The following is a 57671-nucleotide window of genomic DNA, read 5'->3' as shown; positions in this document are numbered from 1 at the left end:
TTTTTATCATGAAAGGTTACCCAATAAGAGTAAAAAACCCCTTCTTTGTTATTTGATCCAAAAACAATATTCTTAGGCATTCTTGGTTGGACATATGATAAAAATATATTCCGAGATTCTATTTTTTCAGAATATTCTGCACCACTATCATTGATTCCATAATCATGGTCATCCCATGTGAATAAAAGTAAAGTGTCTTTAAGGATGGATTTCCATTCTTTCCGTTTGAATTGTTTTTCATAGGCAGGGATTTTATCTTTCGCAGTCAAAGAATCCGCATACACAATGTCTCCCAGTAAAATTAAATAATCAAACTTTTGTGATTGGATGGTTGCTAAGATAGGGCTTTCTTTTTCTTGGTGCAAACAAGATCCAAAACCGATTGATAAGGAATTTTTATCTTTTGCAAGGATTGGTTCAGAATTAAAACTAAGTAAAAAAACAAAAAGAAAAAGTAGTACTAGTTGGATCGGTTTCATATAAGCTTCAGGATTTGGATTCCTTACATTTAGTATGATTTTATTTCTTTTGTCGTCAATCGGAAATCATCATCTACCCTTTGGTGAAAAATTATGGCGTGGATAATAATAGGAAGGCCTCGATAAATACGGCGGACTAAAATAACCTCGGTACCTTCGATAATCGTGATAATCTGTTTTGCGAAAAAAAGAACCTTTGAATAGAATTTGGCTTTGGTAATACGCCTCGTTGACAAAGGGCGAATACACCATTCCTGTCATTTGCCATTCAAATTGGGCAGTTTCACCCGTGACTGTCACTTCTGTTTCTTTGTACATCATTGTTCCAGAACGTACATCTCCCACAACACATGGCTCTAGGCGACTGGGAACTGGGCCTTGCATCAACACCAAACATTCAGAATTGGTTCCATATTTTTTTGAGAATCCAAGAGTTGACATTTTATAAGGTTCGGCTGGTTCTTCTAAAGTGTAATACTCTTTGTTTGATCGGTGACTCACACAAGAGTACAAGACATTTGATAAGAAAATACTGAACCAAAACCATTTCCAATCGTTCATTTTCATTTGGAATATTGGATGGTAGGGATCTTTCGATTCAAATTCCTCGATTCTTGCATGGATTGCCTCAAGGTATTTTCTTTTAGAGATCGATTGTGAAAAGGTCCTCTTCCAAGTGTAACGTCTTGGTACATTTCTAAATTCGAATGCCCTTCATATACATAACTTGGAACATACCAAACGTGGATTCTTCCTTCTACTTTGACAAAACTTTCGTATTGGATACCACGTACGTCGCCATAATAACAAGGTTCTACTCGGGGGAAAGGATACGAATCATTTGGTACCACCAAACATTCAAAACTATAACCAAGGGATACCTGCCTCTGGAGGTAAGCATTCCTTCTAAGTTTGATTGATTCGTCGACAAAACCTAAAAACACCATCCGGTCAAAACTTGTACAAGAAATTTGAATGAGACACATACAAATAAACCACCGCATACAGGAAGTATAACCTCCTAACGGTGGGAAAGCGATGGTAGGTTTCCGCAATTGCGGAAATTACCTATCTTCAGAGTTTTCGAAAATTGATCCGATAGGGAGTGACACTTGAAGAGACGGGTCGGCCTTGGCACTCGTACAAACTGGGATCAACAATCCCTGAAGGTTGTAATGTGTAAGTTTTTCCTACTTCGAGAGTCACTTGACTGGTTGCAAGTGAGACAGATGAATATAATTCTGTATTCCCATCTTTCAATGCAATATGAAAGTCAAAGTAAGTAGAATTACAACGTGAAGAAGATAAAGTTTGTTTTCCTTGTGTGGAAGTGACCTGATATGTCCCGGTAGATGGAACGTGAAGGGAGCCATTGAGAAGTTCCGTACTACAAATAGAAGTATACCCTTCACCAAGTGATACATTTGTATTTGCATTTTGAGATGATAAGAATTGGCAAGGTGGAACTGATAAAACACTGAGTAACAATGCATCTGTTAACGGATCACCTGTGATACGAACTCCAGGGATGATCCCCTTTTCTTTTTCATTTGAACAATGGACAAGGAATACAAACAAAATGGGGAACAAAAAATGAATCTTACGCATACTTTACCTACTTCTGATATAGTAAGTAGGTAAAAAATGATAACTTTGGTGCCTCTATTGGTAGAGGATTTTGAAATTTTTTCGAAATAAATCCATCATTTGGATTTTTTCTTGGCTTTGTTTGTCTTCTGATTCTGGAGCATCTTGGAAAATCAAAATTCTTGATCCCTCTCTGGTAGGAATGGCATATATTTCGTAGACAAGATCCACTCCTGCAAGTTTCACAAATATCTTTTTACCAGTGTATTTTTCATTTCCGAATTGATCTTTTATATCAATGCTTTTTGTATTTTCTTTTCCCATTCGATCTGCAAAGGAATCAGCATAATCTTCCAGCGTCACAGCATCCGATAATACGAAATACATGATTTTAAAATCATTTCCGGACAAAACCCAATTTTTATCCGAATCAGATTGGATGTCCGCTTCCCAAGTAAAAGAAGCAAAGTATAAAAAATAGATACCACCGTATGAAAATTCCTTCCATTTTCCAGCTTTCAATAATAGGTTCAAATTTTGAAAATTGCCGGTAATTTTTTTGGGAACATCTGCTATCAGATCATATTCCTTTCCATTTATATTAATCGTATATTGCACATTAGGTTCTTTACTTTCATCAACGGCGATGACTGGTAATACAAATAATATAATACAAACAATTAAAACTCCAAAATACTTCACTCTGATACCACCTGACTTACACAAGGTTTCAGATGAGATCAGATTTGTAAATATAGGTTTTGTGTATTTTTTTTAGATCCCACATTTTGAATCGGTAAGACAAGCAAATTGGCTCAGAAAACATTTACTAACATTGGAACAAACATGGGGAGAGGGACCATTGCATGTTGAGGTAGCTGATATGGGATGGCAAGTTCTGTTGATTCTCTCATCAGGAGTGAGTACAATCATTTTAAGTTGCGAATCAATTTTGATATGTGGTTTTTCTTTTAAACTAGCAGTCACAGTTAATACCTGAAATTCATTGTTGGTTGTGCCAATGGGGATACCCGACACATTACCATTCACTGAATTGAATTGAAGTCCCTCAGGCAATGACGGCTCAATGTGAAATTGAATCTCTCCTAATTGGCGTAAGGATAACAAAGATGGATTTGAGTCCAAGGGCATCATATTTGTGACTGCTATGTTAGTATCCAATGTATAGGAACGACGTGAGTATGAAAATGTTCCCAAACAGGTCACTTTTTGGTTCACGCGTCCAATCTTTGGATCCTGTATTGGAATCTCAAAACTCGTTGTTGGACATAACGAAACGTGAGCTGTAATTTTGGTATTCGATGATTCGAGAAAGGTTATCATTTTTTTTGCATTTTCACCAAAGAGATCTACTTCTGAAAGTGAAAGTAGGTTTTTCCCAGTGATTTCAAAATTTGAATTTTCAAATAAAATCTCTGGTGAAAACGAGTAAACTTGGGTTGCATTGGTTTCTGTTGGACCTCGGTTACCTTCTGAGTCTTGATTTGGTTCATGTGGTTTCTCACTTCCAAGAACTAACAAACTAGTGAACCAATTGGAAAACGCAGGTTTTTCCTTTTCTAAACAAACCACCAAACAAAAGACAAACGAAAAAATGAGGAATAAGTTTACATAACGAATGTTATGAATTTTTTTTTGCATTGGAATACCACCCTTTGTAGGAAGAGGTATCATTGATTTGTTTTGGTCTAAAAAAAAAATGAAGAATGGAATGTTCACATCGATCTAATCATCGTAAATTTTCATTGACTCAAACGATAATATCTATATTCAATTTCAATCTATGCCAAGTGAAATTCAAATCAGTGTGTCTATCGCATCCGACCTTAGGAAAGTATGGGACTATTATACCAATCCAACACACATTACCGCTTGGAATTTTGCAGATCCATCGTGGCATTGTCCATCCGCAAAGGTAAATTTAACAAAGGGTGGAACATATTTGGCTCGAATGGAAGCAAAAGATGGGAGTTTTGGATTTGATTTCGAAGCCACATTTGATGAAATCAATATGTATGATTCCTTTACCTATACGATTGCAGACCAAAGAAAAGTAAAAGTCCAATTTTTCGACAAAAAACCAAATACAGAAATCATTATTGTCTTTGAAGCTGAATCCGAAAATCCAATTGAAATACAAAAACAAGGATGGCAATCGATCTTAAATCATTTCAAATCATACGTAGAAACACATTAAAAAATTCTCGTTCAAATTCTAAAAGGATTCATTTTCTAATTTGATTATGAAATTCGTTAGAAACACAAACATCGAATCGTTGTTCGTTTGATTGTGTTTCTATTTCTATTCTTCGATATATTTTTTCCACCAACGTTCGATTAAATTGGGACTTTTTAATTTCACCAATTGGCCAAATTTTGGTGTTAATAAATCGATATTATGTTTTTTCGATTCTCTTTCTATATTTTCTGCAGGTTCATACCAACTATGTAAGGATAAATTAAACATCCCCCAATGCACCGGTACGAGAGATTTCCCACGTAAATCCAAATGGGCTTTAGCAGTTTGTTCCGGTAAAACATGCACAGCTTCCCACATAGGATTGTATTGTCCATTTTCGATAAAAGTTAAATCAAATGGACCATATGTGTCTCCAATTTGTTTGAAGTGGATGTCATAACCTGAATCCCCACTAAAATAAAATCGTTCTTTTTGTCCGATTACGGTCCAAGATGACCAAAGTGTTTTATTACCATTCATTCCCCTTCGACCTGAAAAATGTTGAGCAGGTGTACATACAATTTGAATTTTTCCTAAATCCAAACGTTCCCACCAGTCAAGTTCGGTTAGACGATTTTCAGAAATACCCCAAGACCTAATATGCGAAGTGACACCAAGTGGAGTGATGAAACGGGTTTGTTTTGATTTAAAAAATTCAATCGTTTCCATATCCAAGTGGTCATAATGATCATGTGAGATAATGATATAATCTATTTTTGGCAATTCTTCTAATTTCACAACAGCATCTTGGAATCGTTTGACCATAAATCCAAATGGAGCCGCTGACTCAGAAAATACTGGATCAAAAAACAAAATGGTACCTTCAATGTTCACAAGGAAAGTAGAATGACCAAACCATATAAATTTTATACTCTCATCAGGTTTTAAAAATTCTTCAAAATCAGGTTTTTCTTCAGGCAATTTAACAGAAGGTTTTTGGTATTTATCTCCACCAAACATAAACTTAACGAATAATGAAAAAAAGTTTTGACCCTCTCTCATTTTTTCTAAAATATCGGGCCTACGGTTCACAAATTGTTCACGATTAGGATCGAAATGGGATGATTTTTGAATGGTTTCTTTGTGTAAACCTTCAGGATCTTTCCCGAATGCTTTACACTGGACGAATGTGAGCGAAAAAAGGATCACAAAACAAATTGAGATGAGCAATGATGGCAAATTTTTTCTCCAAATAAACTGTCTTTTCTTAGACAAATTCTATAAATAAAATATTTTCAAAGAGTGAGAATCTATAAAAGTTTTTAATTTTTCTTTCCCCTTTTCCGACTAAAATTCAATTTTTTACGATGCCTTTTGGATTTGTCTGCAAGACTTTACTTTTTCTCTTCCTTAACTTGGATGCCATAGAATCCTTCTTTCCTTCCCAACCAATACAAACGATCCATTCTGTCTTCAGTCATCATACGTTTATTAAAAGTTTCAGAATAAAAGTCCCATTCGGTATTACCTTGGTAATCACGTGGCCAGTCGTTTTTTCTCATATAGGGATGTTCTTTTTTGGGGAAATTTGATTTATGATAAGCCCATTCCAAAACATGAAACAATTCATGGTAGATAAAAATGGGATGATTGGCATGATTTCCACTTGCTAGTGTTTTATTAGAATCCGAAATGATTGTCAGACGTATCTCAGGATCTGAGTTTGTTCCATAATTCCATTCTGTTCCTCCACCATTTGTAATGAGAACACCTTCAGGTTGTTTTGTGCCAGGCCAAACAACGATTACTCCATCGCTTGTTTTGATTTGGTCCAATATTTCTTGTGAAAGTGTTGGTTTGATCGATTCGATGGAAGGTTGCATCACAAAACGAAAAGACTCATCAGTGAAATTTGTTGTTTGAATTTCGGAATTGGTTCGTATGATATCATAATCCCAATGGATTCCATTTGTAATCTCTTCAAAAGAATCTCGAAAGTAAATAAAACTTAAAAGCAAATCCGATAAAGCTTTTTCAGACAATTCGGTATCAATATTTTGGTATTGTTTGATTTTGTTAGGAAGTGGTTCAGACAATCTTGTTTTTGGTATTACCAAAAACATCATTTTTAATTTTCGCCGTGGCTCTTCTTTTGTTTTTTTAGTTTTAAACTTAAGAGCTATGTATTTGATGAGCATTTGGTCACGCAAAAAATTCCAAAATCCTGATACATGTGGATCCATCTCCGGATACATCATAGAGATGGTATCATAGGCAAAATTATATTTCCCCCTATTGACATACTCATCAGTGAGTAAGGATGTATTCCATGCAATAGATGGGATAAGTGGATTGGATATATTTTCTTTGAATAAATTATTTTGAAACAATGAATGCCATTTTTCTCGCTCACTCATAGAGATATCAGAATCATAAAACAATTCACCAACATTATAACCAGTCATCATCGCTCCCTCAGTTCCAGATAACTGAGTTAGGCCAGTATAAAGGATCTCCCTTGCTTTTATTCTTTCATTTAACTTCATATAGGTGATCGTTAACACATTTATCAACAAACCATAATTGCCGTTTCCAATTTTTTTCTGGGAATATGGGATCACTTTTGGAATCAAAGAAACCATATCGGTGTAACGCCCATCTTGATTCAAACACCAAATAGCAGTCGTAAAACTCGAAGGTTCTTCCTCTGGCACTAACTCAGCATGCCCTTTGGCACTATTTAAACATTCTTCGGGCCATTTCCCCTTTTTATTAGCAAGTTGAGACGACGAAGAAAGTCTCAACCACCAACCAAAACTATCTTTTGGATCCGACTGAATGATATTCTCGGAAAGTTTGAATGCTGATAAAAAATCTTGTTTTTTTAATAGTTGGTCAGCTTTTGCCCATGTTGTTTGGTCAACAGCGTCCAAAGAAAATGTAACCAAAATTAAAGAAAATAAAAATAGTTTCACCGGATTCATCGTATATCCTTTCTCACTTAGTTAAAGCTGATAGAATATAACTGATTTAAATAAAGAATCAATAATTTATTTATTTAATATCGGAAACAATTCGCTCCTGATGTCCTGGGTATATGTATTTAGGTTTATAGGATGATACTAAAGACTTTAATCCATCTAAACTTTTTCGATTTAAATTTGGGTTTGATGTAAAAGAACCTGGGATTACATTTTGTAACCATCCAAAACGTGTGTGGCAAGTATCACCAAGGATCAAATGTCCACCATCTTTGGAAGGGATGAGAAATGCTAAACTTCCAGCTGTATGTCCTGGTACAGATATGATAAACAAACTTTGATCACCAAAAAAATCGATAATAGAAAGACCCTGACCTTTGTTTCCAAAATTTAATTCGATTAAATTTGCATTTTCACCTAATAGTCGATTTGTGGAACTTTGCACAAACAAATTAATAAATTGTTTATCTGATACCTCATTTTGACCCACATAAAATGGAACGTTTCGATTTACCTCATAGGCTCCCATTACGTGATCCAAGTGTAAGTGAGTAAAAAATATTCCTTTTAAATCTATTTTATTTTTTTCTAAAAAATTCTTTGTTGTTTCAAAAATTTTTAGTTTATCAAAATTCATTTGTGACGCAACGATCGAGCTAACAAGAAGTTCCTCTTTTCCTTTTGTAAAACTTTCACCGATCCCAGAATCAATTAAATAGCTGCCTAATTTCGGGTGTTTGATGAGATAAAAATAAATTGAGATTGGTTCAGGTTTGTCTTTTAGATTCGCAAGTTTCGATTGGGGGTCTTCCAAATCTAGTAAACCTGCCAAGGGAACTTCCCAATCGGCAGCCTTGATCACTTGGAAATCGACCATCGGCTGTTGTTTGGAAGGTTGAGGAATTTGTACCGAACTAGATTCCACGGGTAAAGTATTAAATTGATGTGAAGTCACTTGGCACTGGTAAAAAAAGTAACCTATAAACAATATTAAATACAACTTACAATCATGTTTCTTCATACAAAAACTAACCTTCCCTTCATCTATTCGATTTCATACAATCCTCAATAAAAGTCTTCTAAAAAATAGGTCACAAACATTGATCCGGAAAAAAAAACTTCCTGTCGAAATTAATTTTCTCATACGAATCTAAATGAAATCACTTCTAATCTTTTCTAGAATAAATATTCGCAATGACTTGCAATTTTTGATTGCCTAGCAACTGTTTGTCTATGTTTAATCGGTATTTCCTTATATTCTTTATCATTTTCCCTTTTTGTATTCTAAATTCTCAAGAAAATCATGATGGTGTTAGCTTAGAGTCTGATAAAAAAGAAACGATTCAAGTTGGGAAAAGTGGAGACAGGTATGGACTTTTTAATCTAAGAAAAAAAAATGGACCCGAATATTTATCCTTATATCCAGGATTAACTTATGGATTTTCAGAAATGACCATCAAATCAAGGTTAGGTAAAGCAGATATGGCTGCTGACCTAAGTTTTGAAAAGAATGTGGATTATTTATTTGACTTAAAATCAATTGATTTCCAAATTTCTGATAATTTTGGATTCACCATCCTCGGAAGGACCAAACCGTTTTCCATCACAAGGCAACGTTATGAAGGAGATTTGTCATTTTTTGAATCTAGCTCGTCTTCCAGTTCTAGTTCTTCTTCCAGTTCCAGTAGTAGCTCCGGTTCTTCTGGCTCAAGTTCTGCCGAAACACAAATTTCAAACGAGGACATAGGGACAAAAATTTCAGGAAATTATTCATTCATTGCGCCAGCATTCTATTTTGGAAAAGAAGGGATCGATCACGCTCGGTTCGGATTTGGAGTTGGTGGAGGCCAAATTCGTTTTTCAGGAAACACGTATTTTCAAAATACATTTTTAGATGTTTTGCCACTTTCTTTTGGAGGCCAACCAGGTGGTTTTGATAATTATGCAAATATTGTCGGTAGGATTTCATTACTTAACCAACAAGATATTTCTAGTGATCCCATCAGTTCCATTCTCATGGCAAACTTAGGACAAGGAGATAATTTACAAAACCTTGGTATATATCTAGCAGCTAAGGGTGATATTGATTTAAAAAATGTAAACCCAACACAATTATTTTTCTCTGCTTTAATGTTTCGAGATGCCACTCCATTAGAATTGTTAACAATTGCTTCTATCAATCGAGGATCTGTTTCTGCAAAACAAGTTTATTTTGTGCCAGTAGTATTGTATGCAGAAATTCCAACTAACTTTGTTAACTTTCGCCTAACCTTTATGAATTCTTCATTCAAAGCAGGTATCATTCATTATTCATTTAGTAGCCTTGAAATTGCTGCGTATATCCCTATCGACATCTGATATATAAAATTTGATTCGCGAAAAAGTATGATTGATAAATCGATGGTTATATGAAATTATCCTTTCGATTTTCGCTTTTGATTTTCATGATTTTCGGGACTACAATTTGTAAAAGTCCTGAATTGAATAATGGTTGTGATCCAAAATCAAATTCCTTTCTAACTCTTTTACTGATTAAGAACTTAACTAACGATCGTTCACCTGGATGTCTTCCCTAATTTGAACGAAGTGAGCCTAAGTTTGTCAGTTATGGAGTTTTTAGTGCCACTTCTCCTACAGAGATCATCACTTCTGCCATTCATAATGGAAAAATATATATTGGAGGAATGTTCGACCAAATTGCTGCGACCACCGGAGGTGGAGCCTTTGTTTGGAATGACACAAGCTTACCTGTTGCTTCGACCTTTTGTTCACAACTTGATGTATTTGATGAAGATACCTCAAATTATGGTACGATCAACCATGCAGTATCCGATCCAGAAGGGAATCTTTACCTTTTAGGAAAATTCACACACATCCAAGGAGTGCCAAGGAGAAACTTAGCAAAAATCAATTCGAATTGCCAATTAGAGTTAGAATTCGATGCCAAATTAAATCCATCTAGTACAACATTTTACGATCTACTGTATTTAGATGGCCGAATCTTTTTTTCAGGTAGTTTCCAAACATCCAATGGAGCTATCACTAATTATCCAATTGTCACCAACAGAGAACACGTGGCTTCAGTGAATGCAAAAACAGGTTTAATCGATCCATGGGCACCTAATGTATCAGGAACTGATGTTAAAAGTATGACGACAGATGGAACTTTTATTTACATAGGTGGAGAATTTACAGCTGTTAACTCAAATGGTGCAGGGAATTTAGGAAAACTTCACAAGGATAATGGTTCTACTTTTTATTCTATGGTAGATACAAATGGATCTGTTAATGCAATGGAATTAAAAGACGGAATTTTATATATTGGTGGACTTTTCTCTTCTTTGAATGGAGGCGCCGTCACTCGTTCTAAACTTGCTGCAATTGATTTAAAAACAAACACTGTCACATCAGCTTTTAGTTTACTCGCAATCTCTGGAAATGCAGTTTTTGATCTTGCAATCCATAATAATTACCTTTTTGTTGCAGGAGAAATTTCAACTCCTAGGGTTGGCATCTTTAAAACAGATTTACAGGGAACATTACAAACATCCGATTATTCTGTGGATGGAGTCTTCAGAAATGTATACAAACTATCGGTCATTGATGATAAACTATTTGCTTTTGGATTTTTTGAAACAGTAAGAACTTTAGATAGAAAATATTTTTTCCAATTAGACATCTTGTCAGATGAAATCACTTCATTTGATCCCAAACTATTCAGTTCAAATTATGAATTCAATGGCGTTGCATTGAAAATGAAGGAAAACGTGGTTTTCTTAGGAGGTGGTTTTGCTGCCATCGATACAAGATCGAGAAATCACTTAGTGGAATTAGACCTAACAACCGGGCTTCCATCAGATTGGAATCCAAATCCAAGTGATCTAGTGACAAACATACTTGTAGCTGAAAATAGATTGTATATTCACGGATCGTTTACAACGGTAGCAAACGCAACAAGACAAGCAACTGCAGCCTTTGATTTAGAAACAAAAGCTCTATTAACCTGGAATCCAATTGTAACATCAAATTCGATTGAATCCATGATCTATTACAATGATTCCATTTATATAGCAGGAAGTTTTACTGATATCAATGCAACACCTGTAAATCGAATTGCAAAACTTGACACAAACTTTGGTGTTCCAGACACTTTTTTTGCTCCAAACCCAAATAACACAGTTCGATCCTTACAAATCTGGAACGATCAATTATATGCAGCTGGTCAATTTACTACAATACCAAATCCATCTGTGCACTTAGCAAACATCAATCGTTTCAATGGTAGTTTTATCAAAACTCATAGTGACACACTTACATCGAATTTCTCTGCTTATTCTCTTTTTGTATCAGACAATCGTCTCATCATGAGTGGGCAATACCAAACGACATCACCAAATCCAGGTTATGGACTATCTTATTTCCAACTACCTGATTTAAGTTCAGTACCCAATACAGGTTCATTCCCTACAACTTCTGAATTTGTTCGCTCCATGGACCAAAATGAAAAATATATTTTCCTTGGTGGTCTATTCTCTTCCTTTGTAAGTCTGCCAAGAAATGGAATTTTTTCTTTAGATCGGAAAACATTGGCTCTGAACAACTGGGATCCAAAATTTGCATCAGGAGCAACTGTCAGAAAGATAATTTTTCTGGAAATGCAGTCTATGTTTTTGGTAATATTGTAAATCCTAACAAACGTTACCGAGCAGGACTTGTAAAATTAGATCCGGACTCTGCTTTTCTTTACTAAAAGAAAGTCAGATCCTAAATTCAAACGTTATAAGTACTACCCTCAATCGGTTATATTTAAATGCTTCATATTAATATCATGGTATATACAATTAAATGAACTAATAAACAAAATGAAAATTTATCATGAATATTTTAAAGGTAATCTAAAACGTTTGATTCATCCCCAATCCAATCCAAAATAAATTTCTAGGAATCATCTGACTTTGTAACTTATTTTTAGCAAAATCTTGAATTAAATCACTCGCGTCAAATTGGTTGATAACTCGATCTACTAACTCATTCGAAACACCATACAATTTAGATGGATCAGCGGTCGCTCCGTCCCTTTCAGAAAAATTCAAAACTTGAGGATTAGATTCAGAATTTCTAAAGTAAATTTTATCGTTGTCATATAAATTTATATCTGGTCGGTGAGCATGATTCAACGAAAGAAAATATTGATTCCATATAAATTTGATTGTTGAAGTAATATCATTTAAACCAGACTTTTGCGATTCTGGATTATTTACCCAAACATACCCGATGTTAGTTGTCAGCTCTACTGAAATATCTTTATCCTTTAGAAAATGATGACCAAAGGATAATGAAGTGTATTGACTTGAATAACCAGCCTGAGTGTTTGCAGATGTTTGTTTGAATGATTGAAGTGTAGGGTTTAATATTCCTTGCATCCAAGGTAATTCCCACCAAATGAAATATTCATTCCAAGTATTTTTTGATGATCGATCCTTTTTAAAATACCACCAAGAACCTACAGTGAATGTTCCCAATCGTCTAGTTTCCATTTCATAGGCAAACGTAGTAAAAAGTCCATCCGTCCTTGCCAATCCGTTTTTTTCTGGGAATGGTTTGATTTGTATTGGGTTAATTGAGCATGGATTTAAAAAGGGATCATTTGGTAACGAAGTATTACAACTTTCCGCATAAAGAGCATTCGTTGGATCGTAAAAGATCGTTTCGTAATTCTGAGGAGTAACAATCTGATTTGCCCACTTATTAAGATCAATTGGATTCCCCCCTGGATATGCTTGGATCCTTTGATCAGAATCTCGATCCCCACGACCTTTTAATGCAATGTTGGCTTCCATTTCAAAGAAAAAACCATTCTTATGAGAGATTCTTGCAACAGGCACGTAAGTGTAAGCTTCTGCGAAACTTTTATAAGGAAGATTGTCTCTTCTTGAAATATAATCGCCAGAAAAACTCTGACCACGCCAAACAAAATCACTTACTACTTCGTGAGTAACATCGATTGTTACTAATTCATCATCAGAATTAAGTTCCTCTGTTAAATTAGATTCCATTTTCTCATTTTTATTTTGTTTCGATTTATTTGATTCAGCAAAAACTGAAAAATGGATGCTGATAAAAATAAATAAAAGAATTAAGAAATACTTCCAATCAATATGGATGAAAATGATAGCATAAGTAATCATCGCGCCGAATTTTAAACTTTATAGTCTTTTATTATATAAGACATATATGAAGTTTTTTTCGTTCGATAAATTAAGTAATTTTCAAACTAAATCAAGTTAACCATTTCCAGGCAGCTTCCATATTTGGCACTGACTTCATTTCTACAAGACCAGTTTTTAATGTGGTATCTTCGATAGAAATTGCAGAAAGTGCTGATTCGGGTACTACAACTGCCATTTTTCGAAGTGTAGAATTACTTGCTTTAGGAAACCATTCGCTGTTTACCCACTCTTGACCAGTTTTCGAAACCAAACCAATTTGTCTCGTGTCAGCTAACCACTTTGATACCTTCCATCTATCAATCACTTCTAGTGCATTCAATAGGATCGTTTTGTATCCATCATCGGAATAATCCGGTTTCCAAACTACTTCTATCAAATGATGATCTGGAACGTAATAAATATCTCCAATTTCAGAAGTAAACTCAAGACGATGGGTTTTAGAATCTCTAACAAAATCTTTTTGATGAGAAATGGTCTCGTTCGTTCTAAAAAGATTCACCATGGATATCAATTTATCTGTCGTACTATTAAATTGTTTGAGATTATCTGCTAAAAACTCACTTTGTTCTGAATTTTTAAATGAAATTTCGCTTATAGAAGATACAGATACCATCACTTCGTTAGTTGCCGTTTTGTGTTCACTAACTGCATTTTTAATTTCTTCAGATCTTTCTTTCACAAACTGAGCTAACTCGAAAAGTTTACTCTCAACATTCTTTTGAGATACAATTGCATTCCTTACGTCCTCAATATGATTCGAAATGATATCGATGGTTCCTATAATGGATTGGATTTCAAAAGTTGTGGAATCAATTCTCTCTCGCCCCAACTCAACATCTCTTTGGTTTTTTTTGATTAATTGATCAATACTTTTTACTGCACTGGCAGTCCTTTCTGCTAGTTTTGATACTTCGTCCGCTACAACTGCAAATCCTCTACCTGCATCACCAGCTCTAGCAGCTTCAATGGATGCATTGAGCGCTAACATATTCACTTGTTCACTAATTTTACTTATAATATCGACTGTCCGAGATATTTCAGTTGAACTTGATGTAAGATTTTCCATTGCATCATTCATCAACTTTAATGAAGTTTTACCAGATTCTGCTTTATCGATGATCAATTGGATAGATGTTAAAGTTTCGTTAACTGTGTCAGCAGTTTCATCAATTGCAGTTGAAAGTGATTCCACCTTCTCTTTAAGATCGGACATACTATCTTTATTTTCATTAGCGATATTGGATATAGAAGTGGCAACACCCGAAATCTCTTCGATAGAAGCAGAAACCTCTTCTGTTGCGGCAGATTGGGATTGCAAATTCAATGCAAACTCACTGGTAATTTTTTTCATTTCTATAGACTCATTCGATAATGTCGATGCAGATGATTTAATGTGTTGGATCAGTTCACTCTGAGCTAAAATCATCCGATGAAAACTATGGTAAAAATCTCGAAAAATATCATTTTTTTTATACTGAATTTGAATTCCTAAATTGCCTAAACCTACTTCTTTAAAAGCTGATTCAAGTTTCATAAAAATAGAAGTGATCCAGTTTCCGAAAAGTATTCCAAAACAAATGCTAATAGGAGCAATGACTAATAACGAAAATAAAATTTGTGACAAAAACTGAACTTCCGTACTTTTGATGAAATGGAGTGCAAAAAAAGTTCCCATGGAACATAATGTGCCAAAGATAAAAAAACTGATCAAAAAGTAGAATCGCAAGTAACCTTTCATAGATCATTATACGATAAAAAAACCTATATCTTTGGCAACACCAATCGATTTAAAATTACTCGAAATTGATTTTTTAACGACCAAAATTAAGTCACTAAAAAAGAGAAAAAGAAATCGGGGAGCTCTATTTTTACAGGGATTTCAAAAATTCAGAAAAATTTGAAAATGGTATTACCATTCTTTCGATTGGATTTCTGAACAAATTTAACTATCTTTTAAAAATCATTCGTTTAACAATGAGTCAATCAGTCTATAATATCTAGGAGAAATCATGCAAACAAATCTACTACAAAACATTCTAAGAACAATACTTGGTCTTTTTATGACAGTCGCTGGTGTAGGTCACCTAACATTCCAAAGGCAAGAATTTTTAGCACAAGTACCTCGGTTTTTACCGCAAGATCCAATGTTTATGGATTTTGTTGTTTTATCTTCGGGTGTCGTGGAAATCATTTTTGGTCTTTCCCTTTTATTTTGGGCAAAGGAAAGAATCCGTGTTGGTATTCTACTTGCTATATTTTTTGTTCTGATTTTCCCGGGGAACATTTCCCAATACACAAATGGAATTAGTGCTTTTGGACTCGACACAGATGAAAAAAGATTCATTCGATTATTTTTCCAACCAGTCCTAATCCTTTGGGCACTTTGGTCTACAGGTGCATTACGGTTTCTATTGGATAAAAGAAAAAACAATTAGATTGATTTTAATTAACAATACCAAATTTATAAATTTTTCCTTTTCAAAACAATCGGAAATTTATAAATTTGGTCAAGTTTTAACAATCGGAAGTATTTATGAAATTTCTTTCCAAAACAATCATTACTCTTCTAACACTTTTGTCTTTCATGGCATGTAATAAACTTTCACAATCACCTGAAGCCAAACTAAAGGAATTAGTTCCAAAATTCCAAAAGACAATGTGTTCTAAAACAATTGAGTGCACAAAAGATGAGTTTGCGAAAATTCCGCCTGCATACAGAAACATGATCCCACCTTTTATGCAGTCTGAAGAAAATTGTATCTCCTTCTTTGATCAAAAAATGAAAGAAGCAGAGAAGAAACGTATCGAAGAAAAAAAAGAAGTGACTGCGGAACAAGTGGAATCCTTTGAAAAATGTATCAATGCTTTTGGCAAACTAACATGTGATTCTTTCAAAGGGACAAAAGAAAAAGTAAATATCCCTGAATGCGAAGAAGCACAAAAATTGTCTGGAAACAACTAATCATATCTTCGAAATAAAATTGAAATGGCTAATTTCTCATCGAATGGTTAGCCATTTTTAATTAGTAGATATATATTAATGGATCATTGAAAAATTAGGATCTACTCACAAATTGATTTAATTTTGTTTTTAATTCTTTGTAAAAATTTCTCCCCATCTTCAATTTTGTTCCCGTCACCAATTCGACTTGGTAAAAGCCTCCTTGTGAAACGAAGATCTGTTTGATACACTTTAGATTGACGAGAAAAGAACGGTGAATTCTAATAAAATTTGATGGTAAAATTTTAGAGACAAACTCCAAGCTTTTATTGTGAAGATGCACTTCTCCATTCTTCTGAAATATTTTGACCCGTTTATCATCAGCTTCAATGTACAAGATATTCTTTGATGCTACTAATTTTAAATTTTGTTCTTCCTTCACACCAATATATTTTGTTTTATTTTGACCAGAATTTGAATAATATTTCTTTAAAGCTTTTTCAATTCGTTCTTTTGAAATTGGTTTTGGTACAAAATCCAATACACCAAATTCAAAAGCACGTATAGCTTCTTGAATGTTACCAGAAGTGATGATTGTGATAAAGGAAGCCGCCGAAGTCTCTCTTAATAAATCAAAACCTATATCACCATCCAAATTTAAGTCTAAAAATAGTAGATCAATTTGATTCTCTTGGAGAAAACATTGTGATCCAAGTAAACTTTTTTCCATCCGCAGAGATGAAATTTTACTACCCAATAGTTCACGTAAAATACGTTCCAACCCTCTAGCAGCAACAACTTCATCCTCTACGATCAGTATTCTCAAAAGTTTCCCCTGTATTAGTATTGTTCCAATCGATATTGGACATTAGATAAGTTCACAAATACACCAATCATTGCTTGGTATGAATTTAAAGTTCGCATTGAAAATTGATCTGCTTTTAAAAACTCGCGGTAGTAATCAACTTCTGCTTTGATTCCAAAGTAACGACCCAAATAAATATTTAACCCACCACCAACACCAACGATACTTCCAATCCCACTCGATATTTGATTGCTATACACAAATTTATCATGCGTTAAACCTGCATGAGCCTCACCAGTAAAAGATACAACGCCAGCTCTTGCTACTAAATATGGATCAAAAAAATTTCTTGGAATTGGATGGTAAGTTGCAAGAAAACTCATCGAATTTCCTCTATAAATTGTTCGTTCTCTTGGAAAAGGATCAACATATTCTTTATAATAAGATAATCCAGGAATAATATCTTGCCGTTTGGCATTCAATGAGTTTTGCATGATAGTGAAACCAAGTCCAATTTTTTCACGCCAACCATATTCAAAGTCAAATTGAGATGCCACTCCAGGTGTATAAGTTGGTTTAAAATAAAGCCCTGGATCTTGGCTCCTGACAGCGGCTTGTGGATAATAATCTTGGCTCACTTCTTTTGTCACAACTCGGTATTGTAATGCACTATCGTAATTTTTTTCGTGACTAATAAATGATCCACTTGGTGCTAAACTTCCTCCTCCCATAAAGCTGATTAAAAAGGCACCTTGGTAAAATCCAGGAGGGTATTTTAATTTTGCGTAGTATTTTTCAACTTCTGCGTCATCAATTTTTTTATCTTCATTTTGTTGGTTGTGTTGCTGACCAACCCCTTTATCTTCTTTTTTTAATGTTGGTTCCGCCATACTTACGTTTGTTGCCATTAACAAAATGTATATTAGAAATAGTTTTGTTTTCATCTTAGTATCCCTTGCGAGATACTAATGGGAATAAGATAAATTACCAAAAAAAAAGTGCCACCAGCACTTTTGTAGCGCCAAGTGCACCAATCTACCTCAATCTAATACAGTGATTGTATTTTCCCAACCTCCCTTCACTACTTTCGAAGAAAAATCCCAACGATTGGGAAATGCTTCCTGTAATCTGGATTTGATGTATTTGATACCAGTTCCGAGGGAATCAGACTTCGTTGTCGGAAGACCATCATTGAACAAAATATATTTCGTTTTATTTTTTTCTCTTTTTTTCTTTAGGGTGAATAACCCCGAATGTTTGCCTTGATAACCATGAGTTAATCCATTCTCAACCAAGGTAAGTAGAACAATGGGTGGAATTATATCTTTGTTTGTGACCCCTTCTGATTTGAATTCAAATTTTGATTCTTTACGTAAACTCATAATTTCCAAGTATCGTTTGCAAATATTTATCTCTTCTGCAATCGAGATTGTTTTTTTATTCGTTAATTTTAGGATGGAACGTAACTCTTCGGACAGTGCACTTAAAAGTTGTTTTGCGGTTTCAGGATCTTCATCCAACCAAATGATTGTTGCATTGATTGAATTTAGTAAAAAATGAGGGTGTATATTATTTTTTAATAGCTCTACTTCTAAGCGAGAGGAAACCAACTTGGCATCCTGTAACTTCACTTTATAAGATGCCATTTTTCTTTCTGCTTTGTTTTTATCTGAATTCGCAAGTTTAATTTTATATGCCAACCCCAATGATAACAAACACATCTCGATAGCAGAACCAGCTTGTAATCCGTATTCAGTGACAAGGTTTGCAGGCAAAATCCCAAAACCTTTGAGAGAATAGATCCCGACGCCAAATAGTAAAGCTACCCATGCAATTAGAAAATATCTTGCAGGTTTGTATCCTTTGTCCCAACAAACAACTGCAACGAGAAAAACAAAAACAGCAAATAACATAACGAGTGATGCGAGTAGATAAATATTGATATAGTAAGAAAAAACAAATGAGGAAACCATCAAACAAAACATAAAAATCATTAATACGATAAGAATTTTATCTAACTTTGGAGTATTTTTCTTTGTATTTAAAAAACTTCTCGTAAACTGAAGGCCCCAAAACAAAGAAAATCCTCCAACAAAAGGTAAACTTATATTTGCCCAATACGGTGAATTAGGCCAAAAAATTTGAAACGCCAAACCATTGAGTACCGACTGAGAAAGACCATATAAACTAATATACAAAAGGTAATAGAGATATCCCAGGTCTCTCAACATAAACAATAAGATTAAATTATAAATGATGAGAACAAATAAGATTCCATAGTAAATTCCAAGTGATAAATTTTCCTTCTCTTTTAGTTTCAAAAATCTTTCATGTGAATAAACTGTGATTGGGAATTGAACCGTTCCTTCACTTTCAAATCGAAAATAGTAGATTGGATTTTTTTTAGAATGGATTTGGACCGGAAAAATAAAACTTTTTTCATCTAACGGTCTTTGTGAAAAAATATACGAGTCACCAGTAATGATTTTTCTCCATGTTTTTTCATTCCATTCATAAAATTCAATTTTATCCAAAAGCGGATAGGACAAATGAATGAACCAATCCTTTTCTTTCGAATCATTGTATAACTCAAAACGAACCCAATATACATTTTTTGTGAAACCAAAATTTGGAGAGAGCGATTTACTTTCTTCAAACAATTTCGATTTGCGAACCTCTTCAAACGTTAGATTTTCATTTGGTTGGTGGGTAAAGATCTCCATATGGTAACCAATCGGATATTCTCCTTGGCCATTTTTGAGAACGGTAGTGATCCTTGTATTGGGAGGAGAAGCAATGAGTAATGGAAAAGGGAAAACTAACAAAAAAACAAATAACCTAACTTGAGTCATTACGGTGGAAACCGTAAATGAAAGTTTGTTAAATGTAAAGGAAAAGATGATTTTTTTTTCATTCTGCACAAATTCTCGTGCCAATTCAACTACCAAAATCACAGATCAGATGAAGAATCCAAAATTACCTTTGTATTTCCAGGTAAGAAGTTAGGTTGTTCGGAAGAAATTCACTGAGTGATGATCTATAAAACATTTGATTCGACAATAAGTCAATGCAAGGGATCCTAGCACCTTTTCCTTTTTACGCTATTGAAGAGGACTATGGAATTTCATTAAAAGGAATGGAGAGAAACTTCAAAGGTACAGAAAATTCGGTCTCTTGGATTATGTGCTCTTCGAATGTTGAAATTGGAACGAAAGATTTTGGTAATAACCAAATCACTTTTGCTTCCAAAACTAGGTCATGAATGAAAACAAATTCCAATATGAAATGAGAGGGGAAGATTTTTAGAAGAAAGTAGAGATTTGAAAAAAGTTTGACTATCAAATCCGAAATAATACCTTTTCTCAGAGTTTCCCAACATGGGATCGATAAATTCGAATCATCTAAAATACAAAAGAATCAGATTCAAAATATTTTTTTTCTTTCAATTCGTTTGATATTCTTTTATTCCTTCGTCCCTTACTGACAGACTGCAACAATTAGCTGGGATGTTGGCAAAATGGTACAACCGCTCGAAAATCTTGATCATAAAGCAAACTCAAAATCCACTGAAAAATTTCAAACAGCAAATTTAGCACGTTGTTTGTACACGCTGATTATGGTTTTGGTATTTTATCATTTCCAACTGCCTTGGATTGTCACGATTGGTTCAGTTCATCTTTTGTTTTCAATCACTTGGTATCTTTTGATTCATTTTGAAATTTTAGTGGAAAAAGAACTTTGGTGGAGTGGTTATATTCCGGCAACCTTCGATTTAATTTGGTTAACGGTTCTTGCTTATGGAACAGGTCATATTACTTCCTTTTTTATTTTGGGATACCTAGGATCAATAGCCCTAAGTAGTATGTCACTTGATAGAAATTACGGAACTTACAATGCCTTTCTTGCAACTGTGTTGTTTAGCTCCATGGGATTTTTAGTATATTTCGAAGCATTGCCATTAGTGAATATACTAATGCCTCCCGTGAAACCAACTCTTCTTAGTATTTTTATTTCCTCTATCTTACTGGGAGGGAGTGCATTCATCGTAAACCAAATCGTCTCCAAATTGTTTTATTCTTTATCTGATTTGAATGAAAAACTTTTGGCAATTGCTATGACCGATCCATTGACTGGAATTTCTAATCGTCGATCTTTTTTTTCCAATTTGGAAATTGAAATGGCAAGACAACATCGAAGTGTTTCTCCCTACCCCATTGCCTTTCTTTTATTTGATTTAGATCATTTTAAATCAATCAATGATACCTATGGACATGAAATTGGTGATCGAGTTTTAATCGAATTTGCAACAGTCCTCAAAACTTCTCTCCGCAAGCAAGACTTTCCTGCCAGATGGGGAGGAGAAGAGTTCCTTGTTTTATTGCCCAATACTGATCTAGATGGTTCTATTATCGTAGCAGAGAAAATACGAACAAACTTTCACTCCCTTTCAATCTATGCGAATGGGAAACGATTCCATTGTTCTACCAGTGTTGGTCTTTCAATTTTAAAAGATAAAAATTCAAATCCTGAGACAATCATCAACATAGCCGATGAGTATTTATATAAAGCCAAAAAAAATGGAAGAAACCAAGTGTTTTCCGAGAAAAATTTTCTAGAAAGCAAACAAATTGATTAACGAAACGAATCATTATACGAGATTCGAGAATTCATGAAAGTTCTTTCACTAATCGGTCAAATCCTGCATTTGTACCTTTTTCACGACTTTGAATCTCTATTTTTGATGTTCCGTCTTTTACCGTTGGATCCAAAAGTACAATCTGTTCCGTAAATACCATACGTGTTCTTGCTTCTAATATAGATTCAAATAAAACTGTTACTAGTGAAATGGAAACTCTCATACCATTTACATACATGCCAAATGCATAAACAATTCTTTCATTCGGTATAATGTCATAATAAGTAGCATCTAATGAATGCCGACTCCCAGATGGAGTCAAAACGAGATTCGTCTCCTTTCCACCCACTTTAAAATCCATTTCAAATTCAGCAGTAATCCAATCATCATGGCATGCAAACCATCTTCGTTTTGATTCTTTATTTGACCATGCAGCAAATGCTCGATCTTTGGAACTAGGTAAAATTCTTTCGATAGTAAATGTAGAAATGGTGACTTGGTTTGTGTTCACTTTATCCTCCGTCTGAATTTTCTAAAGATGATTCGATTAAAAAATTTCCTAATCGATCAAAATTACGATTCCAAGTTTTTTTTCTTTCTTCCAACCAATCATTGATTCCCATTAAATTTTTGGGATCCAATTGGTAAGTGCGGACTCTACCAGATTTTTGTGATATGACAATGCCAACATCTTCCAAAACTTTTAAATGTTTTAAAATAGATGGGAGTGCCATACCGAAAGGTTCGGCAATTTCTTTCACTGAAGCAGGTCCATTACTCAGTCTTTCGACCATTTGCAAACGACTACGATCAGCTAATGCATGAAAAATACTTTCCAAATTTGGAGAATTCATTTTGTTCTTAGTGTAATGTATTGGATTCGATCTAGTAAATGAAATTACTCAGATAGTTTTTTTATAAATTTTTTTGGTATTTTATCATAAAATGGATAAAATTGAAAATATGGTTCCGCTTCTTCGATTGTACGCATCACCGAATGTCTTTTCAATAATCTTTCAAAATAATTTGTCAGTTTAGGATAATCATTTCGAAAACTAAGAATTGTATCAGCAAAAAACAAAGCAGGAACCGCAGAACAATCAGCCATACTAAAAAATTCGCCAGCAATGAATTCTTTAGAGTTTAATTGTGCCTCTAACATTCCATAGGCGATAGATAGCTTCGTAATTGACTGATCCACTCCATATGGATCATGTTTACCATTTGGTCGAATTTGATCCAAAACTATTTTTTGCATTGGATCACTTACATACATATCAAAAAAACGATCCCATAACCTAACTTCCAATACCAAGTTTGGGTCATCTGGTATAAGTTTCACTTTTCCCGGATAATTCATATCTAGATACTCAATGATAATGCTCGTTTCAGGTATGGTCTTCTTGCGCAAACGGTCTCGAAGTATCGGTATCTTTCCAACAGACCACTGGGACAAAAGTTCATCCCGAGAATCGTTATCTGAAAGGTCGACTAACTTCGATTCAAACTTCGTGCCGTTTTCATATAAAGCGATAAGAACCTTATGGCAAAAGGAAGCAAGCGGGTGTAGGTACAATACTAAATCTGAATTTCGATAGTTATCCATTTAGTTAACTATTAGCAAAGGCAGAATTCATGACAATGACAAAAGTTAGCCAATTGGTTTACTATCTGATCCAATCTACGAATCGAGAGATCCCTTGATTGCGAAAAGGCGAAATGATTTCAAAATAAAATTGGGTTTTGGGAAAGCTCATTTACAGAGTGATCGATTTGTGTTAGCGGGGGAAAGCCACCTGCCCACGAGCCACTCCCCTCCACCCTAACTCGGGCGGGGGTTTGTGGATTCTTCTAAACATTATGTCTCTAAAAATTCCAGTAAAATATAAGCATACAAATCGATGAAACACAGACTCACAGAATCGATGCTCGATGACTTCAATATTTTATAGTATTTATGATCTAGATTATTCCCCTAAAAAAAATTCAAATGATACAATTAAAACCTCAACTATAAGCAGAAAAAAAGAGGCACTTTGTGTGAACCCTTATTCCATTTCAAATTAAATTGATAAAAAAAAACTAACATAAATTTGGTTGCCGATTTTCAAAATGGCATTCTTGAAATTTTTGGCAATCTTCAAACAAATGTCACTTAAGGTAAATTAGAATTTCAATATTGGTGCCAAGATTAACAACAAGCCAATTATATACGAACGCACAATCTTTTCATCATCGAAAAAGGATGGAATCTAAAAGTTTGTTTCGCAATTTTAGATTCTCACCAAATAGAATTATCGATACGACATTTCGTTGGGAAAGAAAAAATAAAAAAGAAAATTGGGTATTAAGACATCAAAATACTTTTAAAATCGAATCTAATTGAGTATGCAATTGAATCACTTGCTGATGTGGGAAATTTTCTGATAAATTTTTGAAAGGAATCGATTTTTTTCGTGTCTTGAACAAATCCAGATTCAGTGATCCTTCTTGTGCATCGCCTGAACTGATTAAAACATCTGAAAAAGTTAACTTTACTAACACACGTTATGATAAATTAAAGTCAGATTCAACTTTAGCATGTATTCAGTATTTGGTGTCTTTAGTTCTTTCCTATTTTTTCTGGAGCGAGTCCCCAAAGTTTAGAATCTGGAGAACAATCGATTCATAACAATTTACAGCTGTTATAAGATGGGGACCGGGCTATTCAGGGCTTCGGTCGCAAGAAAGCGACCGCTAACGCGCCCTTACTATCCCTCTCGCAGAAAATCGAGTACACAGATCACCATTGCACCTCCAAAAACGATTGTTCTTTTTTTCGTATCCTTTCGAATTCCAAAATTTCCTTTGCATTTTTTAAAGTAATATCAATATCATCCCAGCCATTTCGGATCCGATTCACTGAAGCAGTATCTAATTGGAAAAAGAATGTTTGTTCTCCCGCTTCTACTTCCAACGTTTCTAAATTGATCTTAACTTGTGATCCTGGATTTTTTGAAACCCAATCATGGAGAAAGGAAATTTCTTCTTCTTTCAAACAAACAAGTGCGATCCCATTCTTTGCAGAATTAATCGAAAAGATATCAGCAAATGATGGGGCTAAAATTGCTCTGAATCCGAAATCAGAAAGAGCCCAAGGTGCATGTTCTCTACTCGAGCCACATCCGAAATTTTTTCCAGCGATTAGCACACTAACATTCGTAAACCCTTCTTGGTTCAAAATGAATTCTGGATTCGGAATTTTTCCTTCTAAGTCTAAATATCTCCAATCATGAAACAAATGGATTCCAAAACCCTTCTTATCAATCAATTTCATAAATTGTTTAGGAAGTATTTGGTCCGTATCAATATCTTCTCTCGGGATTGAAACAGCAACTCCAGAATGGATTGTCCAATTTTGTACGCTCATACCAAATTCCTCACATCTGTAAATTTTCCTGTCACTGCTGCCGCGACTGCCATGGAAGGGCTGACTAAATGAGTTCTGCCTCCCCTTCCTTGCCTCCCTTCGAAGTTACGGTTAGAAGTGGATGCACATCTTTCACCTGGTCTTAAAACATCGTCGTTCATAGCAAGGCATAGAGAACAACCTGGCTCTCTCCATTCGAATCCAGCTTCTTTGAAAATTTGATCCAATCCTTCTGATTCTGCTTGACGTTTCACGGTTCCTGAACCTGGAACCACCAATGCTTGCACATCGGGATGGATTTTTTTTCCTTTTGCTACTTCTGCAGCAGATCGTAAATCTTCTATCCTTGCATTTGTGCAGGAACCTATGAATACCCTATCAATTCTAATTTCAGAAATGGGAGTGCCTGGTTTTAAATCCATATACGCCAAAGCATTCTTTGCAGTTTCTCTTGCTCGAATATCTTCTAAATCTTCTGGATTAGGGATCACTCCATCGATGGAAATAGTTTGAGAAGGATTTGTTCCCCAGGTGACCTGCGGTTCTATTTTAGAAATATCAAATTCGATCATCTCATCGAAAACTGCATCATGATCGGTAAAAAATGTTTTCCAATATTTGATTGCTTTTTGAAAATTCTCACCTTTCGGAATTAGTTTTCTATCTTTCAAATAATCAAATGTGATTTGGTCTGGTGAAACGAGACTTGCCCTTGCACCCGCTTCGATACTCATATTACAAAGTGTCATTCTCCCTTCCATCGAAAGAGAACGTATCCATTCACCGGAATATTCAATTGTGTATCCTTTTCCTCCTGATGTTCCCATCTTATTGATGAGAGCAAGGACTACATCCTTTGAAGTGATTCCAAATCCAGGTCTCCCAACAAACCGAATCGACATTGATTTTGTTTTTGCCTGTTTAAGAGTTTGTGTCGCGAGCACATGTTCAACTTCACTTGTTCCGATACCAAATGCCAAAGCACCAAAGGCGCCATGTGTCGCAGTATGAGAATCTCCACATACAATCACGGATCCAGGAATTGTGAATCCTAATTCAGGGCCTAATACATGTACAATCCCTTGTTCTGGATCTTCTGGACCAAACAAACGGATTCCAAAATCCTTACAGTTTTTTTCCATTTTATCAATCTGCAAACGGGAGATTTGTCCTGCAGCGTCTCTATTTTTACGATCTTTTGTAGAAACATTATGATCCACAACTCCTAAGGTGAGATCCTTCCTTCTTACATTTCTTTTTTTACTTCTTAATCCTTCGAATGCTTGGGCGGAAGTCACTTCATGTAAGATATGGCGATCCACAAATAAAATAGATTCCGAGTCTGAATTCTCAACGATTCGATGGCTTTCCCAAATTTTGTCGTATAGAGTTTGTCCCATATTTTCCTCTTGGTAAAAAGAGTATCAAATTTATTAATATAATGCAAATAAATTGGTTTTATATAATCTATAACTAATTGTTATATGTCATATGGAATTCAGACAAATCGTTTACTTTTTAGAAATTTCAGAATCAGGTACATTCCAAAAAGCAGCAATGCGACTGGGATTAACGCAACCCGCCCTCTCCAGACAAATATTTTTATTAGAAAAAGAATTAGGTGTCATTGTTTTAGAAAGAGGTGGGCGGTCGGTTCGACTAACACACGAAGGCGAAAGGTTCTATCAATATTCGATTAGATTAAAAGCATTATGGGAAGAAATTCAAATTGGTTTTTCTAAAGAAAATGATCTGAAAGGGAACTTTTCCATTTCAGCAGGAGGAACCGTATCTGCATGGATTTTACCTCAAATTTTGAAAGAAATCCTAAATAAAAGAAAGGGACTATCTCTTTCTGTGAGAGAAGGAGATGCAAGCGAAACGAAAAACTCTGTGTTAAAGGGAGAAGTAGATCTTGGAATTTTGACAGGTCCCATTACAGAACCTAGTCTGAATGTGATTGAATTTTTATCTGATCAAATCTTTCCTTGTGCCGCAAAAGATCATCCGATCTTTCTAAAAAAGAAAATAAAAATTGAGGACTTAAAAAAACAACCAATCGTATTTTTCCACCCGGGTTCCGCTCTTAGAAAAGCAGTTGAGAAAAAGATCAAATCGTTTTCAAAAGATTATGGCCCCAACATTGCGATGGAACTAAGAAGTGTAGAATCTGTGATCAAATCTTTGGAAGCAGGATTAGGAATTGGTTTTTTATCCGAATATTCTATGAATCCCAATCTAAAAAAAATTAATTTCGAAGCCTGGAATGCAGAAAGGAAATTTTATCTCTGTTATCGTAAAAAATCTGGACCTGGACTTGCCATGCTTGCCGAAGAAATTTTAAAATCTGCAGAGAAGTGGAAATTGCAAACAGAATCCATCACCCGTTAACAGAGGAAAGGCGTCATTTAGATAAATTATTATTGTTCAACACAAATTAGTTGTTGGTTACTTAAATTACATGGATCAGGAGTCCAACCTGAAGTAATGTCTGCAATCAAAGTAGAATTCCCTTGGCCCATCACTCCCGTAAAGGATCCAGTATTACTTCTCCATAAGTCACAAGTGTTCGTAGTATTTGTTGTCCAATTGCTATTCAGTCCAGTCCAGTATTTTGAATTGACTGAGAATCTGATCGACAAAGCAGTTACGAATAAACCCACAGAATTCGTCGTTGCAATGATACCTTCTGATTGGCGATACGTTCGATTTGGTGCAAAAACCCAATCAATTTGTCCATCTCCCGCATTGGCTGAAACTGAAGCGTTTCTGGTTACACCATCGACAACCATTGCTTTAAAAATTCCTGTTCCAGGATAATTTGCATCCGCCGCACAATTAGCATCAAAATTTTTCGCACTTCCTGGGTTCGGTGGGTATCCTGAATTTGTTAAGAAAAGGTTACATGGATTGCATGTAGGTGCACAAGAAACGGAAACTGAGTTCACATCTGAATTTTTAACAATTCCATCACCGTTGGAAATTGAACATAGAAAACCAGCAGGTTGATTGGCAACTCTTACAGAATAGGAAGATCCACTTGTTAGTACATTCATAAAATAAAAATTTTTGCTACCGTTTTCAACTGATAACAAGATGATTTCGTTGAGAGATAGTTTTAAACCAGAACTGATTAATCCAGTTACTGAACCTGATATTGTATAAGGTATAATGGTTGAAATATAATCCTTACCACAAATAGGAGAACTGTCTTTTGTAATGATCTTTAAAACTTGGACTTCTTTGAAAGAATCAGAATTTGGATCACAAAGGTTATTCGTTTCTAATTGTTTGCAATCTTCGACGTTGACTACCAACAAACAAAAAATTAAGAATAGATTTAAAAATCGTTGTCTCTTCAAATTCATTTGGAAGCTAATTTAGATATTAATTTAATTCTCATTAGCAGGCAATAAATTATTACATCTTATTTACGTAAATTGCTAAAATCTCTATTCAAATTGTAGCAAATTGTATTGTTTATTGGCTTTTCTAATTAGAAATTAAAACGATAATTGGCACCAACTTGAATATAACTCAAACTTGTTTTTGAATCATACAACATCGGAATTAAGATTTTTGGTCCATAAAAGCTTAGTAATATTTGGGAGGGATCAGAATTTCCCCGACCATCGTTTTCTGTAATATAACCTGACTGTAATTTGTTATTCAGGGTCATATTGCTTGCTTCCACGAATACACTGAAATCATCTTTAATCTTGGTTGTGAATTTCACATTCACTTCAGTTCCAGTAGATTTCCATTGGTAGTCTAGACCATTTTGACCGTAGCGAAAAGAAGTGGAATCAATTCGAAATTCATTACTTCGCAAGGAAGATGGGCCCTGCATATCCAAATACAAAACCTGACCTTGTAAAGAAAACCTTTCCAAAAATTTCCATTCGAATCCAATTCCTAAACTATAACCTTTAAGAGAACTAGTTGTATTCCTGTAACTGATTCGATTGGGATTCATTCCTGTTGCAGTCATTCCACCAAGACTATCAACTTCATGGATGCTCTTAGTCCAAATCCTTTCCAGCCCTCCCAAAATTTGTAGGTCTAACACAGGGTGTGGGTATGGAGAAAAACCGACCCGAGTAGAAAGTTTTTGAAATTTTGTATCACCGTTCCCGAAGAGTACATTTGTCGTTTTGTCTGAAGTGGAGGAAGAGCCACCTCCACTCCCAAAAGCAAGTGTCTGAACACCACCAATATCTAAATTTCCTTTAGCCCCTGTTCCTCGAACTTCAATGGTGAAACGGTCCCAAGCGTAAAACAAACGTACTGTGGCAGTTTGGTTTTTAGTTTTGTATGGTGTAGATTGAAGCTCAGCTTGACCACTCCCACTAAAAAGAAGTCCAGCGTACTGGATGGTTTGAAAGAAAGGTCGGAGCTCCGATTGGCTCTCTCCACTCCCCAATCCCAAGGATCCTTCTAAATAATGTCGTTTCGCATTCGCAAGTTGTTCCTCACGTTTTTTCTGATTTGTTTCCTTGACTTTGAGATTTTCTTCCTCTTGCTTTTGTTTCAATGCGAGTTCTTTTTCTTCTTTGAGTTTCTTTTCTTTTTCTGAAATTTGTGGTTCCTTTTTCAGAGTAGTTGATTCCGATTTCCGTCCATAAAAAACTTTTTGGATCAATGACTTTGGATACACTTTTGTATATCCATCTGCCAGTTTGATCGTCACTGAATCCTTATCTTGTGATAAAACGGATCCTTCTACTTTTTCTCCAGATTTAAAGAGAATGGTTTCACTAAATAAGGAAGCGTTTGCTATCAAATAGACAGCGGAAATCAAAACTAAATATTGTTTCATAGAATGGAGCAATGGATACCTGGAGTTCTTATCATAACATAAATCGGAAATATGGCAATTCGTTAATTTGATATATTTTTTTTTAGACAAATAGACAGAAAAAAAAGCAAATTCTCCATTCAAATTTCAATCCATTGTGCTAAATTGAATTTATATGCAGTACCAAAAATTTATCGTTTTCACAATCACCTTGGTTGTCTCGATTTCCATTTTTGCACAATCTGAGTTTTCTCTGAATGAAATTAGAAAAAAACATTTTCGATTGAACTCAGATGGGGTTGCTATAGACGGATTTGATCCAGTTTCCTATTTCTCCAACAATCCAATAAAAGGGAAAAAGGAAATCAGTAAGGAATACCAAGGTATCATTTATTATTTCTCATCGATCGAAAATAAAAAAATATTCGAGCAAAATCCTGATCAATTTGAACCGAAATATGGGGGTTGGTGTGCTTATGCGATGGGAGAATCTGGAGATAAAGTCGAAATCGATCCAAAGCGGTTCAAAATCATCGATGGCAAAATCAATTTATTCTACGATGGAATCTTCGGAGATACCCTAATACCCTGGAATCAAAACGAAAAAAAATTGATCCCAAAAGCAAATGAGAACTGGAAAAAGCTTATGAAATAATCTTTAAAAGGAATTTATTAAAAAAGATAACCTTTGTTAGATATGAAAGCCGGATTAATGTTATTTTATATTAAAATCAATTTTTAATTGGAGCTAGTGAATTGACTCGCATATTGAGTTGAATAGGCTATTCCAAATCCCTCTGGCACTGTTATATGAGGAAATGAATGAGTGAGCGCAATTTTTATAAAGGCCATATGGTGTATAGAGTGTTCATTACAGTAACTTAGCTCTCGAAAGCTAGAGGTATTCAAAGTAGGTCGAATCTCTTTTTCATGTGTTGAGACTCGAACTGATAAAGGGAAGTCCTCTATCCCAATTTGAAACTGATTTTGTAATGATGCAATGAATTTCAAAGTATATTCCCTATCCACTTCCAAAAGCTTTGATCTTTTTCTTAAATCAAAATCAATTTCCTTTCTCTGCATACCAACAAGAAACTCGTGATAAAACTCTAAAATGTGACGGATATGTTGAGATATACTACTCTGACTCAAAATTAAAAGTGGCATTGAATATTCTCTTTGAGTTAGCTGGAGAATCAAATTTTCTATTGAAGCAAAAATTAACATCAACTCCTTAACATGGATCATATTCTTTTGAATAACCATTGCATATTCATTAATAAATTTTCTTTTTCGGAATAAAGAATATAAGAACAGCCTAAAAAATTTACTATTGCCAAGACAAACAATAAACCGTGATCATTCGCTACATTGATTCCAATGACGAAAATATGAGCAAAAATCGCACCCATCATGGATCCGATCCCAAACAAAGCACCTAACCAAACTAGAAATGGAATAAAAAGAAATATTACAATCATAAGTTCGAGAATTCCCATTGCAATTCTGCCCCAAGGTTCAACACCTAACTTCGTGAATATAAAAATTGATTCATCCGCTGCATTAAATTTAAAAAACAAGGTTTGCAAGAAAATAATTGCAACACCAAGTTTGAAGAAAAATAAAATTTTACCAAAGTTCATTTGATGACGTCATTCCCGACATTTGTCTACGAAAGTAAATCCATGCTTATGAGTATACGTTCCTTTGTATAACTTGCAATGGAAAAATGGAATTAATTTATGTCAATTTTTCTGAGACCGAAATTTCGAAGGTGATTTTCCAGTCAGTTTTTTAAATAATTTACTAAAATGGCTGGCATCCTCAAAACCCAATTCGTCGGAAATTTCGTTAATCGATTTTAAAGAAAACAAAAGCATTCTCTTTGCCTCCAAAATAACTCTTTTATGGATTGTCTGAAGAGGAGGATCTAATTTGGCGATTCGGAACAATTCTGATAATTTTTTTGAAGATATATTTAAAATAAAAGAATATTCTGATATTTGCTTCCACTTTCGAAAATTTTCTTCAACAAGTAAATTATATTTGCGAATGATTTCTATACTTTGGTTGTCACCTTGAATGGCAGTTATTTGATTTCTCCCAATCCTTGTTAGCCGAATAATCAAAATTTTCAATAGACTTACTAACATTTCTCCATGTAAGGAATCACATTCCTGAAATTCCTTCATAAAAAGATCTGTTAATTTTTGAAATGGTACAATATCAGCTGAAGGAAACTTTAATACTGAAAAATCTTGCGCACCATAAAACAAAATCCCATTACAAGAAACTTCGTGATCATGATCCCTGATGCAATAAAATTCTCGATTAAAAGCAATTGCTGCGATTTTTTGATCATTATCAGGAACCTCCAGATAATTCAACGCAGTGAGCGTGCAAAACTCATTTTCCCTTAAAACTACATTTTTATCATCACAACGAAACCCGAAACTTCCTTTTCCTGTGTTCCAAAAAATTCGATTTGCTGTAGGATTGGAAAGAACTTTCTCCAAATCACGTGCGAGATCATTCGTAAAATAAAAATATGATCCCGTGAAAGGGTCATTAAACTCATATCGATTCACTCTTGGTTTTGATTCCATTTAACTTATATACTTAAATCAAATAAAGATGAATTGAAAATGATTATCCTTTCAAACCATATACTTGTTTTTTCATGACTGTCTCCACTTCATCAAAATGACGCTGCGTTCGTTTGCCTTTATAAGCCAATCGGATTGTAAAATTAGAATCAATCAGAAACGTAGCCGCTTGCGCAAAGTCGTTCGGTTGGATCCTTACACCGAAGTATTGGGAAAGTTCTAAAGTAGAGTCACTTGCAAAAATAAAATTCATTGGATTAATATTTAACCAACTTTTTAAAACATGGATTGGTTCTGTTGATACAACAATGACATTCCCCTCTTTTTCATTTAAACTTGTTGCCCATTCGGAAAGATTTTTTAAATGAATTTGACAAAAAGGACACCATGTTCCACGGATGAATACAAGTAGAAGAGGTCCACGTTGGATAATATCCGAAATTCTTATCTTTTGGTTGGAAGTTAAAATTAATTCCCAATCCTTAACCTTTGTATCTAGAGGAAGAGTTTGAATTGATGGATCAACACTTCCATCAAATTGCATCATAAACCAATCTTTCAGTTTCATAAGAACCTTAATACCTTCGTGATTTGATTTGTAAATTCTATATTTGATACTTTCCCCTAGTCTCAAACATACCTTATCTCTAATCCGAAATTTATCCTAATTATAGATTTTGGAACCAAAAAACAAAGTCAATTTATTTCATTTATTAAAATTCTTTCTAATTCTTTGAACGTCACAACGAATCTAGCCAGAACACACTACCGATAAAAAACCAATTGGCTTAGCATTTTTCGCGAAAGTTTTAACAGCTAAAAAAAATAGGAATCAATTGAATTCTTGAATGTGAAACTCTTCTTTATAGGATTTAAATTCAGGGTACCTTTATGGATGACGAATCGATCCAAAAAATCGGATTGAATCCCGGTTTACTCCTCTTGAACCAATCGATTTCCATATTAGTTGTCACATTTGTTTGTTATCTTTCAGTTTCCCGTCAAAAATTTTTTATAATCATCATCCTTTCCATGACAATAGTGGAAGGAATCCAATTTAAATTATACTCTAATCAAAATTTAATTGCATTCAGGGGGTTTGTCAAACTCATCTTACTTTTGCCATTTGGTTTAACCATTATATTAATTTTACATTGATAACAAATATCTTTGTGATGGTTTTTGCTCCCGATGATGGAACAATTCGTGGTCATGTCAGCCACATCCTTATTATGACTCTACTTATTTGGTTACTACAAGATATAACAAAAGTACGTTTAAATACAACTTTGGTTGACCAATTTTTTTTTATTTTCCATTCTTCACCTTTACGTTGGTTTATTTGTCACGTTTTCTATCTAATCTCACTTTTATCATTACTAACATTTTATAGTGTTCAATTCATACTTTTGGAACCATTGAGCCTCATTTCGATGGTTGTTCTTTACAATTTAGATCAATAAAGTTATCCTCTTCGTTATAATTTTGAATTTGCAGACGCCATTATTGTAACAACCTTAACAGTTTTCATAAGGTAGACTGTTCCACCTCATTTCGAACTTTATCACGATTATCTTACAAACTTTATGGAAAATGAGTGGAATATGATCTTTATTCCAATTCAGATTTGGATCTTCGTTTTGATATGACTTTCATTTCCGACGGCTCAATTGAAATGCATGCCATGTTCTAGAGGCAAAAATTCCAGAAAGAAACCCATAAATAGAACTAATTGACAATAAGAAAACAGAAGAATGAATCAGCGAAGACAAATTTCGTATTTGGTATCGAACAAATAGCCTGAGAGCAAATATAAAAATGATTAGAAGTAAAGGAAGCCAGCTTCCTGGTATAATCAGATTTTTAGTCATTGGGTCGAAACTCCAATCCCTCGGGTAATCTAAATTACGAAACATAAAAAATGTTGAGATTAATGCAAAAAACCATACTCCCATAGACAGAACAGAACCTGAAAATGCCAAAACCATTCCATAAAATGAAAATCCCAACATTAAACATGATATAATAATCATTGGTCCAGGAGGAACCGCTCGAGATTTGACTTGTCGTAAACCCAAAACTATCATCGTTAGCATTAGGAACCGAAAGGAGATGGAAGTTTCCATTACAATCTTTTCTATTAAGTCAATCATAGTTCACCTTTTATAAATAAATCATAAAATGTATAAAATCTTGAAACAAAAAGTAGTTTCGCCTCAAGATTGTCGATTGATATTTTCACAAAAGACCGAAATATGAAAATTGCAGAACACTCCAAGTTATACATAACAAAAGGACTTTCCATTTTTATTGGTACCATCATAGAAACCTCAAAACATAATCACAACGCCATTCAAATCACTTTATCAGCTTATAACGATTTTACAGTTGAGTTTGATGAAATTTCAATCTCCACAAAATCAATCATTATAAATTCAAATTGTAATCACAAGCTTATAGGAAGAAAAGGGAAACAGATTGTCATTTCCATCGAAAATGCTTCCAATCATAGTAGAGCTTTTCATGCTTTACTGGGAGAAAATCCTTACAGAGAAATAAACATTGATCCTAAGTTGATTCAAACTATTGAATCTGATGCCAAGGAAAACAAAAACCTTTCAATTGTTTTAGAAAAAATTATCTCCCATCTAAATATAGAATTTAACAAAGTAAACAAAATTGATGAAAGGATAAAAAAAATTCTAAATATCATAGAAAATGTAGAAGAGAAAAAAATTAGCGTTAAAAAACTTGCAGCTCAAGTCGCTCTTTCCGAAAGCAGAATTCAACATTTATTTAAAATACAAATTGGTATGTCCATCAAGAAATATTTACTTTGGAAAAGATTAGTAGATGGAATACATATGATTACAAGTGGGAAGGACTTTACTGAGGCAGCATATGAAGCTGGATTTGCAGATTCAGCACACATGAGCCGAACATTTAAACAAATGTTTGGCATCAATTTATTTGATCTTTTTCACAATAGCAGGTCCGTTCAAGCAATAGTTTGCAAAAGCTGAGAGAATGCTTCGATAACATCATAAATGCGACAGGAAAATCAAATCCCTAAAGCCAAAAAGTTTTGATGTATTACAAACTACTCTCATCAAGGAAGACTATGAAAAATCAAAATCACCTATTAAAAGGCAACAATGCTCCGATTTTTATTTATAACACACCATGGGAAAGGGAATTAGAATTTGATCCTACCAAAACTGGAGCATCCATCCTATTTTTTTTACGCTATATCGGTTGTCCCGTCTGCCAATTCGAATTAGCTAAAATCAAACGAGACATTGCTTTAGCCGATGATTATAAAGTATACGTGGTTTTACAAAGCGATCCAAAGATTGTAGCCTCAAAAACGGAACCAAATGACTGGCCACTGACTATTGTTTGCGATAAAAATTCGGAGCTTTTCAGATTATACAATGTTTTACCTGGAAGTATCTTGGATTATTTAAATCCAAAAGGATTGGTTACAGCGATAAAAGCTTTGTTCCATGGACACTTTCATGGAAAGTTTGAAGGAAATGAAACTCAGTTGCCTGCTATATTTGTCATTTCAAGAGACAAAAAAATTGAATATGCTTATTATGGAAAGGCAATCAATGATGTTCCTTCAATAGAGTCTCTAAAAAAAATGGGAATTCTATAACACGAAGAAGAAATCACAATCATTTATGTTTTCCCATTTTCAGTTAACTTGGAGGCATGCGATAAAAATGACTAATGGGAAGTTTTGTGATTCCTTCGATGATCATCAATATAAAGTATCAAAACGATTCAAAATTTCAATCCATAAATACTTTTTAATATGGATGAATTCAGAATTCATTTGAATACAAAGATGCTCCAAAGGCACAAAGTCAATTATCGTGGCCATGATCGGCTAACTTCCCGACTTCATTTGGAGATTCACTTCTATATCGATTGTACGACCAATTGTCGACTTTTAGGACCTTTCTTGCAAAGAGATCCCATTTCGGAAATATTTCCTGAATAAATTCCCATACCAAAAAATGTACAGTTTGTTTGTTAAACTTTTGTTTCAAACAAATACAACAACCATTACCGATGACTTCTTCATGGAGGTGATGTTACGAAACAACAAACGAATTTTTTTATCGTTTCTTTCTATCCTTACTTTAGCAAACGTTGCAACACTTTCGATCAAAATTTCGGAAAAAGGATCAGATTATCTTACCTGAGAAGTATACTCATCGAGTTCGTTCTAACAACTTCTATTTTGAAAGCTGTTTTTTTTATTTTCATCAAGATAAAAATCCCATTGGAAATTTAGATGGTTTTTATATTAGGCGTTACTCTTTGTTTGTTGGTATTTTTATACGTTACCTATGGGGCAACAGTAGGAGCAACTGAAAAAAGAACTCTACTATACTTGATTATTGTAAAACAAAAGGAATCAAAAAGCTTAATGTCTAAAATCAGAATCTTTCTTTCAGTCATTGAATGACCTAAAAGCCATCAATGGAACTGTCCGAGCTAAAACCGATTAGATCTAACAAAACCTAAAAGTCGTTTGGACCAATTCAAATGAAAATTCAAAACATATCGCCTTTCAATTGGTGAGTTATAAATCCTTCAAGAAAAAAGTATGCAATTTTCTGATTTTGTTTCTTTGATCAATTCCATTGCTGTTAAAGTAAACTTATTATCATTAAATGCAGCAATCGAATCTACCAGATCTGGCGGGCATGGTAGAGGTTTTGCAGTTGTTGCAGAAGAAATATCGAAGTTAGCTGATGCTACAACCAAAAATTCCAAAAATCATTCAGGAAAATGTTCCATTGATTCGCAAGAGTAACGAAATTATCTACTGATCTTCAGAAATAATGGAAAACTTTGCATTGAAATTGGCTTCATTAATAAAAAACAACGGAGTTGGTTCCAAAGTCGAAGAAATAGATAAAGCTATTGAAACCATTGATATTTTGAACACTCGAATTTATAAAACCAGTAAAACCATAGAAAATTCTACTTACGCCCAAAAACTAGCAACAGAAAAATCATCAAAAATCACAACCAAAATGTCTGAGTAAGTATGCAACCAACATTGTCGAAATTTCCAAACTAATATCGAATGGAACTAAATCAACTGGCGGAAGTATGATTCAATTGGATGAGATGGCAAAAGAAATGAAAAAATGATCAAACATTTGCTCTTGCTTTCTATTCAAGATTAAGCGAAAATGGGATCAGAAATAGCAGAAATTCAATCGATAAAAATGGGAAAATCGTTGTTCTAACGCAAATAATTTCGTCCTATAGCACTAGAAAATCGTACCTTACTTGGAAAACATACTTTGAGCGATATTCCCTTAATTCCCACTGACCAACTTGCGAAATTTGAATTCAATGATGATCTGTTGAGTAGTTACCGTAAGAGTAAAATCATCCCACTCGATCTTTATGATCGAAATGGAAAGCTCATCATGGCAAAAAAAAAGAACGCAACAGAAGAGGATTTTGCTAAACTTCTAAAGATTGAATTACAGGGAGCCTACTGCCTTACCTCTGACTCAAAACAAATACGAGTCACATCAGGAGATACAGCAGACCCTCGCAACACAAAACTTTTTGATCCAGACAAAACGACAGAATTTGCAAAACAGACCGAATCGCTGATTTTAGAATTAAAAAAAGAAGCTTTCAATTCGGACCATGCACTCCGAGTTCACAAATCAATTGGAAAAGTTTTAGATGACTTCACAAGTAATCCAGATTTTGAATCAGGACTATTTAATATATTAGAAATTTTGAATCATGCGGGTGTACCAGTTGAATCGGAACTCATGACCAAACGAACGATAGTTGCCATGGGAATGAAAGTCCGAACCAAAAAGATTGGTGTCGGCGATGATAATAAACCTAACAAAAAAGACCATCTCTCAGTCATGACAGCGAGTTTTCTTGCAGATATAGGTTATTCAAAATTAGTGCTTCCAGACAAACCGAATCTGACGAAAGAAGAATACATATCGATACAACAACACCCTATCATCAGTTATTTAATGACTCTCGCAGCGCCTGAAATTACGCAAGAGATTCGAACTCTTATTTTGAACCACCATCGACCATTTCGCGGGAACTCAATCAACAATAACTTCCCGGACAACAATACGGTATTTAGAAAACTTATGGTAATTAGAGATAAGTTCATTAAAGATCCGAGTAAAAAAATGATTGTAGCTGATATTGATGCGCAACTTCGAATCCAAGAATCGAATGTAAATTCTGTCAATTTTGAAGAAGATATCGCAATATTATCTCTTGCAAGCGAATATGCAAGTTTAACCACTAACCAACCTTGGCGACCTGCTTTCAGTTCGGCAACAGCATTGAAAATGATCGTGAACGATTCGTTTTTTTCCTATAGCAATCGAAACATTCGGCACTTACTTGATTATGTCGGTACTAGTTTGACCAATAACCAAAACATCATCAATGTGGGCGATTACGTCATCACTGCATCTATTGATTCAGAAAAACAGGCTCATTTTGATATCTGCAAAATATTAGAAGTTGATCGCTTCCAAACTCGTCCAAAGATCCAACGATTATGCACCATCAAACCTTTGTTTAAAAAAGGGATCAAGTATCGTATTGCTGATTTTGATATCAACGAAATTCGAATGGACAAACGAAAAGCAGTGATTGACCTTGCAGGACAGACTTCTAGTACACAAAGGATCATTTACATCATTGATCCAGAAATGAACGCACCACTTTACGATACAGCAAGAAAGATGGACATTTCATAAAGATTTTTTTTGCTATTGAAAATTATATTTCTTTTAAATGGATGCAACCATTGATAAATCACGAAACCAAAATTAATTCTTAAAAAATGAATAATTCGGAATCAAAAACCAACAACTAAGAATTGAATTCCAAATAATAAATCCAAGCTATTTATACTTTTCAAATTATTAATTTGCCAACAAACTTTGTTTCTTGAAATATTAAACATAATTTTAAATGCGTAAATTCTATGAATTCGATCATACTATTTATATTAACATTCTATTGTTTTTTAAATACTCCATTCTCACATGCACCAGCTACAATTCGTCATTTTTATATTCTGACATTCAAATCAATTCGTAACTCTTTATTTTATAGAGACGGAGTAAGTATGGTCTAGTGATTCATTATATGATTAAATATTCAATACACAAATACCATTATGTTATTGAATAAGTTAGAACAATTAAAAGATTACTAAAACTAGAAATTACCCATCATTTAATAAGCAAGTTTTAGGAATATCACCCAGATTCAATAGATGAAACCAGAACTTGAAGTCTTCATGATGCAAAAATTTTACTGGAATTTATTTCCCCTTTTTTCAAATTAAAAATATGACTAAAATGTTATTTCTAAAGTCAAAAAAAACTATTTATTTAAAAAATATCTCTAAACTTACCTACGCGTCATTCTTCACATCTGCATTCTATTATATTATAAACCAAAAAGCAATTCCCGTAATTTCATGGATGAATGTCTATGGAATTGAAGAATACATGGAAAAAGATTTAACAAATTTCATACTTTTTTTAAAGGGACTCATGATCCCTATTCCAATTAATTTAGCTATTTTGGAATATTTTAGCGTAAAGATATTCGGTGACACTAGAGTCGTAACCGAATGGTTATATTGTGTTGGATTTGTATTTTTATTCACAGCACCACCGTTTTTAATCCGAAAGAGACCATTTGCATTTTTTATAAGTATTTTAATTTCAGTAATATTCTATTTTTCTTCATTAAAAATTCATATCGGAAACCCTCAATCATACGATATATTTTTTCCATTACTACTACTGATCGTAATTATAATTTTTAAAAAAATAGAAAGTTGCCAAATACCCAAATCATATCATTTCATTTTTTTCGGAATTTTAATTTCGATGTTGGAATTCATGAGACCTTTTGCCTTACTGTTTTTGATCCCATTACTAGTATTTTTTATTATTTTATTGAAACGTAAGAAATCCATTTCAATTTTCGCCTTATTTGCAATTCTTCCTATTTTACTATTAAACCTTCCTTATCATATACATTTGTATAAAAATCACAATCAGCTCACAATGACTAACCATTCAGGTTACAACATTCAAAGAGCTTGGCCACAAGTAATGCCTAATCGCTCCCTTGAAGAGTTAAATGCAAAACCAACTCGTCCAGGACGATGGCCCAATATCAATACAATGGAACACAGAGACAACAGCAATTATTTACTTTCTCGTATTTTCCTTCACATTAAAAAACATCCAGCCGACAGCATCATCCATGGGATCAAAAATATTTCCAATTTTTTATTTTACCAATATGAATTGCTAAATTTAAAACCAGAAGGATGTATCAAGATTTTATTCTATATTTTTCGTTTCTTAAGTTATGTATACTTGTTTTATCAGTTTTTTTTGTTATTCAAAAATTCTATTAAGTTAGTGATTTTCAACACGGATGCTTTGGTTTTAATTTTAATATTTTTACAAGTAATTCTATTTTCTTTAACAGAGAGTGGCGAAACAATGAGATTTACAATTGGAATTTTGCCTTTTTTTGCGTTGTTGCCAAAATTCAAATTCAAAAAATCTAAATGAGTTTAAAAATATCCATTCAACAAAACTTGCATACAAAAATCAAAAGGAATTTAAACGTCGATAATTCCCTAGAATTTATTCCGAATAAAATCTTTTTACTATTGTGTAAAAATGGAATTCAATAATTTCCTTTTAAACAAATACTTGAAACCGATGATATTTATCTTGCGGTTCCATGAAGCCTTAGAGTTTCATTTCAAAGACTTCATTCATTTCCACTAAGTGTTTCAATAAACAATAGCAATACGATTCAATGAAATAAATTTACAAAATAAATTCCAAAAAAAACCAACAGCAATCGAGACAAAAGTTTTATTTTCCTTAAAAAAAGATACAATCGTTATCACATCAAACGAATTGATATCAAATTCACTCAAGATTCTTTGCGATTAGAATGATGCGACTTCAAGATTTCTAGAGCCTTAGCTTTGTATTGTTCTCTTGCCTAATGCCTTCATTCAGTTCAAAATTACTGTTATGTATTTCCACCAAACAACAAATTCCATTCGATTCCCATACTTTTGAATCCTATGCTAGCATTTCAATATAACAAACTAAAAATTGTATAGGTCCAAATAAACGAATCCATATGAGTCACCAAAATTAATGTATATTTACAACTGAGCCTAATTACAATCGCAACCAATTGATTCGAAAAGTTGATTCATTCATACAGATATTCAAATTTTCACTAACTGATTTCCTCCATTTTCACAAAAAGACTTGTCAGTCCCACAATAAGAATGCAATGATTACGTCTTATGCAAAAAATTTCCCGTATGTTCATTTGGTTCCTTTTGATGATGGGAGCTACCTGTGCATCCACTGGATCTGAAGACCAAAACGTAACCAATCTTTTCGAATATTACCTAGACTCTTCTGCGGAAATTTCCTTTGAGCAAATTCGAAAATTAAAAAATTGGAATCCACTTTCAAAAAACCAACTATCTTTTAATTTCACAAACGATGTCATTTGGCTTCGAGGGAAAACAAATGATGATGGGCTTACACAAGGAAGGATCCTTTCTTTGGAATGGAAAGCCCTGGACTTTGCTAGATTGTATTATACAGAACAAGGTAATGAATTCAGGTTCTTTGAAACAGGAGACACACTCCCTAAATCAAAATGGATTTTACCCGAATCACTCTATCCTAGTTTTCCTATTCCAAAACAAAAATCAGGAGATTACTTCTATATCCGAATCCAATCAAAGTCAATAATTTCTTTTCCCATTCGTTCTCTAAGCGAAAGATCGCTGAACAAACGAATGATTGTCGAAACAGCGATCACTTGGCTCATCCTTGGAGTCTGTGCAGTAATGTTTATATTTGCGTTGTTTTATTTTTTTGCTTTTGGCTTAAGTGAGTTTTTCTTTTATGCAGGTTATGTTGTATGTACGGTTCTCTGGTACAATGGACAATATGGAAACGCATATGATGTCTTGTGGCCTGAATCTCCGTGGTGGCAAAACAAAGCGATCTTAGTATTTTCTACTCTTGGCATTCCGTTTTCCTTCCAATTTGTGCGAATGTTCTTAAATACAAAAGTAAACAATCCTAAGATTGATAAAATATTACTGATTATGGGATTCATTGCATTGTTTTGTATCCCGGCGATTCTTACTTCCTATACAACTAAAATTTTTTCTAGAATTGCTACCTATATTTATTTAATATCCATTCCAATCATACTGGGCACTGCCTTAAAAAATTATATCAAAGGAGAAAAACAAATCCTTTTCTTTCTGATCAGCTGGGGATCTTATTTTATCATTAGTTACAATACTATGTTTTATTTTTTGGGAATTCTACCGTATTCCACTCCCCTACTCTATTCAGCAGTATTCATTTTCCCAATCGATCTATTTTTCTTATTGTTTAACCTCTTACAAAAATATGAAACATTAGAAGGTGAAAGAAATGAAATCCTTCACCGGATTATCACTTTAAACAATACACAAAATACTCGTTATGTGAAATCAAAACTCAACTCAGTCAATACAGAAGAGTCACTTGCGAAATTGGAATCCTGGATGCGAGTAACCAAACCCTATTTAGATGAAAAAGTAGATTTAGAAATTGCCTCACTTGCGATTGGTTTAACTGTCCAACAAACATCGGAACTGCTCAATTCCAAACTAGGTGTTAGTTTCCGAAGTTACCTCAATGGATTTCGGATTGCCGATGCCAAAAAAATCTTAAAAGACAAACCAGATATGTCTATCCTTTCCATTGCTTATGCGACAGGATTTGGCTCTAAAACTTCTTTCAATGTTGAATTTAAAAAAGCAACGGGCCAGAGTCCCATACAATATAGACAATTTGGAGATGAAAAAAACTCTAACAACCATTAGGGGCCTAATATTGGCGATCCAAGATACACTTGGTTCACGGACGTTGCACTGAGAGCCGATCCAAAAACACGAAATCCGTCGATGCCGCCGTGGTAAGGATACCCACCACCCCAACTTCCAAAAGTAATTCTTTGTAAGATCGTATCAACTGCACCCGAACCAGTTGTAGCAGGTGTCCCAAGAAAACTTCCATTAACATAAAAGAAGGAATTGGTTCCGTCAAAAACAATACAGATATGGGTCCATACACCTGCAGGTGGTGCATATGTTTGTTTCGCACTAAAATTCGCTCTAGTAAAATACAAACCAGTCACTCCCGCTGTATTTTGCAGACCAAACCCACAAGCATTACTAAAAAGTGTGCCATAAGAAAAAATCAATTCTTGAACTCCAGATCCAAGGAGAGCATCAGGTTTTAACCAAATACAAATAGTTCGAGGTAAGGTCCCGCTTGGCAACATACTATCCCCCCCAATTTGGGAACTAATATCTGTACTATTAAGATGTATTGCTCCATTTGTATCACCTTCATATCCGGTAATGATCGTAAGTGATGCACCTGCTGTTAGTGTTAAGGGTTGGATGCCCGAATTCTCAAAAGAGCCATTCATAAATCTCAAATGAACAAGGGATCCGATCTCAACACCAATTTGTAAATTTGTATTTGTTTCCCCACTACTCGTTGTCGCAGTAAACGAGTAGTCCGTATAACTTGAAATAGTCGTCGGGGAACCACTGATTTCGCAAGTATCATTCTGTAACATTAGTCCCGTCGGCAAAGCTGGTGATACCTTACAAGATGAAATTTGACCACATAAATTCGTTTTAATTGAAACAGGGAAATTTTGTCCCAACAGGTAAGTGTTTTGCGGATAGGACAAGTAAGTATTCCCGGGACAAGGTAAACAGTCCTTACCTTTCAAAATACAAGCAAGTATTTGAGTTTCGTTAAATTCACGACTATAAACGTCGTTAGGATTTTGTAAATCTGAAGGGTTACAATTCAAAATAAAAAACAAAAAGAACAGGATCGTCTTGGTTAATTTACTTACCTGTGCAAAAAAATAAATTTGGTCGCATATTTGTTTTTTCATCTTGGAACAAGAGTATAAAGGATTTGTGCCAATCAGTCGTTCCAGTATATATTTCAGAACGTAATGAATCCAATTTTATGCCATACCAGGTCATAGGAACTTACCGATGGTATAAAAGTTTCCTATTCTCCCAACTTTGAAAAACATGGATCATCGTAAATTCATGAGTTTAGCTTCCTTTTGGAATGGTTCATTACACTCAGTGCGCCTCAAATTGTTCTCAAAATAAGCAATGGTTTTATAACGACCGGGCTTTCCGTTCCAATCTTCGCTTCGCTTCAATTTCCACTGCAATCCCTGGCGCTAAACTTAAGTCAAATCTGTTCAGTTTGTTAGCTCCTCTAAATTTTAGGAATGACAGATTCTCACATCCGCATTTTTTAAGTTTGTTGATTGGTATGAAAACAAATCGTTCTCATCAATTATATCCCCCGAAGATCAAAAATTTTCAGAAAGTTTTTTACTTACTTTTTTGCCTTTTTTCCTTCAACGCCTGCCTTCTTAATCCCATTGTCGATCATCTCCTTTTTCCACCCAAAGATCCGTCATCCAAATCGTTGTTTGGCCTTTTTGCCTTACTTGCCAGTTCTAATCAGGTAGTCGAACTGAACCATAGTTGGGCAGGTATCCACAAAGGAGACAGCCTGCAACTCGAAGCACAGTATTATTTTTACGGTATGAGAACTGAATCTACTTTCCAATGGTCAAGTAGCGATAGCTCTGTGGCAACAGTCGATGCCAATGGTTTAGTCCAAAGCATTGGAAACGGAAAAGTTTGGATCACAGCCACAACATCTGATGGAAGGACCAGTGCTAGCTCCGATATCACTGTGTATACTGGATATGTTTATACTACTTTGGATTTAATTTCATCTGTAGGATTTTTGACAATGAACAACTCAACAGGTCTCCTTTCTCCTGTTGGAACAAATCCAACTGGTAACGGACCTACAGGCATAGGCTCTGATCCATCAGGCAAGTTTTTGTTTGCTGCAAACCTTTACGATGGGTCTTTCTCACAATTTTTAATCAACCAAAGTACGGGCGCTCTTTCTGCCAATGCGACCCCCACAACTTCTGCGGGGAATTCACCGAGAAATTTTTTAATCACACCCGATGGAAGGTTTTTATACCTTGCATCTGAAGGGAATATGGAAATTCGAGTTTTTGCCATCAATTCTGATGGCACTCTTAGTTTTCTCACTGCCTACCAAACTTTCGTTCCCCACAATATGATTCAAATTTCACGTAATGGGAATTTTATATTTTATATCAGTCCTAACTTAACTGAAATTGTCTCCTATCGAATCAACTATAATGATGGAAGTTTATCCCAAGTAGGAATCAGCCCTAGTTTTTCCGATGGCGGTTCAGGTTTTGTTTCGACCCATCCGAAAGGTAGATACTTATATGTTGCATCCAATCTCTCTGTTACTGTACTAAGTTTTGATAGCAATACAGGACAAATGGGTTTTGTGGATTCTGTTTACCATGGGTTGAGTACAAATGGGACAGCGATCCATCCTAGTGGGAATTTTTTATATTTACTCCACATCAATGAAGGTGAAATTTCTTGTTATACGGTGGAACCTAATACTGGTAAAATTTCATTTTCCGCTAAGCAGTCTGGACTTGGTGGAAGTCTACGTTACATGATTATCGATCCATCTGGACGATTCGCTTATGTAGCGGATAATAATGGAAATTTGCTTCAATTTAGCGTAAACCAAACGACAGGGGAACTCACGTCACTAGGGACAGTCAGTCCTGGTGGAGTTCAATGGAACCTAATTTTTCTATAAACAATCTGCTATCCTGAATAAGAGATATCATCAAATACTTTTCACAATTTTAACTGACAGTTGCCATTCAGTAGACTGGGTATTTCATCTCGACTTGCAGATAACAAACATTAATGCTCTCGTCGCGGATACTCGAAAAATTCTTTCAACGATCCTATTTTATCTTATTAAAAAAGGATCGTTCTAAGACTTTAAAATTTAATAGATCACCCCGAACACAATCAGTATACGGTCATTCGCAAGTAGAGGTCATCACTTTAGAAGGTCCATTATAAGCGACTGCTACAAAACGTTTATCAGCATAAACGAGCGATTTCCAGCCAAGTTGCTCTGGTGCAGCGTGTGCTGTCCAAGTGATTCCATCTTTCGAAACCATAATACGGTTTGTCCCACCAAGTGAAAGCGCTACATAAATACCTTTTGCATAAATAACAGATCTCCAATCATTTGCTTCTGCAGCTGTCCGTGCTGTCCAAGTGATTCCATCTGGAGAAGTCATTACACGGTTGGTTCCATCCGCTGAAACTGCAACATAAAGACCATTTCCATAAGTGACAGAAACCCATTGGTTAGCTTCTGCAGCTGCCCGAGCCGTCCAAGTAATTCCATCTGGAGATGTCATCACTGAATCAATAGCACCACTTCCAACTGCGACAAATAAACCTTTCCCATAAGTCACAGACTGCCATGAACGGATAGCAGACGCTTCTCTTCCAGTCCAAGTAATTCCATCGGAAGAAGTGACCACTCTGTTGTTTGTTCCTGTGGCTGCAACACCGACAAAGAGGTTATTTCCATAAGCAATCGATAAAAATGCATTTGATGTTGGCGGGATATTGCGGGCAGTCCAAGTAATTCCATCAGGAGAAGTCATCACTTGATTGACACCACTTTGTGCTATGGCAGCATAAAGTCCATTTCCCTAAGTGATTGAAGTCCATTGATTTGCTTCCGCAGGAGTTCGAATTGTCCAATTGAGTGTTTTATTTTGGCAACTTAAGTCTTCATTTGAACTAGATGCTGTACCCAGTGACCCAAGTAAAAGCAAAGATAGGGAATCACTATTATCCGACTTAGTTGTACAACTAGTTGCGGAAATAATAAGCATACTTGATAAAAGAACAAAGCGAAGGATTTTTCTCATTTTAGAACACCAATTTAAAAGTTAACGCTCATTATTTGAATATTTGAAATCCCTGTCAAATCGCAATTCTTTCATGTAACATAAATTAGCAAAAATGATGAAAAATGTTTCTCTGTTAAATGAATTATTTATATATTTTGTATAAAATTTTGCTACAGATGGATCAATTTCAGTCTTTTTCCATTTCTAGCCAAACGAACGTTTATAATTTAAAGATTTGGATGTTTTCTACGGTAATGATTCCAAAGTTTTCTGTTACGATACTTGAATCTCTTTATGTTTTCAAATATTTCGAAAAAAATAACTCTCTAAAGCAATTAGATCAACCATCAGCAGTCACTCGCAATCCACAAAAAATACATATGATTTAATACCACATTTCGTAAGGACGTGATCGACAAAATTGAAGTTATTGCTTGCTAAGTTTCGTTTAATTCTTGTTTTAGATCAAAAATACCTTGGAACCTAATAATTTCGCAACTCGAGTTGTAAAAGCGGTATACATAGTATTAAAATCTTTACTAGGATAATATCTAGAGTTTTGATAATAACCTTGCGTATGACGAACATTGCATAGATTCCTTGCAGAAAACTTGCAATTTACCCAATTGTGAATGTATAAAAAAACCTCTAGTATTAGCGAGGTTTATCATCGATGCTTCGATACGATTCGTTACTCAGCAATCTATTGATCGAACTCGACCCCGGAGTAACAAAGTGAATCAAAGGATAAGGGAGAAGCAGACTTAACTTTTACAATGTAAATCGTCGCGTAACAACAATCTCAAGAGTTACGTTGATTTTGGGCGAGCCCCCATTGAGTAGGTTCATAACCAAAAATGGATTCGAATCAGGTAACTTTTTATCAGAAATTTGGGGTCGGGCTATTTAGGGCTTCGGTCGCAATTTGCGACCGCTATCGCGCCCTTACTATCCCTCTCGCAAAAGTAAAACGATCATCTTAACGCGGTTTCCTTTTTTTAAAATCAGTTTACATTTTTCGAAATAGATTTTATATCTTTCAAAAATATGGCAATCAATGAGAAATTATTAGAACGGGTTAGAAAGTCTTTGGAAGGACAGACGAATGTAGAAGAGAAGAAAATGTTTGGCGGTTTATGCTTTATGGTGAACGGTAAAATGTGCATCTGCATCAGAAATGATGAAATCATGTGTAGGATCGATCCTGAAACAATTGAATCCATTCTTTCGAAGAAAAAAGCTCGCCAGATGATCCATAACGGACACCTGATGAAAGGATTTGTTTACGTTAACGAAGAAGATATAAAAACAAAAAAAGAAATTGAATATTGGATTCAATTATCACTCGATTATAATCAAAAATCTCCGCCCGCAAAGAAAAAAGTTAAGAAAACGAAAATAAAAATCCCTACCAAAAAAAAATCCTCAATGCCACATTCATAACATTTTTCTTAACTATTCTGTATCTACTTTTCCTTCGCCTCATCTCGATCGGAATCCAATTCGAATAAACTTCTAATGAAGTAATCAAAAGAGAACTTTCCCCTTACTACAAACGAAAAGTGAACCCAACTTTCACAAAAAAACAAACTTAAGGTTCAATTCTGATACAATCGATACCTCGATACAAAACCAAAGTTCGATGAAAACAATTGAGATCTTTAATGGACTCCTGAGACAATACCTTCCAAAAGGGAAGTAAATGAAAGAAATATGATCAGACACATTAGAAGTAATATGATCAAGGACTTCACAAAATGTCAGTTCTCTTTCATAAAATTCCTTGAGCTCCGTGACTTATACCTCAAAGATAACTAGGATCTTTATGATTGAAAGTAAGTCTTCTTTTAGCAACATCCTTAAGTCTGCAATGTTTGCTAGAGGGACGTATCTTTTTCTTTGGAGGTTCCTATGCTATTCCTTGTAACCGGTGCTAGCGGTGTGGGAAAAAGTACAGTGAGGCAAACACTCCTTAATTTCTTGCCGCCTTCATTCTGGTCCTGCGAATTAGGTGACATTGCAGGGCCCCCTCAGTGGACAGTCCTCTGGAGACAAAAGGCCGTTGAAAAGGTGGTCCGACGGGCCCTCAGGGAACAGAATCTTGGTAAACACACACTTCTCTGTGGGGACCCCATTCCCCCTGCCGAGATTATCGCCTCCCCATCTGGGCATAGGCTCACAGGCCTAAAAGGTTGTTTGCTCGATGCATCCCCTGAAGTTCAGTCGGCACGACTTCTTGCTCGGGGCGACAACGAACATCATCTTCACCACCAAGCCTTTGCCACGTGGATGCGGATCCACATTACAAATCCCTTAGCTCATTCTGAAGTCATCCACAAGGGCGCATGGAATCAGATGTGTTGGGATCGCCTTGCCAGCCACACCCTACCTTGGCATCCACCATTAATCATAGATACTACATTCCTAAGTCCCGAAGCAGTGGCTAAACAAGTCCTACAATGGATCCTTTCTGAGATCGAAAATCCTGCCAATGGCTCTTTTGGCAGTGAAGGGAGATCATAATGTCAGTTGGGTAAGGTGCAGCGTTTTATGGCGATTAGGTTGAAGCATTGGTTTGTAAAAATCAAGTCGCCTTTAAGCTTTCTGGATTTTGGTAATGAGATTTGTTTTGCAAGGACAAAAGTTCCTCTCTTGATTCTGAGACAGGACCAAATAAAAGGCTTAGGACTTTTCAAGGTTGTTGAAATTTCGAAATTGATTGGAAAATATACTAAGGTAGTTGTTCTATTTGTATAAATAGGATGAATCTTTTTTGACCAGTATATTCTTTTTGGTTCCATTATTTGCATCTTTGGCAAACGTTAGCTGCTTTCTTGAAAATATAGCACGTGACCACAGGTTTCATCGGTTGCTGAGTGTATTTTATTTTACGATTGGGATTCAGAATGCAGCAACCGCAGCCCTTTGCCTGGCACCAGAGAAAAGTGAAAGTGTGGGTTTGGCATTTTGGATTTTCCAATGCCATTCTTTTTTTCTTTTGGCTCCTGTTCTCGTTGCTTTGTGTTCATTTTGTACAGGCCGGAAGTTATTAAATAAGGCCACTATAGCCATTGCTATTTATGCTCTTTCAGTAGATTTACTCTGTTCTTCCTTGCCAAAAAGTTTCGTTTATGGATTTGCACTACTTTCTTTCGGAATGGCCCCTTTACTTACAGTTTTCGGCGGCATTCTTGGAGGTTCCGTCCATTTCCTTGCAATTGCGATATCTTTGTACTTTGTTCTATTTCCTTTGGATTGGAATTCATTTTTTGATCGAAAGACATTCATCATTGCTTTATGTGTTTGGTGGTTCGGCCTTTTTTCTAATTTTTTACCTATGTATGGATTAAATTTCCCTCCTTTACATCCTGTAGTAGACGCTACACTTTCCGTGCTTCTTTCCATTTATTTGAATCGTTTTAATACTTCTAGACCTAGCTTATATAGTTTAATTGCTTCCATTCTGATCTCTCTTGCAGTTGGGTTACTTGTTGGGATTTTGGTTTTAAGAATACTTCCGACTTTTCCTTTTAAGGAAATGGTTACATCGGTTGTAATTACTTTATCCAGCCTATTATTCTTTGCTTATTTATTGAAATCATCTTTGAAAGAAAATAAGCCTAATTTTACTTTTCCATTGAATCTTGGGGACTTTGGTTTATCCAAACAAGAACTTCGTATTTGTGAATTGGTTGCGGAAGGGCATAGCCGTTCTTTCATTCGTTTGATTCTAAATGTATCGGATGGAACGTTGCGTAATCATTTGAAGAATATTTATTCCAAAGTACTTCCTGAATCCAATTCCACCGCAAAAGACCAACTCCAACGTTTGACAGTGTTTTTATCAAAACAGAAGTTATTGGAAGGAAATTCTGATAAATAAATATTAAATTTTAATATTTATACTTTTCTTACTGCTCAACACAAACTAACTGGCGATTGATGGAACAGTGTTGTAGACCTTTGCCTCTTGTGAGCGTCAATATATCTTGAGTATAGGCATCTCCTGCGATTCCCAATTCGGAAGCAGAGTTTGTAGTCCACTTTAAACATGCTCCATCTAAAAACGTTGTCCAATCTAATTCGAGTCCTGTCCAATGGTCAGAGGTAATTGATGTAATAGGTGTAGAAATAGTTGAGGTAAATAATCCATTTGGATTGGAGGTTTCTATATTGATTCCGTTTGGTCGAATGTAAGCATTGTTTGCTTTAAAAACCCAATCGATCTGACCGTCCCCCAAATTTGATGTTATACTTGCTCTTCGTGATACTCCGTCTACAACCATAGCTTTGAAATTACCTGAGCCAGGATAGTTTGGATCTGACTGACAACTGGAATCAAAGTTAGATGCTTTCCCAATATTGGCAGGGTAGCCATTCTGAGTTACAAATATGATGCATTTTATACAAGAAGCCTTACAATTGATTTCAATATCTTGTATGTTTTTGTTGCCAACCTTTCCTATCGAGTTTATCAGTTCACAGAAGTCACCCTCTGCCTGAGTAGCAAAATTAACTTCGTAGTCAGAGCCAATAGGAATCTTACTAGAAAAAACAAACTCTGTGCTGCCAGGGGAAATCATTAACGTTTCTTTCTGATTTAAAATCAATTTCAATCCAACTCCTGTAAGGCCTGAAATTTTTCCACCAATAGTAAAACTTTTAAGATTTGATATATTCATAGAAATACAATGGAAGCTTGTGTCACCTAGTAATAGTTTTGCTGCTATAGTTTTGGAAAAGGATTTGGAGCTTGGGTCACATATGTTTTCCAATGGGGAGGAACTACAGTTAGTTAATATCCCCATAGAAAAAATAAGTAAAAACAAAGACTGAATTGTAGAAAGAAATGAAAAAAGTTTATTATAAATAACAAACCAATTAAATTGTTTTTTTAAAATATTCGAAATGTATATTTTATTTTTGTTTGTATAAAATCCAGATCTGAAAATTTGTTCTTTTATCAAAAAATCAGATCTGAAATTTTTAAGACCTGGTTCAATCATTAGGGATATTGATATATTCTTGTGCGATTGCAAATCGCAAAGGTTGATCCAACGTAAGTAAGGATTGAACTTTCGTACAAAGATAATCTTTTTCGTGAATATTAAAACTAGTTTTGATTGTGTGAAGCCCGATCATAGGAGTTGGAATCTCTAAATCAGCAGTTGGGGCTATTGTTTCCGGTAGACTTCGTGGACTTACTCCGACTAAGTCTAAGTGTAAAGAAATACCATCAAAAGTAAGGTTGTATTTTGCAGTGATTTCAATTGTATCACCTACCCTTGTTACATCAAAACAATGATCATTACAATCGCCAATTGTTGCAGGAATTTTCACTGCATTCGCACAATTTCTTGGGTGTCCTATTGTTAGTTGCTTTGTGGACATTCCAATTTCATTCTTTGCCACAACGAACACTTTTATTTTTTTGTCCGCATCGGTAAGATAAGTGTGACCACTAAAGTTGGCAGCAGTTCGTTTGATAGATTGCAGTGCATTCGTCACCGTTCCATCGGAATGCAATACCATATTTTTTTTTCCGAAGTAGAGTATAACTTCCGTATTAGCTGGAACAGGTTTTTGAAAACTAACACTCGATTTCGGGAATTGGAGCAAACCTTTTGTGGAATAAGGATCGTCTGCTGGATTAGCATCATTGGTAAAATAAGTAATCTCGTTGAGAAGAGGAATACCTGCCGGAAGATCGTCTACTCCAATAGGCTCTATTCCCCCTGATCCACCTTGATCATCACCTAGTTTTGATGTTGTGTCGGATTCTTTCGCTATTAGGATGGGAATCAAATGAGACTCTCCTTCTGCCGATTTACCTTCACATTGTAAGAGAAAGAGTGAGAGTCCGATCGTCAGTAGAACGAGAGAATTCCGAAGAGCAATGTCAATTGTTCTATGGCAAAGCCGGTTCCAATGTCTATATGATTGTTTTAGCGTTTTCATGCTCTGAAAGGTAACACGATCTATGTTTTTTTGCCATGTCCTAGATGTCATGAGTGAGAACTAGTGCCTATCCCAAATGTCATGTTTGAAATTTTTCAGCTTACTTTTTTCACCAGATCGATTTTCTTTAAATTGATTTCTAATTATTTAACTATTTTTCTTCGGCAAAAACTGCTTATGTTAATGGTTATCAATTTGGATAATTATCTTTCACCGGACCTTTTGTTTCATTTATATCATCTCACTTCCTTTTGCCATATCCGCCTAATTAACGCATATCGGCAATTGGTGGATAATGAGCTTCCTTTACTATCGTGAACAATTTTTTAGATAGGTGTAAAGATCCTTTGCCCTTGTTGTTTTAATGAGCGAGTAGAAAATTCGCCTACTTCTGCTACTTTCGATGTTTTAGAAAATAAACTATTTTTACGACCTATATCAAATAGTCGAATCGCATTTTCCACAAGATTTGTGTCAAAAGCAGTTTCGAGATATTCGAGGAAAACCAAAAGTTTATCACATTGTAAGTTTATGTTTTTTTAAGCCTTGGCATACAGTTGGTTAAGCAATGTGCATCTAATTTCACTTTCCATAAATGTTATGATTCTATCTACGATTAACCTATCTTCTATTTGGCGGATTTTTAACCACTCGCTTCTCCAAATAATAAAATTCCATTTTGTTCTCATTTTATATAGCGTAGCAATGAGATTTACAATTTTTGTTGCCGCATTATTTTTTTTATTAGCATTAAGTAATTCTAAAAACTTTTTGCAAGCATGAATCGAGCAACCAGCGAGAGAGATTGTTTAAAATTATTTTGAGATTACATGATATGTCCCAATTGCATCGGTTTGGAATTTCCTTTATCTTTTGTAGTTTATCATAAAAAATTTGTATTTAAATTTGGAATTTATAGAAATCAAATGGTTGTTTTTCTCTGTTTCTGGAGAAAAGATTTCTATCGTGTCTATTGTATCGAATCCAAATGTTTCAAGTGTATGACCACAACTGCATGTTTTTGATTCTTCTCGAATTTCACGGACAATTTCTTCTACAAGAAAATAATCTGTAACTTTAGCTCGACCAGGCTTTGAGCGAGAGAGTGGTATTATTTAGCTAAATAAAGGGGTGGATTTCGCTAATACTATTTGCCAATGGATCAACTTTTTTGTCCAGATTGAATTCAAATTCATTAAAAAGAACTTCCTCTTCTTTTTCAATGAATATCCATTTTCAAATCCGTAAAGGATTTACTTTGCCTCCTTTCTTTGGTTGGAAAAGATAATTTTTGTATTAGATGTAAGCTCTAAAACATCTCTAATTGCACCAAATAACTAAGAATATAAATTGAATTTCTCAAATTAGTGACACTATGGCGGATAAATTCCGGTGTAACAGATGGTACAAAATTTTCCCAATCGAATATCAATAAATAATCCTTTATCAATTCTTCAGTGAAAGCTTGTTTTGTTTGATTCCGAGAAATGGCATGGTTCAGAATTTCTCCAACATCGTTTTTTTTAAATAAAAATTAAAATGCCTTTAATTAAAATATTTCGATAGGTTAATTACTTTTCAACTTTTCCATAGAATTTTAAAAATATAGATACACTGTGTTCTGCATGTTTACGCATTTCTTTCAATTTTGGCAAACTAGAGTCCCCTAAAAACATTGCTTTGTTTAAATAAGCTGATAAAATCATCCAATTAAAATCTTCAGCTGCCTTTTTTACATCAGCAATTTGAAGTAAGTTGCGTTTACAAAAATGAGCGAATAGTTCAGATAGTTTCTCAAAAGCTACCTGTGGTCCATTTTTAAAATAAATGGCTGCCAAATTAGGAAACCTCTCTGCTTCTCCGATGACTAGTCTTCGCAATTGAATGACTTCAGGTGTCAGCAATGTCGATAGTTCAGCTAAAGCATAATCAACCAAGAATTTTCTTACATCCGTAACTGCATCTATAACTGGTAAAGTATTATATGATTCCTCTGTTTTTCGCGAAGTAAGATTGGTAATAATTTCTATAAATAAGGCTTCTTTACTTGTGAAATGTTTATAAACTGTTTGTTTGGATACAGAGGCTTCTGTTGCTATTTCTTCCATGTTAGTAGCAAGATACCCTTTTCTTAGAAAAACCTGGGTAGCTGTATTCAATATTAATTGGTGTTTCTCATCATACAGATTCATTCATCCAACCTTATTCACTATAAAAACTTGACAAACGTTCCCCTGATAAATGAATGTAATCATTTATAGTACTAGACGGTCTAGTACTATAAATCTTATTTGCAAATTTAAGTCAAATATTTCTACAAAAGAGGGAAGAAATTATGAACGAAGAAATCAGAAACTTACTGGCGACACTGACAAGTGTAACCATTGCCGTTACAAGCGCTTCCTGTAACACGGCCACTAATGAAAACAATACCTATGAAAAAGTAATTTCAAGAGATGGAACGGCTATCGCCTTCGAAAAAAAAGGTTCTGGACCACCCCTTATTTTTATTACAGGAGCCATTTGTCATAGAAAGTTTCAACCCATCATCGATGACACAAAGATTTTAAGTAAGGCATTCACTGTTTATAATTACGATAGGCGAGGAAGAGGAGATAGCGGTGATACAGAGACATATTCAGTCCAGTCAGAAATTGAGGATATCGAAGCGCTGATAGATTCAGCAGGAGTATCTGCATATATTTACGGTCACTCATCTGGGGCCATATTAGCTTTGGAGGCTGCTTTAAAGATTCCGAGTAAGATAAAAAAGATCTATATCTATGATCCACCCTATGTTTCCAACGAAAAGGAATACCAAGAATATCGGACGACAAAAGAGAAAATCAAAACATTACTCGTTGAAGGAAAGAACTCAAAAGCAATTAGTGAATTTTTAGTCTCAATTGGTATGCCAAAAATATTCACATTTTTTTTACCCTTAACTCCTGGTTGGAAAAGAACTGTGCAACTGGCTCCAACTTTATTGTATGATATAACCCTCACCGAAAATCAAGCGCCAGTGAAAAAACTAGCGGAGATTAAAGTACCGATTTGTATTGCCTATGGTGAAGAAAGCCCAAATGAGTTGAAGATAGTTTCGAATTTACTCAATCAAACAATTCAAAGCTCCGAATTACAGAGCTTCCCAAAACAAGATCATATGGTAGATACAAAAATACTTTTGCCAAAGATGATTCAATATTTCAATCCTTGAGAATCAAATTGAATCATCCTAATTTTTATAGAGTTGAATATGTATTAATAAAAATATAGATATCGTTACTTACTGATTCATCAACGAATCGAACATTAGATTTGCAAAATAAATTATAAATTTGATTTTCTTTACAGTTTTTATTTCTGGTAAGTCGCAATCAGAATTAAATAAAGGATAAATTCGAAAGTCTATATTTGAATACCATACAGCAAGTTCAGAATATTTAAATGATAAAAAAATCTTCATTCTGATACAAACTGGACAAAACACAAGGGCTAATGAGATGGATCACTTGTATAAAGATGTTGAAGCTCAGATACTAAAAATATATTCACCATTAAGCAGACTGGATTTCCAAAATGAGCTATCTATTCTGAATATCTGGAACTCGATTTTAAGTGTGAGAACTTGGCTGTGGGAAAACTCTTACTAAGCTCCTTTGTGGTAAACCTTAGTATCGGAATTCACCAAAAATAATTTATAAAGTCAGATTCTCTGCAATTTCAAATGCATTCCAATTTTTTTTCAGGCATCCATAGATAATCTTTTTCTTTATTTTTACGAATAAAGGGTGAAGGAATAAGATTTATGCTTGCCATTAAATAGACTTGTAATATTTGTAGTTACAAGTAGTCCTCATGTCCATCCCAAGTAGGTTTTCCGTTGCGATTCATATATTAACCATTTTGGAAATGGGTCGTGGAGCTTCTTCCGAAGAGATAGCTAGATCTGTGGGCACCAATTCAGCAATTATTCGATTATTACTTGGAAAATTAAAAAAAGCAGGTTTCATTCATGCCCGTCGAGGT

General features: G+C 34.7%; 53 protein-coding genes and 1 pseudogene (2 of these 54 running past the window's edge). 22 read left to right on the top strand and 32 right to left on the bottom strand.

The window, feature by feature from the left end:
- The 6 genes from EHQ43_RS15465 to EHQ43_RS15440 all read right to left on the bottom strand — a co-directional run.
- A protein-coding gene (locus EHQ43_RS15465) for an alkaline phosphatase D family protein (RefSeq protein ID WP_208731092.1) crosses the window boundary here: on the bottom strand, window positions 1-479 show its start. 586 nt of this gene lie to the left of the window's left edge; 479 of the gene's 1065 nt are visible here — the first part of the coding sequence; the start codon lies at window positions 477-479; its stop codon lies off the left edge, out of view.
- A 69-nt stretch (window positions 480-548) separates the two neighbouring features.
- Window positions 549-980: a hypothetical protein gene (locus EHQ43_RS15460; RefSeq protein ID WP_208731090.1), complete on the bottom strand. Its 432-nt coding sequence runs from the start codon at window positions 978-980 to the stop codon at window positions 549-551.
- A gap of 62 nt (window positions 981-1042) precedes the next feature.
- Window positions 1043-1483 (bottom strand): hypothetical protein, encoded by a 441-nt coding sequence (locus tag EHQ43_RS15455; protein WP_135741478.1) that lies wholly within the window; start codon window positions 1481-1483, stop codon window positions 1043-1045.
- Between the two features lie 70 nt (window positions 1484-1553).
- A complete protein-coding gene (locus EHQ43_RS15450; RefSeq protein WP_135741477.1) occupies window positions 1554-2087 on the bottom strand; it encodes a hypothetical protein in 534 nt (177 codons plus the stop codon).
- A gap of 54 nt (window positions 2088-2141) precedes the next feature.
- Window positions 2142-2768 carry a hypothetical protein gene (locus EHQ43_RS15445; RefSeq protein ID WP_244242847.1) on the bottom strand — a complete coding sequence of 209 codons (627 nt, stop codon included), beginning with the start codon at window positions 2766-2768 and terminating at the stop codon, window positions 2142-2144.
- A 72-nt stretch (window positions 2769-2840) separates the two neighbouring features.
- Window positions 2841-3728: a hypothetical protein gene (locus EHQ43_RS15440; protein ID WP_208731088.1), complete on the bottom strand. Its 888-nt coding sequence runs from the start codon at window positions 3726-3728 to the stop codon at window positions 2841-2843.
- A 142-nt stretch (window positions 3729-3870) separates the two neighbouring features.
- Between EHQ43_RS15440 and EHQ43_RS15435 the strand changes: the two genes are divergently transcribed.
- Entirely contained in the window at window positions 3871-4284 is a 414-nt protein-coding gene (locus EHQ43_RS15435) for an SRPBCC domain-containing protein (RefSeq protein WP_135771660.1), read from the top strand.
- 105 nt (window positions 4285-4389) lie between these two features.
- Here the strand turns inward: EHQ43_RS15435 and EHQ43_RS15430 are convergent, their stop codons facing one another.
- The 3 genes from EHQ43_RS15430 to EHQ43_RS15420 form a co-directional block, all read right to left on the bottom strand.
- Window positions 4390-5505 carry an MBL fold metallo-hydrolase gene (locus EHQ43_RS15430; RefSeq protein WP_135771659.1) on the bottom strand — a complete coding sequence of 372 codons (1116 nt, stop codon included), beginning with the start codon at window positions 5503-5505 and terminating at the stop codon, window positions 4390-4392.
- 155 nt (window positions 5506-5660) lie between these two features.
- Window positions 5661-7250 (bottom strand): hypothetical protein, encoded by a 1590-nt coding sequence (locus EHQ43_RS15425; protein ID WP_135771658.1) that lies wholly within the window; start codon window positions 7248-7250, stop codon window positions 5661-5663.
- 70 nt (window positions 7251-7320) lie between these two features.
- Entirely contained in the window at window positions 7321-8268 is a 948-nt protein-coding gene (locus EHQ43_RS15420; protein WP_135771657.1) for an MBL fold metallo-hydrolase, read from the bottom strand.
- 212 nt (window positions 8269-8480) lie between these two features.
- Between EHQ43_RS15420 and EHQ43_RS15415 the strand changes: the two genes are divergently transcribed.
- Both EHQ43_RS15415 and EHQ43_RS15410 read left to right on the top strand, forming a co-directional pair.
- On the top strand, window positions 8481-9605 hold the full coding sequence (locus EHQ43_RS15415; RefSeq protein ID WP_135771656.1) for a hypothetical protein: 1125 nt from the start codon (window positions 8481-8483) through the stop codon (window positions 9603-9605).
- 326 nt (window positions 9606-9931) lie between these two features.
- On the top strand, window positions 9932-11932 hold the full coding sequence (locus EHQ43_RS15410) for a hypothetical protein (protein WP_244242846.1): 2001 nt from the start codon (window positions 9932-9934) through the stop codon (window positions 11930-11932).
- A gap of 210 nt (window positions 11933-12142) precedes the next feature.
- On the opposite strand, the gene EHQ43_RS15405 is transcribed toward EHQ43_RS15410, so the two are convergent.
- Window positions 12143-13435, bottom strand: a complete 1293-nt coding sequence (locus EHQ43_RS15405; RefSeq protein WP_167481807.1) for a hypothetical protein — start codon at window positions 13433-13435, stop codon at window positions 12143-12145.
- A gap of 91 nt (window positions 13436-13526) precedes the next feature.
- Window positions 13527-15152, bottom strand: a complete 1626-nt coding sequence (locus tag EHQ43_RS15400) for a methyl-accepting chemotaxis protein (RefSeq protein WP_244242845.1) — start codon at window positions 15150-15152, stop codon at window positions 13527-13529.
- 334 nt (window positions 15153-15486) lie between these two features.
- On the opposite strand from EHQ43_RS15400, the gene EHQ43_RS15395 reads away from it, so the two are divergent.
- Window positions 15487-15912 (top strand): DoxX family protein, encoded by a 426-nt coding sequence (locus EHQ43_RS15395; protein ID WP_135741467.1) that lies wholly within the window; start codon window positions 15487-15489, stop codon window positions 15910-15912.
- A 98-nt stretch (window positions 15913-16010) separates the two neighbouring features.
- The gene (locus EHQ43_RS15390; protein WP_135741466.1) at window positions 16011-16439 is read left to right on the top strand and encodes an LA_2478/LA_2722/LA_4182 family protein; all 429 of its coding nucleotides are present in this window, start codon (window positions 16011-16013) and stop codon (window positions 16437-16439) included.
- A 94-nt stretch (window positions 16440-16533) separates the two neighbouring features.
- Here EHQ43_RS15390 and EHQ43_RS15385 read toward each other — a convergent pair whose 3' ends face one another.
- From EHQ43_RS15385 to EHQ43_RS15375, 3 genes are all read right to left on the bottom strand, one after another.
- Window positions 16534-17244, bottom strand: coding sequence for a LytR/AlgR family response regulator transcription factor (locus EHQ43_RS15385; RefSeq protein ID WP_135771653.1), 711 nt, complete (start codon window positions 17242-17244; stop codon window positions 16534-16536).
- Window positions 17245-17258: 14 nt separating this feature from the next.
- Window positions 17259-18167 carry a hypothetical protein gene (locus EHQ43_RS15380; protein WP_135771652.1) on the bottom strand — a complete coding sequence of 303 codons (909 nt, stop codon included), beginning with the start codon at window positions 18165-18167 and terminating at the stop codon, window positions 17259-17261.
- Between the two features lie 96 nt (window positions 18168-18263).
- Complete coding sequence (locus EHQ43_RS15375; RefSeq protein WP_425269657.1) at window positions 18264-19946, bottom strand: 7TM diverse intracellular signaling domain-containing protein; 1683 nt, start codon at window positions 19944-19946, stop codon at window positions 18264-18266.
- 794 nt (window positions 19947-20740) lie between these two features.
- On the opposite strand from EHQ43_RS15375, the gene EHQ43_RS15370 reads away from it, so the two are divergent.
- Window positions 20741-21859 carry a GGDEF domain-containing protein gene (locus tag EHQ43_RS15370; RefSeq protein ID WP_244242843.1) on the top strand — a complete coding sequence of 373 codons (1119 nt, stop codon included), beginning with the start codon at window positions 20741-20743 and terminating at the stop codon, window positions 21857-21859.
- A gap of 31 nt (window positions 21860-21890) precedes the next feature.
- Here the strand turns inward: EHQ43_RS15370 and EHQ43_RS15365 are convergent, their stop codons facing one another.
- The 5 genes from EHQ43_RS15365 to leuC form a co-directional block, all read right to left on the bottom strand.
- Window positions 21891-22370 (bottom strand): SRPBCC family protein, encoded by a 480-nt coding sequence (locus EHQ43_RS15365; protein ID WP_135741462.1) that lies wholly within the window; start codon window positions 22368-22370, stop codon window positions 21891-21893.
- A gap of 1 nt (window position 22371) precedes the next feature.
- Entirely contained in the window at window positions 22372-22713 is a 342-nt protein-coding gene (locus tag EHQ43_RS15360; RefSeq protein ID WP_135741461.1) for an ArsR/SmtB family transcription factor, read from the bottom strand.
- 44 nt (window positions 22714-22757) lie between these two features.
- Window positions 22758-23465, bottom strand: coding sequence for a glutathione S-transferase family protein (locus EHQ43_RS15355; RefSeq protein ID WP_135771651.1), 708 nt, complete (start codon window positions 23463-23465; stop codon window positions 22758-22760).
- A 1176-nt stretch (window positions 23466-24641) separates the two neighbouring features.
- Complete coding sequence (gene leuD, locus EHQ43_RS15350; protein ID WP_135771650.1) at window positions 24642-25268, bottom strand: 3-isopropylmalate dehydratase small subunit; 627 nt, start codon at window positions 25266-25268, stop codon at window positions 24642-24644.
- Window positions 25265-26668 carry a 3-isopropylmalate dehydratase large subunit gene (gene leuC / locus EHQ43_RS15345; protein WP_135771649.1) on the bottom strand — a complete coding sequence of 468 codons (1404 nt, stop codon included), beginning with the start codon at window positions 26666-26668 and terminating at the stop codon, window positions 25265-25267. Before leuC ends, leuD begins: the two co-directional genes overlap by 4 nt.
- Before the next feature lie 91 nt (window positions 26669-26759).
- Between leuC and EHQ43_RS15340 the strand changes: the two genes are divergently transcribed.
- The gene (locus tag EHQ43_RS15340) at window positions 26760-27659 is read left to right on the top strand and encodes a LysR family transcriptional regulator (RefSeq protein WP_135771648.1); all 900 of its coding nucleotides are present in this window, start codon (window positions 26760-26762) and stop codon (window positions 27657-27659) included.
- 29 nt (window positions 27660-27688) lie between these two features.
- On the opposite strand, the gene EHQ43_RS15335 is transcribed toward EHQ43_RS15340, so the two are convergent.
- Window positions 27689-28636, bottom strand: coding sequence for a DUF1554 domain-containing protein (locus EHQ43_RS15335; protein ID WP_135771647.1), 948 nt, complete (start codon window positions 28634-28636; stop codon window positions 27689-27691).
- A gap of 128 nt (window positions 28637-28764) precedes the next feature.
- Window positions 28765-30087 carry an LA_0442/LA_0875 N-terminal domain-containing protein gene (locus tag EHQ43_RS15330; RefSeq protein WP_135771646.1) on the bottom strand — a complete coding sequence of 441 codons (1323 nt, stop codon included), beginning with the start codon at window positions 30085-30087 and terminating at the stop codon, window positions 28765-28767.
- Between the two features lie 154 nt (window positions 30088-30241).
- On the opposite strand from EHQ43_RS15330, the gene EHQ43_RS15325 reads away from it, so the two are divergent.
- Window positions 30242-30721: a YHS domain-containing (seleno)protein gene (locus EHQ43_RS15325; RefSeq protein WP_135771645.1), complete on the top strand. Its 480-nt coding sequence runs from the start codon at window positions 30242-30244 to the stop codon at window positions 30719-30721.
- Window positions 30722-30804: 83 nt separating this feature from the next.
- On the opposite strand, the gene EHQ43_RS15320 is transcribed toward EHQ43_RS15325, so the two are convergent.
- From EHQ43_RS15320 to EHQ43_RS15305, 4 genes are all read right to left on the bottom strand, one after another.
- Entirely contained in the window at window positions 30805-31233 is a 429-nt protein-coding gene (locus EHQ43_RS15320; protein ID WP_135754753.1) for a DinB family protein, read from the bottom strand.
- Window positions 31234-31310: 77 nt separating this feature from the next.
- A complete protein-coding gene (locus tag EHQ43_RS15315) occupies window positions 31311-31709 on the bottom strand; it encodes a DoxX-like family protein (protein WP_135771644.1) in 399 nt (132 codons plus the stop codon).
- A 102-nt stretch (window positions 31710-31811) separates the two neighbouring features.
- A complete protein-coding gene (locus EHQ43_RS15310) occupies window positions 31812-32672 on the bottom strand; it encodes a helix-turn-helix domain-containing protein (protein WP_135771643.1) in 861 nt (286 codons plus the stop codon).
- A 43-nt stretch (window positions 32673-32715) separates the two neighbouring features.
- Complete coding sequence (locus EHQ43_RS15305) at window positions 32716-33240, bottom strand: peroxiredoxin family protein (protein ID WP_135741451.1); 525 nt, start codon at window positions 33238-33240, stop codon at window positions 32716-32718.
- Window positions 33241-33563: 323 nt separating this feature from the next.
- Between EHQ43_RS15305 and EHQ43_RS15300 the strand changes: the two genes are divergently transcribed.
- Window positions 33564-33830 (top strand): hypothetical protein, encoded by a 267-nt coding sequence (locus EHQ43_RS15300; protein ID WP_135741450.1) that lies wholly within the window; start codon window positions 33564-33566, stop codon window positions 33828-33830.
- A 494-nt stretch (window positions 33831-34324) separates the two neighbouring features.
- Here the strand turns inward: EHQ43_RS15300 and EHQ43_RS19870 are convergent, their stop codons facing one another.
- Window positions 34325-34798, bottom strand: a complete 474-nt coding sequence (locus tag EHQ43_RS19870) for a DUF6622 family protein (protein ID WP_425269656.1) — start codon at window positions 34796-34798, stop codon at window positions 34325-34327.
- A 129-nt stretch (window positions 34799-34927) separates the two neighbouring features.
- On the opposite strand from EHQ43_RS19870, the gene EHQ43_RS15295 reads away from it, so the two are divergent.
- The 7 genes from EHQ43_RS15295 to EHQ43_RS15265 all read left to right on the top strand — a co-directional run bounded on the left by EHQ43_RS15295 (window position 34928) and on the right by EHQ43_RS15265 (window position 43662).
- Entirely contained in the window at window positions 34928-35695 is a 768-nt protein-coding gene (locus EHQ43_RS15295; protein WP_135771642.1) for an AraC family transcriptional regulator, read from the top strand.
- A gap of 98 nt (window positions 35696-35793) precedes the next feature.
- On the top strand, window positions 35794-36333 hold the full coding sequence (locus tag EHQ43_RS15290) for a redoxin domain-containing protein (RefSeq protein ID WP_167481806.1): 540 nt from the start codon (window positions 35794-35796) through the stop codon (window positions 36331-36333).
- A 960-nt stretch (window positions 36334-37293) separates the two neighbouring features.
- Window positions 37294-37503, top strand: a complete 210-nt coding sequence (locus tag EHQ43_RS15285; RefSeq protein ID WP_135771641.1) for a methyl-accepting chemotaxis protein — start codon at window positions 37294-37296, stop codon at window positions 37501-37503.
- A 49-nt stretch (window positions 37504-37552) separates the two neighbouring features.
- A complete protein-coding gene (locus tag EHQ43_RS15280; protein WP_208731086.1) occupies window positions 37553-37738 on the top strand; it encodes a hypothetical protein in 186 nt (61 codons plus the stop codon).
- A gap of 264 nt (window positions 37739-38002) precedes the next feature.
- Complete coding sequence (locus tag EHQ43_RS15275) at window positions 38003-39460, top strand: HD-GYP domain-containing protein (protein WP_135741447.1); 1458 nt, start codon at window positions 38003-38005, stop codon at window positions 39458-39460.
- A 609-nt stretch (window positions 39461-40069) separates the two neighbouring features.
- A complete protein-coding gene (locus EHQ43_RS15270) occupies window positions 40070-41308 on the top strand; it encodes a hypothetical protein (protein WP_135771639.1) in 1239 nt (412 codons plus the stop codon).
- 779 nt (window positions 41309-42087) lie between these two features.
- Window positions 42088-43662 carry a 7TM diverse intracellular signaling domain-containing protein gene (locus EHQ43_RS15265; protein WP_135771865.1) on the top strand — a complete coding sequence of 525 codons (1575 nt, stop codon included), beginning with the start codon at window positions 42088-42090 and terminating at the stop codon, window positions 43660-43662.
- Here the strand turns inward: EHQ43_RS15265 and EHQ43_RS15260 are convergent.
- Complete coding sequence (locus tag EHQ43_RS15260; protein ID WP_208731084.1) at window positions 43659-44756, bottom strand: LamG domain-containing protein; 1098 nt, start codon at window positions 44754-44756, stop codon at window positions 43659-43661. The genes EHQ43_RS15265 and EHQ43_RS15260 overlap by 4 nt on opposite strands.
- 557 nt (window positions 44757-45313) lie before the next feature.
- On the opposite strand from EHQ43_RS15260, the gene EHQ43_RS15255 reads away from it, so the two are divergent.
- Window positions 45314-46558, top strand: a complete 1245-nt coding sequence (locus EHQ43_RS15255) for a beta-propeller fold lactonase family protein (RefSeq protein ID WP_244242841.1) — start codon at window positions 45314-45316, stop codon at window positions 46556-46558.
- 232 nt (window positions 46559-46790) lie between these two features.
- Here the strand turns inward: EHQ43_RS15255 and EHQ43_RS15250 are convergent, their stop codons facing one another.
- Window positions 46791-47432: a DUF6242 domain-containing protein gene (locus EHQ43_RS15250; protein WP_244242839.1), complete on the bottom strand. Its 642-nt coding sequence runs from the start codon at window positions 47430-47432 to the stop codon at window positions 46791-46793.
- Window positions 47433-48731: 1299 nt separating this feature from the next.
- Here EHQ43_RS15250 and EHQ43_RS15245 point away from each other — a divergent pair.
- From EHQ43_RS15245 to EHQ43_RS15235, 3 genes are all read left to right on the top strand, one after another.
- Window positions 48732-49127, top strand: a complete 396-nt coding sequence (locus EHQ43_RS15245) for a TfoX/Sxy family protein (RefSeq protein WP_135771638.1) — start codon at window positions 48732-48734, stop codon at window positions 49125-49127.
- Between the two features lie 627 nt (window positions 49128-49754).
- On the top strand, window positions 49755-50207 hold the full coding sequence (locus tag EHQ43_RS15240) for a hypothetical protein (RefSeq protein WP_135771637.1): 453 nt from the start codon (window positions 49755-49757) through the stop codon (window positions 50205-50207).
- Window positions 50208-50457: 250 nt separating this feature from the next.
- The gene (locus EHQ43_RS15235) at window positions 50458-51567 is read left to right on the top strand and encodes a helix-turn-helix transcriptional regulator (protein WP_135771636.1); all 1110 of its coding nucleotides are present in this window, start codon (window positions 50458-50460) and stop codon (window positions 51565-51567) included.
- Window positions 51568-51595: 28 nt separating this feature from the next.
- Here the strand turns inward: EHQ43_RS15235 and EHQ43_RS15230 are convergent, their stop codons facing one another.
- The 4 genes and pseudogenes from EHQ43_RS15230 to EHQ43_RS15210 all read right to left on the bottom strand — a co-directional run bounded on the left by EHQ43_RS15230 (window position 51596) and on the right by EHQ43_RS15210 (window position 55834).
- Window positions 51596-52366, bottom strand: coding sequence for a DUF1554 domain-containing protein (locus tag EHQ43_RS15230; RefSeq protein ID WP_244242838.1), 771 nt, complete (start codon window positions 52364-52366; stop codon window positions 51596-51598).
- A gap of 316 nt (window positions 52367-52682) precedes the next feature.
- Window positions 52683-53642, bottom strand: a complete 960-nt coding sequence (locus EHQ43_RS15225; RefSeq protein ID WP_135771635.1) for a hypothetical protein — start codon at window positions 53640-53642, stop codon at window positions 52683-52685.
- Between the two features lie 326 nt (window positions 53643-53968).
- Window positions 53969-54448 (bottom strand): annotated as a pseudogene (locus tag EHQ43_RS19760) (IS66 family transposase).
- A 765-nt stretch (window positions 54449-55213) separates the two neighbouring features.
- The gene (locus EHQ43_RS15210) at window positions 55214-55834 is read right to left on the bottom strand and encodes a TetR/AcrR family transcriptional regulator (RefSeq protein ID WP_135771633.1); all 621 of its coding nucleotides are present in this window, start codon (window positions 55832-55834) and stop codon (window positions 55214-55216) included.
- Between the two features lie 143 nt (window positions 55835-55977).
- Here EHQ43_RS15210 and EHQ43_RS15205 point away from each other — a divergent pair, with 143 nt between their 5' ends.
- Window positions 55978-56859: an alpha/beta fold hydrolase gene (locus EHQ43_RS15205; RefSeq protein ID WP_135771632.1), complete on the top strand. Its 882-nt coding sequence runs from the start codon at window positions 55978-55980 to the stop codon at window positions 56857-56859.
- Window positions 56860-57500: 641 nt separating this feature from the next.
- On the top strand, window positions 57501-57671 hold the 5' end (the start) of the coding sequence (locus EHQ43_RS15200; protein ID WP_135771631.1) for an Rrf2 family transcriptional regulator. It continues 279 nt past the right edge of the window; 171 of the gene's 450 nt are visible here — the first part of the coding sequence; it begins with the start codon at window positions 57501-57503; its stop codon lies beyond the right edge, outside the window.

It is taken from the genome of Leptospira bouyouniensis, assembly GCF_004769525.1.
In the GTDB taxonomy this organism is placed as follows: domain Bacteria; phylum Spirochaetota; class Leptospiria; order Leptospirales; family Leptospiraceae; genus Leptospira_A; species Leptospira_A bouyouniensis.
The sequence above is the reverse complement of the archived record's forward strand: the minus strand, read 5'-3'. Positions and strand labels throughout refer to the sequence as shown.

Excerpts from the sequence above, each read along its gene's own strand:
- EHQ43_RS15455 (WP_135741478.1), bottom strand. The coding sequence starts at position 1,483 with ATGCGGTGGTTTATTTGTATGTGTCTCATTCAAATTTCTTGTACAAGT.
- EHQ43_RS15450 (WP_135741477.1), bottom strand. The coding sequence starts at position 2,087 with ATGCGTAAGATTCATTTTTTGTTCCCCATTTTGTTTGTATTCCTTGTC.
- EHQ43_RS15440 (WP_208731088.1), bottom strand. The coding sequence starts at position 3,728 with ATGCAAAAAAAAATTCATAACATTCGTTATGTAAACTTATTCCTCATT.
- EHQ43_RS15435 (WP_135771660.1), top strand. The coding sequence starts at position 3,871 with ATGCCAAGTGAAATTCAAATCAGTGTGTCTATCGCATCCGACCTTAGG.
- EHQ43_RS15425 (WP_135771658.1), bottom strand. The coding sequence starts at position 7,250 with ATGAATCCGGTGAAACTATTTTTATTTTCTTTAATTTTGGTTACATTT.
- EHQ43_RS15420 (WP_135771657.1), bottom strand. The coding sequence starts at position 8,268 with ATGAAGAAACATGATTGTAAGTTGTATTTAATATTGTTTATAGGTTAC.
- EHQ43_RS15415 (WP_135771656.1), top strand. The coding sequence starts at position 8,481 with ATGTTTAATCGGTATTTCCTTATATTCTTTATCATTTTCCCTTTTTGT.
- EHQ43_RS15410 (WP_244242846.1), top strand. The coding sequence starts at position 9,932 with ATGTTCGACCAAATTGCTGCGACCACCGGAGGTGGAGCCTTTGTTTGG.
- EHQ43_RS15405 (WP_167481807.1), bottom strand. The coding sequence starts at position 13,435 with ATGATTACTTATGCTATCATTTTCATCCATATTGATTGGAAGTATTTC.
- EHQ43_RS15400 (WP_244242845.1), bottom strand. The coding sequence starts at position 15,152 with ATGGGAACTTTTTTTGCACTCCATTTCATCAAAAGTACGGAAGTTCAG.
- EHQ43_RS15395 (WP_135741467.1), top strand. The coding sequence starts at position 15,487 with ATGCAAACAAATCTACTACAAAACATTCTAAGAACAATACTTGGTCTT.
- EHQ43_RS15390 (WP_135741466.1), top strand. The coding sequence starts at position 16,011 with ATGAAATTTCTTTCCAAAACAATCATTACTCTTCTAACACTTTTGTCT.
- EHQ43_RS15380 (WP_135771652.1), bottom strand. The coding sequence starts at position 18,167 with ATGAAAACAAAACTATTTCTAATATACATTTTGTTAATGGCAACAAAC.
- EHQ43_RS15375 (WP_425269657.1), bottom strand. The coding sequence starts at position 19,946 with ATGGAGATCTTTACCCACCAACCAAATGAAAATCTAACGTTTGAAGAG.
- EHQ43_RS15370 (WP_244242843.1), top strand. The coding sequence starts at position 20,741 with ATGGTACAACCGCTCGAAAATCTTGATCATAAAGCAAACTCAAAATCC.
- EHQ43_RS15360 (WP_135741461.1), bottom strand. The coding sequence starts at position 22,713 with ATGAATTCTCCAAATTTGGAAAGTATTTTTCATGCATTAGCTGATCGT.
- EHQ43_RS15355 (WP_135771651.1), bottom strand. The coding sequence starts at position 23,465 with ATGGATAACTATCGAAATTCAGATTTAGTATTGTACCTACACCCGCTT.
- leuD (WP_135771650.1), bottom strand. The coding sequence starts at position 25,268 with ATGAGCGTACAAAATTGGACAATCCATTCTGGAGTTGCTGTTTCAATC.
- leuC (WP_135771649.1), bottom strand. The coding sequence starts at position 26,668 with ATGGGACAAACTCTATACGACAAAATTTGGGAAAGCCATCGAATCGTT.
- EHQ43_RS15340 (WP_135771648.1), top strand. The coding sequence starts at position 26,760 with ATGGAATTCAGACAAATCGTTTACTTTTTAGAAATTTCAGAATCAGGT.
- EHQ43_RS15335 (WP_135771647.1), bottom strand. The coding sequence starts at position 28,636 with ATGAATTTGAAGAGACAACGATTTTTAAATCTATTCTTAATTTTTTGT.
- EHQ43_RS15330 (WP_135771646.1), bottom strand. The coding sequence starts at position 30,087 with ATGAAACAATATTTAGTTTTGATTTCCGCTGTCTATTTGATAGCAAAC.
- EHQ43_RS15325 (WP_135771645.1), top strand. The coding sequence starts at position 30,242 with ATGCAGTACCAAAAATTTATCGTTTTCACAATCACCTTGGTTGTCTCG.
- EHQ43_RS15320 (WP_135754753.1), bottom strand. The coding sequence starts at position 31,233 with ATGCCACTTTTAATTTTGAGTCAGAGTAGTATATCTCAACATATCCGT.
- EHQ43_RS15315 (WP_135771644.1), bottom strand. The coding sequence starts at position 31,709 with ATGAACTTTGGTAAAATTTTATTTTTCTTCAAACTTGGTGTTGCAATT.
- EHQ43_RS15310 (WP_135771643.1), bottom strand. The coding sequence starts at position 32,672 with ATGGAATCAAAACCAAGAGTGAATCGATATGAGTTTAATGACCCTTTC.
- EHQ43_RS15305 (WP_135741451.1), bottom strand. The coding sequence starts at position 33,240 with ATGAAACTGAAAGATTGGTTTATGATGCAATTTGATGGAAGTGTTGAT.
- EHQ43_RS15300 (WP_135741450.1), top strand. The coding sequence starts at position 33,564 with ATGGATGACGAATCGATCCAAAAAATCGGATTGAATCCCGGTTTACTC.
- EHQ43_RS19870 (WP_425269656.1), bottom strand. The coding sequence starts at position 34,798 with ATGGAAACTTCCATCTCCTTTCGGTTCCTAATGCTAACGATGATAGTT.
- EHQ43_RS15295 (WP_135771642.1), top strand. The coding sequence starts at position 34,928 with ATGAAAATTGCAGAACACTCCAAGTTATACATAACAAAAGGACTTTCC.
- EHQ43_RS15290 (WP_167481806.1), top strand. The coding sequence starts at position 35,794 with ATGAAAAATCAAAATCACCTATTAAAAGGCAACAATGCTCCGATTTTT.
- EHQ43_RS15285 (WP_135771641.1), top strand. The coding sequence starts at position 37,294 with ATGCAATTTTCTGATTTTGTTTCTTTGATCAATTCCATTGCTGTTAAA.
- EHQ43_RS15270 (WP_135771639.1), top strand. The coding sequence starts at position 40,070 with ATGTTATTTCTAAAGTCAAAAAAAACTATTTATTTAAAAAATATCTCT.
- EHQ43_RS15265 (WP_135771865.1), top strand. The coding sequence starts at position 42,088 with ATGTTCATTTGGTTCCTTTTGATGATGGGAGCTACCTGTGCATCCACT.
- EHQ43_RS15260 (WP_208731084.1), bottom strand. The coding sequence starts at position 44,756 with ATGAAAAAACAAATATGCGACCAAATTTATTTTTTTGCACAGGTAAGT.
- EHQ43_RS15250 (WP_244242839.1), bottom strand. The coding sequence starts at position 47,432 with ATGACTTCTCCTGATGGAATTACTTGGACTGCCCGCAATATCCCGCCA.
- EHQ43_RS15245 (WP_135771638.1), top strand. The coding sequence starts at position 48,732 with ATGGCAATCAATGAGAAATTATTAGAACGGGTTAGAAAGTCTTTGGAA.
- EHQ43_RS15230 (WP_244242838.1), bottom strand. The coding sequence starts at position 52,366 with ATGAATATATCAAATCTTAAAAGTTTTACTATTGGTGGAAAAATTTCA.
- EHQ43_RS15225 (WP_135771635.1), bottom strand. The coding sequence starts at position 53,642 with ATGAAAACGCTAAAACAATCATATAGACATTGGAACCGGCTTTGCCAT.
- EHQ43_RS15210 (WP_135771633.1), bottom strand. The coding sequence starts at position 55,834 with ATGAATCTGTATGATGAGAAACACCAATTAATATTGAATACAGCTACC.
- EHQ43_RS15205 (WP_135771632.1), top strand. The coding sequence starts at position 55,978 with ATGAACGAAGAAATCAGAAACTTACTGGCGACACTGACAAGTGTAACC.